This window comes from Massilia scottii (genome assembly GCF_030846495.1).
Lineage (GTDB): Bacteria > Pseudomonadota > Gammaproteobacteria > Burkholderiales > Burkholderiaceae_D > Telluria_A > Telluria_A violaceinigra.
In genome coordinates this window covers 171,822-223,300 of the sequence record NZ_JAVCWM010000014.1, presented here as the reverse complement: position 1 = coordinate 223,300, position 51,479 = coordinate 171,822, and the positions used below count along the sequence as shown (strand labels likewise).

At 62.5% G+C, this 51,479-nt stretch carries 33 protein-coding genes and 2 pseudogenes (1 of these 35 only partly in view); 19 read left to right on the top strand and 16 right to left on the bottom strand.

Annotation, left to right across the window (positions count from 1 at the left end):
* The first annotated feature begins 84 nt into the window (after window positions 1-84).
* The 5 genes from RBA41_RS20475 (at window position 85) to trbK (ending at window position 3,787) form a co-directional block, all read left to right on the top strand.
* Window positions 85-1,104: an HNH endonuclease gene (locus RBA41_RS20475; protein WP_306626102.1), complete on the top strand. Its 1,020-nt coding sequence runs from the start codon at window positions 85-87 to the stop codon at window positions 1,102-1,104.
* Window positions 1,105-2,109: 1,005 nt separating this feature from the next.
* Window positions 2,110-2,454: an immunity protein Imm33 domain-containing protein gene (locus RBA41_RS33590; RefSeq protein ID WP_445352074.1), complete on the top strand. Its 345-nt coding sequence runs from the start codon at window positions 2,110-2,112 to the stop codon at window positions 2,452-2,454.
* A gap of 14 nt (window positions 2,455-2,468) precedes the next feature.
* Entirely contained in the window at window positions 2,469-2,711 is a 243-nt protein-coding gene (locus tag RBA41_RS20470) for a hypothetical protein (RefSeq protein WP_306626101.1), read from the top strand.
* Between the two features lie 200 nt (window positions 2,712-2,911).
* The gene (locus RBA41_RS33500; RefSeq protein WP_374709576.1) at window positions 2,912-3,505 is read left to right on the top strand and encodes a GNAT family N-acetyltransferase; all 594 of its coding nucleotides are present in this window, start codon (window positions 2,912-2,914) and stop codon (window positions 3,503-3,505) included.
* Window positions 3,506-3,529: 24 nt separating this feature from the next.
* Window positions 3,530-3,787, top strand: coding sequence for an entry exclusion lipoprotein TrbK (gene trbK / locus RBA41_RS33495; RefSeq protein ID WP_374709575.1), 258 nt, complete (start codon window positions 3,530-3,532; stop codon window positions 3,785-3,787).
* Window positions 3,788-4,034: 247 nt separating this feature from the next.
* On the opposite strand, the gene RBA41_RS20465 is transcribed toward trbK, so the two are convergent.
* The 11 genes and pseudogenes from RBA41_RS20465 to RBA41_RS20420 all read right to left on the bottom strand — a co-directional run bounded on the left by RBA41_RS20465 (window position 4,035) and on the right by RBA41_RS20420 (window position 19,718).
* Window positions 4,035-4,403: an immunity protein Imm33 domain-containing protein gene (locus tag RBA41_RS20465; RefSeq protein WP_306626100.1), complete on the bottom strand. Its 369-nt coding sequence runs from the start codon at window positions 4,401-4,403 to the stop codon at window positions 4,035-4,037.
* A 2-nt stretch (window positions 4,404-4,405) separates the two neighbouring features.
* On the bottom strand, window positions 4,406-8,749 hold the full coding sequence (locus RBA41_RS20460) for an RHS repeat-associated core domain-containing protein (protein ID WP_306626099.1): 4,344 nt from the start codon (window positions 8,747-8,749) through the stop codon (window positions 4,406-4,408).
* Between the two features lie 19 nt (window positions 8,750-8,768).
* A complete protein-coding gene (locus RBA41_RS20455; RefSeq protein ID WP_306626098.1) occupies window positions 8,769-9,836 on the bottom strand; it encodes a hypothetical protein in 1,068 nt (355 codons plus the stop codon).
* A gap of 49 nt (window positions 9,837-9,885) precedes the next feature.
* A complete protein-coding gene (locus tag RBA41_RS20450) occupies window positions 9,886-11,220 on the bottom strand; it encodes a hypothetical protein (RefSeq protein WP_306626097.1) in 1,335 nt (444 codons plus the stop codon).
* Window positions 11,207-11,665, bottom strand: coding sequence for a hypothetical protein (locus RBA41_RS20445; RefSeq protein ID WP_306626096.1), 459 nt, complete (start codon window positions 11,663-11,665; stop codon window positions 11,207-11,209). The genes RBA41_RS20450 and RBA41_RS20445 overlap by 14 nt, the downstream gene beginning before the upstream one ends.
* A gap of 28 nt (window positions 11,666-11,693) precedes the next feature.
* Window positions 11,694-12,701: a DUF2169 family type VI secretion system accessory protein gene (locus RBA41_RS20440; protein ID WP_306626095.1), complete on the bottom strand. Its 1,008-nt coding sequence runs from the start codon at window positions 12,699-12,701 to the stop codon at window positions 11,694-11,696.
* Between the two features lie 91 nt (window positions 12,702-12,792).
* On the bottom strand, window positions 12,793-15,027 hold the full coding sequence (locus tag RBA41_RS20435; RefSeq protein ID WP_306626094.1) for a type VI secretion system Vgr family protein: 2,235 nt from the start codon (window positions 15,025-15,027) through the stop codon (window positions 12,793-12,795).
* Window positions 15,028-15,735: 708 nt separating this feature from the next.
* Window positions 15,736-16,115 (bottom strand): annotated as a pseudogene (locus RBA41_RS20430) (IS481 family transposase); the annotation flags it as partial.
* A 181-nt stretch (window positions 16,116-16,296) separates the two neighbouring features.
* Window positions 16,297-17,541: a glycoside hydrolase family 19 protein gene (locus tag RBA41_RS20425; protein WP_306626093.1), complete on the bottom strand. Its 1,245-nt coding sequence runs from the start codon at window positions 17,539-17,541 to the stop codon at window positions 16,297-16,299.
* A gap of 265 nt (window positions 17,542-17,806) precedes the next feature.
* On the bottom strand, window positions 17,807-18,274 hold the full coding sequence (locus tag RBA41_RS33490) for an IS66 family transposase (RefSeq protein ID WP_374709581.1): 468 nt from the start codon (window positions 18,272-18,274) through the stop codon (window positions 17,807-17,809).
* A gap of 205 nt (window positions 18,275-18,479) precedes the next feature.
* Window positions 18,480-19,718 (bottom strand): cation:proton antiporter, encoded by a 1,239-nt coding sequence (locus RBA41_RS20420; RefSeq protein ID WP_306626092.1) that lies wholly within the window; start codon window positions 19,716-19,718, stop codon window positions 18,480-18,482.
* Between the two features lie 276 nt (window positions 19,719-19,994).
* Between RBA41_RS20420 and RBA41_RS20415 the strand changes: the two genes are divergently transcribed.
* From RBA41_RS20415 to RBA41_RS20370, 10 genes and pseudogenes are all read left to right on the top strand, one after another.
* Window positions 19,995-20,411 (top strand): DUF2170 family protein, encoded by a 417-nt coding sequence (locus RBA41_RS20415; RefSeq protein WP_289312976.1) that lies wholly within the window; start codon window positions 19,995-19,997, stop codon window positions 20,409-20,411.
* Window positions 20,412-20,421: 10 nt separating this feature from the next.
* Window positions 20,422-21,147: a PspA/IM30 family protein gene (locus RBA41_RS20410; protein WP_306626091.1), complete on the top strand. Its 726-nt coding sequence runs from the start codon at window positions 20,422-20,424 to the stop codon at window positions 21,145-21,147.
* Between the two features lie 10 nt (window positions 21,148-21,157).
* Entirely contained in the window at window positions 21,158-21,484 is a 327-nt protein-coding gene (locus tag RBA41_RS20405; protein ID WP_306626090.1) for a hypothetical protein, read from the top strand.
* Window positions 21,485-21,517: 33 nt separating this feature from the next.
* Window positions 21,518-22,165: a ubiquinone biosynthesis protein gene (locus tag RBA41_RS20400; RefSeq protein WP_306626089.1), complete on the top strand. Its 648-nt coding sequence runs from the start codon at window positions 21,518-21,520 to the stop codon at window positions 22,163-22,165.
* 29 nt (window positions 22,166-22,194) lie between these two features.
* Entirely contained in the window at window positions 22,195-24,267 is a 2,073-nt protein-coding gene (locus tag RBA41_RS20395; protein ID WP_306626088.1) for a flotillin family protein, read from the top strand.
* A gap of 54 nt (window positions 24,268-24,321) precedes the next feature.
* Window positions 24,322-24,855, top strand: a complete 534-nt coding sequence (locus RBA41_RS20390) for a TFIIB-type zinc ribbon-containing protein (RefSeq protein ID WP_306626087.1) — start codon at window positions 24,322-24,324, stop codon at window positions 24,853-24,855.
* A 4-nt stretch (window positions 24,856-24,859) separates the two neighbouring features.
* Entirely contained in the window at window positions 24,860-30,106 is a 5,247-nt protein-coding gene (locus RBA41_RS20385) for a DNA repair ATPase (protein ID WP_306626086.1), read from the top strand.
* 51 nt (window positions 30,107-30,157) lie between these two features.
* Window positions 30,158-30,772, top strand: coding sequence for a DUF3592 domain-containing protein (locus RBA41_RS20380; RefSeq protein ID WP_306626085.1), 615 nt, complete (start codon window positions 30,158-30,160; stop codon window positions 30,770-30,772).
* Window positions 30,773-30,867: 95 nt separating this feature from the next.
* Window positions 30,868-31,172 (top strand): annotated as a pseudogene (locus RBA41_RS20375) (SulP family inorganic anion transporter); the annotation flags it as partial.
* 128 nt (window positions 31,173-31,300) lie between these two features.
* Complete coding sequence (locus RBA41_RS20370) at window positions 31,301-31,846, top strand: NUDIX domain-containing protein (RefSeq protein WP_306626106.1); 546 nt, start codon at window positions 31,301-31,303, stop codon at window positions 31,844-31,846.
* A gap of 47 nt (window positions 31,847-31,893) precedes the next feature.
* Here the strand turns inward: RBA41_RS20370 and RBA41_RS20365 are convergent, their stop codons facing one another.
* The 4 genes from RBA41_RS20365 to RBA41_RS20350 all read right to left on the bottom strand — a co-directional run bounded on the left by RBA41_RS20365 (window position 31,894) and on the right by RBA41_RS20350 (window position 39,506).
* Window positions 31,894-33,168: a phospholipase D-like domain-containing protein gene (locus RBA41_RS20365; RefSeq protein WP_306626084.1), complete on the bottom strand. Its 1,275-nt coding sequence runs from the start codon at window positions 33,166-33,168 to the stop codon at window positions 31,894-31,896.
* A gap of 123 nt (window positions 33,169-33,291) precedes the next feature.
* The gene (locus tag RBA41_RS20360; protein WP_306626083.1) at window positions 33,292-33,762 is read right to left on the bottom strand and encodes a DUF4426 domain-containing protein; all 471 of its coding nucleotides are present in this window, start codon (window positions 33,760-33,762) and stop codon (window positions 33,292-33,294) included.
* Between the two features lie 20 nt (window positions 33,763-33,782).
* On the bottom strand, window positions 33,783-37,703 hold the full coding sequence (locus RBA41_RS20355; protein WP_306626082.1) for a translocation/assembly module TamB domain-containing protein: 3,921 nt from the start codon (window positions 37,701-37,703) through the stop codon (window positions 33,783-33,785).
* Between the two features lie 9 nt (window positions 37,704-37,712).
* Entirely contained in the window at window positions 37,713-39,506 is a 1,794-nt protein-coding gene (locus tag RBA41_RS20350; protein ID WP_306626081.1) for an autotransporter assembly complex protein TamA, read from the bottom strand.
* A 272-nt stretch (window positions 39,507-39,778) separates the two neighbouring features.
* Between RBA41_RS20350 and RBA41_RS20345 the strand changes: the two genes are divergently transcribed.
* The 3 genes from RBA41_RS20345 (at window position 39,779) to RBA41_RS20335 (ending at window position 43,800) form a co-directional block, all read left to right on the top strand.
* Entirely contained in the window at window positions 39,779-40,372 is a 594-nt protein-coding gene (locus tag RBA41_RS20345) for a beta/gamma crystallin domain-containing protein (protein WP_306626080.1), read from the top strand.
* A 408-nt stretch (window positions 40,373-40,780) separates the two neighbouring features.
* Window positions 40,781-41,482: a uridine kinase gene (gene udk / locus RBA41_RS20340; RefSeq protein ID WP_306626079.1), complete on the top strand. Its 702-nt coding sequence runs from the start codon at window positions 40,781-40,783 to the stop codon at window positions 41,480-41,482.
* Window positions 41,483-42,162: 680 nt separating this feature from the next.
* Window positions 42,163-43,800, top strand: coding sequence for a WD40/YVTN/BNR-like repeat-containing protein (locus RBA41_RS20335; RefSeq protein ID WP_306626078.1), 1,638 nt, complete (start codon window positions 42,163-42,165; stop codon window positions 43,798-43,800).
* A gap of 208 nt (window positions 43,801-44,008) precedes the next feature.
* On the opposite strand, the gene RBA41_RS20330 is transcribed toward RBA41_RS20335, so the two are convergent.
* Entirely contained in the window at window positions 44,009-44,221 is a 213-nt protein-coding gene (locus RBA41_RS20330; RefSeq protein WP_306626077.1) for a hypothetical protein, read from the bottom strand.
* Window positions 44,222-44,844: 623 nt separating this feature from the next.
* Here RBA41_RS20330 and RBA41_RS20325 point away from each other — a divergent pair.
* On the top strand, window positions 44,845-51,479 hold the 5' portion of the coding sequence (locus RBA41_RS20325; protein WP_306626076.1) for a non-ribosomal peptide synthetase. 6,142 nt of this gene lie beyond the right edge of the window; 6,635 of the gene's 12,777 nt are visible here — the first part of the coding sequence; its start codon is at window positions 44,845-44,847; the stop codon falls past the right edge of the window.

Here is a 51,479-nt window from a genome sequence, read left to right as displayed (position 1 = left end):
TATTCACATTACTTCATCCGAAAATTTTTTTGACGTTTAGACACTTCCCGTCTAACATCGTCGTGTGACTGATGGTGACGCTGATTGGCAAGAACTGGCTCGCTACGTTTGTTTCGTTGTGGTCGTCGGCACAGCAAAGGCAGCGCCGTCGGTTTGAATAATGCTTTCGTAAGCGAGGGGCACAAATTGCTGGAAATTGTTGCTGGGATAGTTTTTGCGTTGGTCGCGTATCAGGTATACCTACACCAATATTTCAAGGGGGCGAGGTTCTTGCTTGTGAGAGGCGGCATTGCTCGACATACTGGGGATTGCAACGATCTGAACCAACATGTTGAAGACCTCAAGTCCACTTATGCCGACGTGAAGTCGACCGATTACGGCCGTAGCGACCTTTCCGATACGAGTCACTACAATATGAGACGTCGGACTTGGCAGGAGTTCGGGACAAGCAATCGCGTGCATAATTGCTCCGGGTCCGTATTAAAGAATGCGAGCAGTCAGCCCTTCAAATACCTATGCAAGTACTTCGACATTAAGGGAGACGAGGAAACACTGTCCAGGTTTGAACACGTGCTCAACAATTTCGCGGCAGCCGAGCAAGGCAAATACTTGCTAGAAAATGAGCGCAATCACATCATTTCGATGGTTGACGACAACATCCCCAAGATTATTTCTGCATTCAGCAAAAAACGACTGATTCGGGAGCTCGGGTTCCGGCCGATCGATCTCAGCAATTTGTATTTTCCCGTTTATACGTTCCGCTACATATCCGCAGGCGGCAACAGTTCTGCCAAGTGTGATATCAAATTGGATATCGCGAATCTAGATAAGTTTATTGCTTACTTGAGCGACGTAGTCAAATTCAGGAATAGCGTCGCAGGGCAGCGGGCTTTGATGACCTCCAGTCTACGCGAAAAAATCAAACAGCGAGACAACTACACTTGTCAAGGCTGCCGGCTCTCAGCTCACCAGGTGACGAATCTGCTACTCGAGATAGATCACATCATCCCTCTGGCGCGCGGCGGCATGACCTGCGAATCAAATTTGCAAACCTTGTGCTGGAAATGTAACCGAACCAAGGGCGCGAAAGTCTTGCAGGCTTAGTAAAACGCGGATGGGCTCCGTATAATCATCGCTGGTTTGACCGTTCAGGTCAGTGCCGCCGACAGTCTATTGGGAAAAATCCCGGCGCCAGCTTGGCGCCCCGCAGCGGCCGGAAGCCGGTGAGAGTGAGTAATGAAAGTTGGCGAGTTGATAGCCGAAAGACTCGGGTGGTCATGCGCCTTAGTAGGACTGCCGAGCTTTTTTGCGATGACTGAATCATGGTGGATCAGCATAATTGCGGCGTTGGGCGTCTATATCCTTATGACCTACCCGTACAAGCGGGGCGCGAACTCAGCTGAGGACGCGTATCACCGTCATGCTGGCCTCGGCAAGTATTTCGTGATGACCGGTCCAACCGATAACCCATAGGAAAAAATGGAAGGCGTACACGGCATGTCCACAGTGTCGACGGAGTTAGACGAGTTGCAAGAAATCGCGCGGGTGGCAACTCGCACCGCACTTGAAGGTACGAGCGCATACCTCCGGAGTGGGACAAGAATCTAACCCTTGGAACGCACTTTGACGGCGATGATCGTATCTTTGAGCTGAACATTGCTGCGGGGCGACCAGCCGATGCAGTGGTGATCAGTTCTGCCAGGGTCAACCGAAAGACGAAGAAGGCCGTTGTCGTAATCTCAAATTTGACGGAAAAACCCATGCGGATCGATTCGGTGCTCTATCTTGTTGATCCAGGCGCTCGCCCAGCTTACTACTTGGTCGCTGAGCACCTGTGGGGGGCTGACGCTAATATTGACTCTGATGGCGATAGTTCAAGTACTGACGACATCCATTGGACTGAGCTATCTCTTCGCCTTCGCGGAGGCGGTCAAGACGCTGAGGTTCACGTGGATCCGATCTCGACGCAACCGCTTGTGTTGAAGATTCGATCATCGGATGCCAGCATTGTTCGCCGAGTGGCAGAGTACTTGCAGGAGCATTCAGGCGGAACAATACGAGAACAAGTAGCGCATACCTGAACAGGACGGAAAAGTGGAATAGTCGACAATGGGACAAAATCGAGACCTAAGTAGAAAAGCCCAAGAGCCATCCCCTGCGGCAGCTAGGTGTCTCCCGAAATCAGGCCAACTGGTAGTGATATCGGACGGTGTCTACGAGGGCGACGTCGTTGAGGGCGTACGGTATCCATCTCCTGAGCACATGTCGGGATGGTGGCTGACGACCGACCGATATGACGGCGACATCAAGTCATTGAAAACCGTCCATTTTCAACATATTGCGGAGTTGCGACCCGACCTGTATGACTTCCTCAGTCTGGCATTCGGGTACCGCTTTTTTTCCGGCGACGGCCGTACTTGGTTCGATCATGAAGTAGCAGAATCCGAACCTTAATCATCGGAAAAACCATGGCTACGCAAAAATGCTGGTCCCTGAAGTACGTCGCAGGCAACCCTGCGGTGTTCTCCCGCGTGACTACAGGATTCGTCCGGTCCTGGTCGGTGGTCGACGCGGGGGAAGTGCTGGAATCCGCAGCGAGGATCGCGGCGAACGGCTGGCGTGTTTGGGTTGAACACGCGGTAACTGGCGAACGCAACTTCGAAAGCGACGTTGAGAAGTCGTACAAGTTGGCTGCCACGACAGCGGCCTGAGCACCAAGGAAAAGATCGTGAATCCAGTCGTCCAAGAACATGCTCCATGCCCCCGTTGCGGAAGGCAGCCAGTAGCCACTAAAGGCAAGGCCTATTGACCGAGAGGTACGAAACGGAGCACTTTCCTGGCATGTCTTCTGGCTGGCACGCCAATGGGGGCCAAGAAAGCCGCCCTGGCGGCTTGGACGACGATGTAAAACATGCCAGAATCGGCTGAGGAAAATCGCTTTCGCACGCGAAAGTGCAACATCGAGGAAGAAGACGTGAGGAAATTTACGGATTTTTTGAAGGGCGGACGTAAATGTGCCCTCCGCGGTCTACCGACGATCACTTTAAGCGTTTTGAAAAAGGAATATTTCAAAGTGTTCACGGCGCCCAATCCCTACGTCACGGAGACTATCCACAATTCCGAGCGAGAGGTCGTGGGGAGCACCTTGTATGGAGTGTCGCCTTTAACAGACCGTTTGTACCTTTTTAAGCTTGAGATTCTACCCCCATACAGGCGGAAAGGGTATGGGCTAGCGTTGCTTACGTCCCTTGCAAAGACATATCGCTTACCGATCACAGTCGTCCAGCCGATAAGTCCAGCCATCTTGTTCTGGGATAGTGCTCGTAAAGAGCTTGCTGATGCTGTGCCTATGACGCAATCCCTATCAGGGAACGAGATGGATGAGGAGAAGGTTCGATGGAGTCACCTTAAGCCAAAGATTGATCAGCTTGAGAGGGCGATACTTGAGCGGCATCTGCGCGGAGAGCCGTATGCTCTGGCGGTTGGCCGCGGACTTGATGAGTAATCGCCTGGCGGTTCCCACAAACGTATGATAAGCGAGGAAAATACGATGAAGAACTTGAGCTGGCGAGTCCCTGTCCTAACGGTTTTCGCAATGTGGTTAGTTGCATGCGATTCGCATCAAGAACCGACAACCGATGTAGAATGGCAAGCATTTTGCGAAGCTCCAGATAGCTTTGAGCGAATTAAGGCAATCACCGACGAGGCGAAACGTCAAAGGGTGGGTAGTACCTGTGCCCGCGCTCCGTGGAAAAAATTTGTGCCGAGCAAGCCGCAAGCTTTCTAACGGAAAATCCAGTGCTTCGGCGCCCGCTACCTGGTTGTGGTGGTCAAGTAAATTTGGGCACTACGATAGGTTTTACTGCTGGAGCGTAATCCCGTTACGCGAGTCGACCAAAGCTAAGCAAAGGAGCAAGAATGCGCCGAACTGGACCGGCCGCAACGGCTGGTGTTGCGCCAGCACCAGCAACATAGGCGGAACTAGGCATCAGGCGTCTCACCGGTGCAAATCACCAGTGAAATACTGATTCCGATCAGAACGGTTCCAGGAGCGATGCATCAAACCACACGTCCTCGTAGCCTTCATTATCGATCATGAATTTAAATCCCGGAGCAAGAGCGAGGTAGGGCACAACTTGCGGGGCAAACTCGCCGATATGGCTAAGGTGCAGCGGCTGATAAAATTCTGTCTCGGATGAGTAATCGCCGCCCCAAATGAACCAGCCATCGGTGCCATTTACCGGCTTACGGCGCACCCCGGTGATCGGCATTTTCGACAGGCTGTCGATCGCAATGCCGATCTTGAGGTGAGGATCCGGCAGAACCACGTCCGATGAATACTGCTGACATACTTCTTTTTGGCGGGCGAGCACCGCTGGGGATTTCAAATCGATGATAGTCATGGCTAAATTTTAGTATGCATGCATTTGGAAAAAGCTGACGCCATACCGCCCTGTTGGCTTGAACAGCGAGGACAGTGCGGCTGAACGGCAGCGATACTTGTTTGATGTGCGATATCGTTGGTACCGGTGCGGTAGTGCTCGACCGCAAGGCCATCGATGTGATCAGCAACCATTCGCGGGGCGATTGTACCGCAAACCACGCATGGAAGCCCCTGAACCGCGGCATCTTGTGCCGCAACCGGCCCGCACTGCCGCACACGTTTGTACTTTGCAATACCCTTTTTCGGGGTAAATAGGTTCTTATCGGGAATTCCATGATTATTCGTGGGAATCGAGGCCCCTGTTGCGTCGAGGGTAGTACCAGCGAGGCCAAACGGATCGATGTATCGTAGTGGGTTCGGTGCGTAGCTGAATAAATTGAAGCCACCATCCAGTCCAATCGGGTCCAGGCTGACAAAACGGCCCACAGCGGGGTCGTAGTAGCGGAACCGGTTGTAGTGCAATCCCGTTTCCTCGTCAAACTGCTGACCCTGGAAACGGAACGGCTGACTGACCGGATGCTCGTTGATAGACCCCGCGAGCGAAGCGCTTGCCCGGGCATGCTCGCCGAGCGTTTGCAATCGGGCCTCGCCCCAGACCTTATAGTCGGCAGACCAGGCAATCCTGCCATTCGCATCTGTGAGCTCCTGCGGTGTACCGGCCTGATCATTTTGGTACCAGTAGATCTTCTGGTTTTGAATCGTGGCCAACGGGGCGAACGAGTCAGGCTCAAACACAAATAGTTCGTTTTTACTGCCGCGCCGGCTTTCCAGAAGAAGGTCGCCATCCCACAGGAACTCCGTGACGCCGAACGTGTCGGACTTCCGGGTGCGCCGGCCCAACGCGTCGTACTCGAATCCCGTCGTCTGGGTCACTCCATGACGTACGACGGTTGCACGCTGCAGTTGATGCAGGGCGTTCCAGCCAAATTCGGCTCGCTCATGCGCACCTTTGGCCCGCGTGCTGACGTTTCCATAGGAATCGTAGGTGTAACGAAGGTCCTGATACACACCCAGGCGGTTGCCGCGGACGATGCCGACCGTTGCAGGCTGCTGAATGTTGCCAGCTGGGTCGAAGGCAAATGATTCTTGACGTTCACCTGTCGCTGCCAAAATGCGGCCAACCGGGTCGTATCGGTAGTGCATCTGGTTGCGCAGGCTGTCGGTCTTAGTGATGAGCTTGCCTGAAGGGTCATAGCGATAGGTCCGCTCGATGGCGACACCAGTGGACCCTTCCAGACCGTTGCCATTACCTTTGCCGGACACCACACGGTGGCGCGACAGCCGTCCCATCGGGTCGTATTGGTAGGCGCTTTCGAGCGCGCCCTGGCTGCGCGCGGTTTCGCGGTGCAGCGCGTCACGCTCGATATCAGCGATCACTTGCCGTTGTCCGGTTTCCTCCAGGCCGATCTGGTGCAAGTGGCCCGAACCATAGTACAACCAATCAAGCGCGCGCTCGTCCGGCAGCACAGTGCGGGTTCGGTTACCGATCATGTCGTAGCTGTGCGCCAGTTCGCGTGGCGCGCCGCCTGCCAACGTCTGGCATTCCCCGGTTAACTGTCCACTTGCATCGTACGCGAAGGCGATCCGCGCTGCAGCATTGTCTGCCGCGATCAGGCGCCCAACGGCGTCGAAGCTGAAGTAGGCGTGGCAGTCTGGTTCGCCTTGGGGTAATTTGGCCACCACCCGGCCAAGCGCGTCGCGATCAAAGAAAGTGACTTTGCCCGGGCCCGCATCAGTGCCCCCCGCCTCGACCAGATGAGTCAGTTCACCCAGGCAGTTGTAGCAATAGCGCTGGTGGCGACCGTCAAAACCGATCTCATCGGACAGACGGTCCGAAAGATCGTAAATGAAGGCGGTGCTCTCACCGTTCTCGTTGGTTAGGCTGGTGAGGCGTCCAATCGCATCATAGCCATATGTCAAATGATGGCCATTTGCATCGGTTCGTTGGATCAGTTCGGTATGGGCATTGTAACGGTAGGTGGTACGGGCGCCGCAGGCATCGGTGTGGGATAACAAGCGCCCCTCAGCGGTCCAACTATATTCCTGCACACCGCCTGCAGCGTCGGTGAGCTTGACCAGGCGACCCACCTGATCCCATTGATATCTCGTCACTTGACCCAACGCATCGCGACGGCACACTAAGCGTCCGAGGCGGTCGTACTCGAACGTGGTAACGTGGCCGGAGCAATCGGTAAAGCTGGCTAATTCGCCTGCACGAGTCCATTCCAGCGCGGTTGAACCGCCGCGTGCATCGGTGATCGCCGTGGGAAGCCCGCAGCTGTCATTGTTGTATTGGGCGACGCGTTCAAGTGGATCGATGACGGCAACAATATTGCCGCGGATATCGTATTGGCGCCGCCAGTCATGCTGTAAAGGGTCGGTCAACTTGACCGGCAGATCAAGCTGGTTATATTCGATGGACGTGCGGGCACCTGTCGCATCGACAAAATCGATCAGGTTGCCGCGCCCGTCATAGCGATAGTGACTTTGTCTACCCAAGGCATCGGCAGCGCCACGCTGGTTGCCGTTTGCGTCGGTCGGGGTCTCCACGCGCACGCCATCGGGCCCGGTAGTGGCGATAATTTCCTTGCGTTCGTCATACTCATAGATGGTGGTGCGCCCAATGCCATCAGTGATACGGGTGATGCGGGCACGGTCGAGGTACTCGAAAGTCAGGCCGCGACCATCGACGGCGGCGTAGGAGCGCACCACCCGACCGAATGTCGAGTACTCGTCGTACTCGGCGCAGTAGCGTGCACCGTCCGGCTCCGTGTACGCGACAAGAATGTGATTGTGCCACTCATACTCGCGGCAGCCGTTTTGCGCATCCGTGTGGGAGATGAGGTCGCCCTCGGCACTATACGCGTAGTGGGCTAACACATGAACTTCCTCGTTTTCCACGGGAAGCAAGGTCACCGAGGTCAGCATGCTGGCCGCATTCCATGCGAGGTGCAAGCGCCGCCCGGCGCTGTCAGTGATCAACTGCGGGCGCTGTGCTTCAAAAGGGTCGTCATTGGGTGCGGGATATTGAAGGCTAATGGTATTGCCATTGCGATCGACGATTGATGTCAGCGGCAAGATAAAAAAATCTTCGCGCTCGCGTCGGAACTGCAGTGTTTGCCCATCCTTAAAAACAATTTCCCACACATGTACCGACGGTCGGCGTACGGTCAGTTGTTCGTAGGCGTCAAAGAGTTCAGCGCCGCATTCGACCGAAGGCAGCCGCACTGCACGTCCACCGGCATCGTGATACGCAATGCCATTGGCAGCCAAGTGCAGCGTCACCCCGAGCGGGGTGCTCCACCCTTGGCCGAACCAGGCGCTGGACGCATCGCCCGAGCGATAAGTGCGATTCCACTCGATTTGTAGCGTGCCAGGGAGGGAAAAGTCGACTTGGGAAAGCGATTTTTCGCCGGTTGCGATGATGACCGGCTTACCCCTAACGCACAGCTTGCATGTGCCTTTGGGCAAATCCGCTTGGCCGACGACCACGGGTTGCGTCGAGTTCTCTTTCCCTTTCGAGCGGGCGGACAGTTTCGCACTCGCCTTACCAAGCGCGGCCAGCAGCGCAGAAACGCCGACCCGGATCAAAAACGAGGCCAGTTTTTTGCGTTCGGCGGCGATTTGCGCTGGGCTCATGGGCTTGCTCCAACGATCCACCATCGCCTTCAATTCGTCCGCCGCGCCGTCCACTGCCGAGATGGCGCCCTTGATACGCTGAACCGCCGCCGCGCCGCCCGCAAGTTGGCCCACGACAGGAACGGCAGACACCGCCATCAGTGCGGCAGTCTGCGCCAGGGCCATCACCGTATCCTTGGACATCAAGGCGTCAAGCATGGCTTGGGCGTCGTCTTTCGCGGCGTCGCCAAAATCCTTCAGCGTCATGCCAGAAGCAATCTGACCACCGTTCTGAATGGCGGTTTTCAAGGCCGGCGGTAACATGCTCCACAACGAATTGACGCCGGTCTTGACGCCATGCATGACCGCGTTACGCTTCTCGATGTAGACATTTTTCATCCACGACAAAAAGCCATTGTCCCCATCGACCTGCGCTGTATTGCGCCCGACAATGACGATCGGGACATGCTTGCCTTGCCCCATATAGCTTTCGCTATGGGCCAAACGCGTTTTGTGATCGTAAACGGTGCCTGCCGGGTTGTTGATCTTGGTACTGATATTAAAATGGGGCGCGATACCGGGATCACCCTTTGGCTTGAGGAACACTGGATCAGCCGGTTGCGCTGCCACGCCCTTCGAGTGCTGGCTCACCAAATCGTTATTGTCAGTCCGTACGTTTGTTGGCATGGCGTCTGGGGTTTCGAAGTCAGTTGGGGGAGCGTTCGAGCACGCAGGCGGCGGTTTCGCCGCTTGGCGAGATCGACCAGTTCAGGACCGTATTGATGTGCTCTATTTTCTGTTGATGCAAGCTGGCCGGCAGTAGCCAGCCGATAACCCCGCCCGCCGCGCCAGTTTGTCCCAGCAAGGTCGCTGGCCGCCATTGCGGCAAGGCGGTGGTTTGACTGAATATCACCCGGCTCAAGGCCGTCGACTCGAGATGGGCACGCCAGTCCGAACCATCCATATCGCTTTCAAGATGACTGATGTTGGAAGGCTCCATGCCAGCGGCAGCCAGTGCGCCGCTGAGCGCTTGACTGAGTGGACTCGCGTCTGGCTTCGTGGCGCCGGGTCCCCAGTGCTCGTCCGCGTTGAAAAAAGCGGGGCGGTGCAATGCAAAGTCGCCAGCTGGCAGCTCACTGATGGAATCGGCGCGCTGCAGCAGCACACAGGCCGCCGCTTCTCCCGGTACATATCCTTCCGCATTGCCGGGCCGGTGTAGCCAGTCTGCGGCCGCTGCCTGCTGCAGGAGCTCAGGGGTGCACGCCGAGTCGACCGCCGCGATCATGACATGCTGCAGGCGCGGGTTGGTGGCGAGCGAGCGGTAGGCATACTCGAGCGCGAGCCAGGCGCCGCTGGCTCCGGCCGGCACGATGAGCCTGGAACGGGGGCGCTGAACCCAGCCAGTGTAACGAAGGAGCATCGCACCCAGCTCGGTAGCCAGGCGCTTGCCATCAGCCGGGAGTAGCCAACGCGGCAGGACGACGATTTCCATACATTCGTCCTCCAGCTGATGAGTCAGGTAATCGGCGCCGTCCATCGCTTCGGCTACCGCCGGGAATAGCAGTGCCGCAAGGCGCTCAACGGGGGCCAGTTGCGCGGTTACACTGTGGCAGTCGGCAATGGTAAACGGGTCGGCGAAGCCGTCCAGGTCAACCCGGCGCATGCGGCGAGCCTGGGTCAGCCAGGAAGAGGTGGTTTGAAGCGTGGAGTTGCCGATAGCAGTTACGAGTCCGCTGGAGCGGATTGCCAATACAGGTGAGGGAAAAGTGCTCATATGCGGATTTCTATAGTTAGCTGGAAGGCGGCGCTATGACGCCTCGAAGTTAAATTGCGCTCAACTCGTCGGAAAATGCGGCGACCATCATTGCTGACTGCTGGCGGCGCGTGACGTCGAAAGGCGACAGTGGCAGCGCATGCTGCGCAAGCGCTGCGCGCTCGATGTACAACCATTTGCGCAAGCCGTGGCTGACCTCCATCAGCGCACTGTCCCACGCCGGTACCGGCATCACTATTGGGGCGCCATTGCGCAAGCGCATACTTGCGGCTTGGGTAGGCATTGCCAGAATCGCCTGGAGGTCCCATTCGCAGACATCGGCATCGTTGCTCAAGGTCAGGTGAGCGCGCCGGCAAGCACGCAGCAATGCCGCACGCAGCGCAACTGACTTGGCGCGCTTGTCATTCGGCGCGCAACGCGCTTCGACCGGCACTTCGCCCAGTGTCAACTGCAAAATGTCGGCCTCAAATGCGCTGATGGGGCCATCGGCCTGCGCCATCATGGCGCAGGCCTCAACGACGCCATCGACAAAGCCAGTCAGCGCCACGATGCGCGCGCGCAGCGGCGGCGCAAGGTCAGCACGGAGCGCCGCATGGTTGGCAAGCGCGCGCGCGTCGCGTGCGATGGCAATTGCCCAAGCTTGCTCGACGTACGCGGGGTCCAGCGGCAAGGCCAACTGCAGCAAGGCGTTGTCGGCAATGCTCGGGTCTTCGCCGATGAGTGTCATTGCCGTTGCACAGTGCATCGGTTCGCCTGCGGCCAAGCTGTCGTGGGCGAAGCGCCGGGTCGCGCCGGTGGCCGCGCCCATTCGAGCCAGGGCGATGTGCGCAGAGGCGCTCAAGGCCGTATTGTCAAGAAGATCGGCAATCTGCGCGTGCAAGCTTTTGACGTCGCGCAGTCCGGCCATTTCCACGGCAAATTGTCGTAGTTGGCCAGCGCCGTCGGCGCTGTTGAATAACTGAACGATGTGGGAGTTGTCATCAGTAAGGACCCCGCTGGTGACAGGATAGAACCAGCATGCATCGCGCACTGCCTGTGGAAAGTCGCTGAGATAGCGTACGGCTAGTTGGGCCAGTGTAGCGTCGCGCAGTTGCACCGCCAGCGCGACACGCACGAATACCGCTGCATCTTTTGCCGCCCCATCCAGCGACCCAATTAAATCATCGGCCGCAGCAACTGCCTGCTGGCCGTATAACGCGGCGCTCTGAACCAGTTGATCCAAGGCCTCGTCAGGAACGCGCAAAGCCATCAGATTGAGAGACGCGTTGTTGGCCATCATAATGCGCCGGCGACGGGCACGCAGGGCCTGGTCCAGCATCTCGTCCAGCATGCCGGGCAACGGCGGAAGGCGGCGGCTTATTCTTGGCAATTCAGTTGAGGTCAATGCTAGCCCCTTCGATGCGATTAGCGCCAATGGCCGCCGAGAGAACTTCGGCCCCCTCGATCCGCGCCTTGCCGTCGAGGGTCAGGCGTATGAGCGCTTCACCGCAGCGCAATTCCAGCGTGGCCAGTGCCGCCAGGTTCAGGCGGGCGGCACGAATATGCAGCGTGCCGGTGTCAGCGTCAAATTTGAGCGGAGGCTCAATCTGCTCCTGATGTAGCGGCCAGGCGGCGACGATCAGCAGCGGTGCGGCCTGCCCGCCATCCAGGACGGCTACCTGCTGGCCGGCGGCGACCGACAGGATATGCGTCGCCAGGACGGCGTCTGCGATCACCCCATCAATATCGATCGCGCATCGCGCGCCATCGACTGTCCTGACGGTGGCGCTGCGATAGCTCATCGACGCCGCTGGTGCGCGTTGTGAAACGGAATGGCCAAATGATTGCATATGCGTCTTCCAAAAATGGGTGGCTGCGTCATGCGGCCGGGTTGGCGGTTTTAAACAAGCGCACCGAGCGAACTGCGTCTGCTTGCTGGCCACTTGGCACGAGCGCGCGCCATATTATCGACAGCCTGTCGTGGTCGGGTTCGATAATGATGGTGTCGGCGGTCATCGCGGTTGGCGCTGGCATATGGCCGGCCGCCGTGCGCGCTTGCACCGCCAAGGCAAGCGCTGGAAACGTGCAATCGATGATGGCTTGCCGAGCCAGGTGGACCAGCCGAATTGCTGTGCCGGCCTGCGGGGCGCGCACCAGCTGCAACTCCGGATGGGCTGCATTGTAGAATCGCGGATTGAAGTCGGTTGGCAGGTCAGGCGAACGCTCGCGTAGCCAGGCGTCGTCGAAAGTGCCTGAATGCTTGCTGCGATGCACGGCATTTTCGGGCCAAAAGCCGAATCCGGCGGGAACCCGCGCGTGGCTACGGCGTCGACTGTCCGCGTGAAGGGCCTCGATCCAGGGTAGATAGGCAGTCTCGTCGCCCTGTTCGATGGCAAATCCGGATGGCCAGTCCGCAAATGCGTAGCTGAGCGGCACACGCTGCACCGTAGTCGCTAGTGCTTTGGCCTTGTGACCCAGCCAACCATCTTGCCAGAAGCGCGGAGCAAACGCGCGCAGTCCACTGCTTTTGTCGCCAATGCGCACTCCCGCGTCTATATATGGGTGAGGGTGGTCAAACGGGGCGGTGGCGTACCCGGCCACCATCACGTCACATGCGGGTTTTGGCGGCGCCAAGTCGTGGTCGAGCCAGATCACTTCATCCTGCAGGCGCGCATGCAGCGCCGCGCGTTGCGCCGGCGCCAGCTCGAGATCGCCAATGCGGCGCTTGACCGGCTGCATGTGAAGACCGACTTGCTGCTCGGCCGGCGCCATGCGGCCAGTGCTGAGCAGCCACGCCCCTTTGGCAATCACCAGGATATGCGATTGTCCCAGGTGATCGCGGTGGGCGCGCGCCAAGGCTGGCAAAGGGGTTTGATTAGTCAACATGCGCGCTGTCGCAGAAACTGCCAAGTGCGCGCTGCGCATGCAGAATCACATTCTGGTGGAGCGTCATGTGTCACCAATACTCTTTCGGCGCTTAGTTGTTATGGATATTCGGGCTGACCAGCGTCACGTTGTCACTACCCGCGATCGTTAATTTTTCGCCTGCAATCTCGATTTCGCCGGATTTTTTCATCGTGATCGAGGATTTTCCGATAGTCAATGTGATACTTTCGCCATCCATCTCCAGCACACTTCCGCTATCGCCGCCGGCGCTGAGCGAGTAGCTGGTGCCGGCCGTGTTGGAATAATCGGCCCCGACCTTGGTGATTTTGTTGGCGCCCACCACGGTGGACATAATCGCGCCGACATTCAGGCTATAGCCCAACCCAACGTTTTCCAACCGTCCCAAGCCGACGTTCTGCATGGACGCCATGCCGATCGTCTCGGTTTTCATCTTGGCGACCTTGATGGACCAGTTCTTACCGATCGTGTCCTTCTCGTTCTTGTCCACGGTCTTGCTGCGGTTAGCGCCGATATGAATGGTTTCGTCCTTGCCAACATCTTCAGTACGATTATCGCCAATACTGATTTTTTCATCATGATCCACCCGTTCGGTACGGTTATTGTGGATCGTAATGGTTTCATCACGGTCCACAGTTTCCTTGCGGTCCCGTTTAATGTGGTTGGTCTCGTCGCGGTCGATTGTCTTACGGCGATCGTTGCCAACCCATTTGTCTTCATCGTGCTCGACCTCGGTGAGCTGATCCTTTTCCGCGTGCAACCACAGTTGCTCCTGCCCCTTCTTGTCTTCGAAGCGTAATGCGTTGGCATTGTCGTAGCCGCCCTTTGGTGTGGAGCGTGTCAGGATGCCGCTCTGAGTCTTGTTTGCCGGAAGCGTCCATGGTGGCATCGTATTGGCATTCGGGACCATTCCGGTGATTACCGGACGGTTGGGATTGCCATCAAGAAACTGAACGAGTACCTCAGTCCCGATGCGGGGGATGAAAGTCATGCCAAAATTTGGTCCCGCCCAGGGGGTCGCGACACGGATCCACGCCGAACTCTTCTCATCATTACTGCCTGCGCGGTCCCAATGAAACTGGACGCGAACCCGGCCATATTCGTCAGTATGGATCTCCTCACCAACAGGACCGACTACAGTTGCCGTCTGTATTCCGTGGATCTTTGTTTCGACGCTGTTGTGATCGCGTCCTGCGCGGAAGGGAATGATCTTACGGATACACGACAAACGATTCTCATAATATGATTCTGATGTATTTTTGACGTGATAGTTATTCGACGCGCTGTGCGTCACCTCCGTGATCAGGAACTCGCGCGCTTGATCGTCGCCTCCGCTGCTACTGGCATCGAAGTGACCAGTCAGTCGAAACCAGCGCCCCGGCATCACAGTGCGGCAATTACCGCTGCCATCGAACTGCTTGCCAGCCGCCTCGACTTCTTCCATGCGGAGCTGGGCCAGGGAACGGCCGCCGCCGCTTTTAAACCCTAAGGCGCCGGTGTATTCGTATGACTCGATATTCGGTACGTCGCCTTGCTGATTGACGCTGGGCAGCGAAGTCAGCGCGGGGTGGGGCGCTTTGAAGTCAAACGACGCTAAGGCTACGCTACCAGTCACGATCTGGCGGCCTGGCGACCATTCCCCCAACCCGTCTTCGTGCGCCGAACCGGCATGCCGCTGAAACGGCACCTCAGGATTTCCATCGATTGGCGCAGTGGCCGTTGAATCGTCGGAGAGGACGAGCTTGTGTCCTGTGGCAGTGTGCTCGAACCAGTAGAAAATCCCCGCGGCGACCCAGCGCCTTTCGAGGAAATTGCGATCGCTTTCGTCGAATTGGCAGCAATCCGTGAACACGTCAGTTGCGCCTTGAACACGCCAGTCCCAGTCGGCCAGCCCGCCATAATCACTGAAGATGCTGGCAGTCTGGTCGTACATTGTAGTGTAATGAAACAGAAAATTATCTTTACGCATGGTCAGATATTTGTACCAAGGACCAAGTTTGGCTTCGTAAAACGATACTCCTCCATCCACCGTTTTTAGTCCAAATCCAAAGATGCGTCCGGTAAAATAACGCATGGAACCGTCGCGCCGCACCAGCTCGACGCACATCATTTTGCCTTGTAGCTCCTTCAGAGAGACGTTTGGGTCGTCAGAGAGCAGTTCGATGGTGAACTCGAATGGTCGTGACAGAGACTCAAAGGCATCGATCCGGTTCACCAGCAGGGTTGACGAAGGTCCGTCGCCGTTCGGAAACGACAATCGCAGCAAGCGGCCGTGCTGACGGTCACTGATCAATTCCTGTAAGCTCATGCGTTCGCTCCTGATGGGTGTTAAAACATCGATGAAACACATCCCGGGCAGGGATAGTAGCGCACCCTCGGTTGTCAATGGGCTCACAATTTCACTCACATATTATAACCTATTGCAAACATTACTTCTGTGTAATATTCGCCACACATGTCATGTTTGTCTACACTCTTCCTTTCGTCTCCGGTGGGCCGACATGAGGATGTCATGCGTGGAAATTTATTCTGCGAAAATCGAACCGTTGGGATCACCCTGTTGTCAAATTAGCGAAATGCCTAAAATTGCCATGAACTTAGTATGCAGCCCATAATCAGATCACAACACGTGCCAGACCGCAGTGGGATATATCGCATTCCACATGCAATCGATGGGTATGTGCTTTACGTTGTTTTGAGATGTTTTCACAAAGCAGTTTTGGGAACGTCGCTGTGGCGACGAGGTGCGGGCGTTGCAAATGGCCCCAGCATGGCGCGACTATGCCGTCGCCGAATATCCTGCAATGATCTTGGCGCATTTTAGTTTCATTGTGCGCAGCAACAATATTTAGAGTATTCCTGGCGTGGCGTGGCGTGGCGCGAAAAGGGCAGCACATTTCGGTTGGTTATTAACGATTGCGCCTTTAGCTGGGCTTTTGCTGGTCGATCATCGAACAATGTGCCTATGTTATCGGGCGGTATCGTTGTTGCGTAAATGTGATGAGGATCCCACCATGGTCACCGGCGCGGCGCTCTCCGGCGCAACCAAGGTCGCGCAGGTCGAGACCCCGTGACGGCGCAGGCAGCGCCCCAGGCCCGCCCGTGAAACGCCAGGATTGATGAACTCGCGTGTGACCGTCAGCAGGTCGTCCGTGGGCGGAAGCAGCGTCTTGCGCAGTTCCACGACAATGAGCTCCTGCTCGGGCGTGAGCGTGGTGTACCACTTGTTGGGTGCGTGCGACTTTTCCCCGGGCGTATAGCGGTTTTGCCACTTCCGGATGGTTTGACGCGTGACGTTGTACAGTCTAGCAGCTCGGCTTGCGCCAGCGTTGAGTTCCTGATTTCCTCACGGATCAGGTGCGTGGTGCGGGCTTGGCTGTGCAGGGCTTGGGTCATTGAATAGCCGTCACGGATCGGATTGAAACAGTTGTACGCAAAACCGCGCTGGCCTTGAAAAGCGGCCAGCTACGGATGGGTACATGATTCGACGAGTTTAGACACGTAGATATGAAAAAGGCGGCATCAGGATATCGATGCCGCCTTTTGCGTTTCAGGCCTGAGCTTCAGCCCGTGCCCATCAGCAAGTCAGATTAGGACCGGTGGGTACGCCCAGGTTCTGGGTGAAGGTCGTGTAGTAATTCACCCGGGTCTGCATCTGTGCCGGCCCCTGGTACTCGGTGCCGCCTGCGCATTCGCGATTGCCGTTAATGGCATTGATGGTCTGGCCGAAACCGTATCCGCCCACCATCGAGTCATGCGCCGGCCTGCCGGCGCGGCCCGGTTGGGTCATCCAGTACCAGACCGCACTTCTCCAGGCGATGGTGGCGTTGGTGGCCAACAGTTCCGGATTGTTCACCAGTTGCTCGCCCAGGCCCATGGCGTTACCCAGACTGCGGTAGTTCGAGGTCCAGCTGATCTGGATCGGGCCGCGACCGAAGTACTGGTCGGCCATGTTGGTGCTCTTGCAGGTGACTCGTACCCAGTTCACGTCGCAGTACAAGGGCCAGTTGGCGGTGTTGTATTCCCTCACTGCCCTTAGGTTGTCCGACTCGTGCTGCAGGTTGGCGAAGAAGGCGGCCACTTCCTGCTTGTTCAGGGTAGCGTTGCCCGACTTGGCAAAGCTGGGATAGTAAGCTGCTGCAGCGACGAAGTCGGCGTATTGGTAGAACGAATTGCGGCCGGGGAACCATGCTTCGAACTGAGCTTTTGACAGGCCGGCAAAACTACCTGCCGGGTCGGGAGTAGGTGTCGGAGTTGGCGTCGTGCCGCCACAAGTCGTTTTCTGCCAATACCAGGTGCTAATGGTCGGATCAGTACCGTCTGAGCCGTTGGTGCCGCTATTGACGACCTTGTAGAAATTGCCGTTAGCCGGGTACTTCACCACGGCGCCCAAGCTGTAGTTCACTCCTGCGGTCCAGGTCTGGGATGAACAGGTCGGGGGCGGGGTGGGTGTGGGCGTCGGTGTCGGGGTGGGCGTCGGTGTCGGGGTGGGAGTCGGTGTCGGAGTCGGCGTCGGCGTGGCGCTGCACGAGCCGCTCACCGTCCATGGCTTGCCACTTCCAGCGCCCCCGCTGTTGGTCGATGGATTGTCGCCCTGCGTCCAGTAGGCGGCCGTGTAGTTGATCCCCCCGTAGCTGACCGATTTGCCGCCATCATAGACGGTGGCGCTGTTCCACGCTGCGTTACAGACGCTCGTTGCCGCCAACATCTTGCTTTGGGATGACTGGGTGCCGGTGGACGTATTGTCGCTGCCGCCGCCGCACGCGGCCAGCGACCCGCCCAGTACGCTGATGATCAGGCTGTTGATGATTGTTCTGTTCAATTGAGGCTCCATGTCAAATTGTCGGGGCACTTGCGTGCCGGAGATAAACCTGGTCGATCCGTGTGCCGCGCGTCACTCCGTGCCCGCGCGGTGATGGCGGAATCGGTTTACACGACAATTCCGATGTTTTATGTACAAGATCGGTATACCAATATAACACCAATAACCCGATATATGCATGCCAAACTGGAGGAAATTAATACCAAAATGGGCCACTAGGAAATGAGAGGGACCGTCATGCTTGGCACTTCGAAGGGCACGCCGCTCAGGTCAATGACCGCAACATTGGCGCCCGCTTCGTTATAGCCAGGTAGTCCCTTGAGCGCTCCCTCAAGCGTAGCGGTTTCAGCCGCCGCCCCGAACAGGAAGTCCAGTCGCTCGTGTGCGACCTGCGATTCGAACCGGGTGAACAATTCGTCGACAGTCCCATCCTGCCCGGCAAAAATACCTGCTTGTCGAACTGGTCGTCGATCCACGCGAAGAAGCGCTCGAGGAACGGTTTCGATCGTTCCTGTCGCCTTGCCAACCTGGCATGTCCCGTCGGGCCATCGTCGCGGATCTGCTGCTCGACCTTGTACAGAGCGGCGAATGCGTCCAGCGTCTGTTCGGCTTGGGCCGGTTCGATATCCCTGGCATCAAGGATTTTACGGCGCGCGTGCGCCCGGCACTGGGCGTGCGCGACCCCGGTCTTCTTCGCGTCATGTGCATAGGCGCTGTAGCCGTCGCTCTGCAGTACGGCCGATGCGGGCGCTGCAGACCAAGCGCCGTTTCGACGTGCTTTGCCGCCCGGCCGGGGTAGTACGGGAAGCGGATCTCATCCTGTTCGCCCACGACGGGTCAGAAGTACGCCGCCTTCATCTTGCCCGGTCCGGCTCGCCCTGCCCGACGATTTCCCTCCCTATCTTCGGCCGGCGTGGCTGAGCAGTGGAACAACACGCCTAGGCGCCGCGCGGGATCCAGCGGCGGATCAGCATCCCGATCGATCCACCCTGGACCAGAATGGAAAACACCACCACCGCGTACGTGAGCGTGACCAGGACGTCGCGCTCGGCCGAGCTGGGGATCGACAGTGCCAGCGCCACCGAAATGCCGCCGCGCAGTCCGCCCCAGGTCAGTACCTGCCACGAACCGCCCGGCAGGCGCGACACGCGCTGCGCCAGGGCCACCGGCAGCCCGACCGACAGATAGCGTGCAAACAAGGTCACGGCAATGGTGATCAACGCGGCCACGCCCAGCATCGGCGACATGCGCACGACAATCACTTCCAGGCCAATCAGCACGAACAGCACGGCGTTGAGGATCGAATCGAGCAGCTCCCAGAACGAGTCCACGTGTTCGCGCGTTTTGTCCGACATGGCCAGCGCGCGGCCGTGGTTACCGATAATCAGGCCGGCGACGACCATCGCCAGCGGGCCGGAAATATGCAGGCGGGTGGCCAGCGCATAGCCGCCGATGACGGCCGCCAGGGTGATGAGCACTTCTTCCTGATAGCTGTCGATGCTGCCGAGCAAGCGATACGTCACGTAGCCCAGCAGAAGGCCAAACAGCACGCCGCCGCCCGCTTCCTGCAACAGCAGCATCGAGGCCTGGCCCGCGCCGGGCGTCGTTCCGCTGACCAGTACCCCGGCAATGAGGGCGAACAGCACCACGCCGACGCCATCGTTGAACAGCGATTCCCCGGCAATGACCAGTTCCAGGCTTTCCGGCGCCTTGGCCGACTTCAGAATGCCCATGACGGCAATCGGATCGGTGGGCGAAATCAGGGCGCCGAACAGCATGCAGTAGGTCAGCGACAGCGGCAGACCGACCAGCGGCAGCGTCCACCAGAGAATGGCCCCGACCACGATGGTCGAGATCAGCGTGCCGAACACTGCCAGAAGGCCGATCTGCAGGCGGAAGGCGCGCAACTTGGTCAGGTCGACGTGCAGGGCCCCGGCGAACAGCAGGATCGACAACATGCCCTGCATCAGCACCTCGCTGAAATTGATCGAGGTCAGCAGCGCGAGGGCGCGGTGGTGCAATGCGCTCACCCCGAGCGCATTCAAGCCCAGCAGGGCCGACGACAGCAACAGGGCGATGGCCATCACGCCGATGGTCGTCGGCAGCCGCACGAAACGGTGATTGACATAGGCCAGCAGGGCGGTCAGGACAAGGAGGATGGCGACAAGATCAAGCATGGCTATCTTTCAAAACGGCGGTGCCGGGCGGGCATCATGCCTGCGGGCACGGAGCGGCGGGAGGGCGGTCAGTGTAGACCGGAAATGGCATGACGGCAACATTTATCGGGATCATGCAACGCACTGTTGTTGACTGATCACCAAGTAAAAGAATTGCATATTCGCATCTTGACATTTTATGTCGACCCTCTATACTTGGACATATTATGTCTTTTAGCCCGCTCGGGGACGATTGAAGTACCGCCGCACGCAAGGATGAAAATGATGGAAATGGCAATGAAACAGATGCTGGAGATCGAACAGGCGCTGCTCCGCAAGCTCGGGTCGGTGGGCGTGAGCAGCCATCTGCTGCCGCCGGCCGATGCCGACGGCGTGCCGGTGATGCGGATCAGTATCGAAGGATTGGAAGAGTTGCCGGTGTTCGTCACCGGTTCGCCCAGCCAGGTGCTGTGCATCTGCTATTTGTGGACCGAGAGCGAAATCCGGCCCGAACGCCGGGCCGAGCTGCTCGAGACGATGCTGGACCTGAACATGGCCATCCCGCTGTCGAATTTCGGCCGCATCGGCGAGCACTACGTGATTTTCGGCTCGCTGGCGCACGACGCCAGCGCCGCCAGCATTGCAACGGATGTGGCGATGGTCGCCGACAACGCGTTCGAAGCCCTCGACGTGTTTACTGAATTTCTAAAATAAGGAGAGCATCATGGCTGTCTTTTCCAAAATCCTCACCATGCTGCGCGGCGACGTGCGCAGCATCGGCCAAAGCCTGGTCGACCACAATGCCAACGGCATCTACGAGCAGGAAATCATCGAGGCCAAGGCCCATGTGACGCGCGCGCGCCAGGAACTGACCGCGGTCATGGCGCGGGAAATGCAGGCCGCGCGCGAGATCGAGCGGCTCGGGCGCGACCTGCGCCGCTACGAGGAACTGGCGCTCGAAGCGCTGCAAAAGAATGAGGAAGGGCTGGCCGGGGAAGTGGCCGACAAGGTGGCCGGCCTCGAAGTGGCGCTGGCCGAACAGACCAGCGCGCGCGACGATTTTTCCGGCCATGTGACGCGCATGAAAGACCTGATCCGCAACGCCGAGGCCAACCTGCGCGACCACGAGCGCGAACTGGTCATGGCCAAGACGACCGAAAGCGTGTACCGGGCCACGGCCACCATTTCGAGCAGCATGGGCAGCAGCGGGTCCAAATTGATGAGCGCGAAGGAATCGCTGGAACGCATCCGCCAGCGCCACCAGGACACGGCCGACCGCATGCAGGCGGCCGAGCAGCTCGAAGGCGAACTCGGTCATTCATCGCTGGAACGCAAGCTGGCCGCCGCCGGCATCGGCGCGACCGCCAGCCGCAAGGCGCAGGTGATGGCGCGCCTGCAGCAACGCCTGCATGCGGATGCGGACGCGGGCGCCGGCGCCAAGCAAGGCTGAGGGGGGACGCATGGTCAGTTCCCCGCGCTGGACCGGATCGGACGCGGCCTTGCGCGCCGTCCAGGTGGCGTTCGATGTCGAAAAACAGGTGATCGACGCGGTGCGCTATGCCGCGCTCGAACAGCAGGTGTCGACCTCGGACCAGATCCGCCTGATCCTCGGCTTGCCGGTCACCAGCAAGCCGGTGCGCCCGCGCCTGACGGTCACGCTCAGCGATGCCGACTACGCCATCCTGGCCGAGCGTTTCGGCGTGCCGGCCGACGACAAGCGCAAGATCAAGGAAGCGCTGCACGACGCCCTGATCCGTTTTGCGCAAACCCGGCAACAGGACGCTTGATTTTTTTGAAACCATAACAAGAAGGAACCCGCGATGGACCTCTGGCACCTTTTGAGCAGCTTTCCGAGCGCTATTCCGACGGTGCTGCTGGCCGTGCTGCTGGTTTACTGGCTGCTGTCGATGATCGGCCTGGTCGACATGGGCGATGCGATCGACCTCGACCTCGATGTGGACGCCGGCCACGCGGCCCACGAGGGGCACAGCGTGCCGGCGCTGGCGGGCTATCTGGTGGCGCTCGGCCTGGGCGGCGTGCCGCTGTCGGTGGCCGCCAGCGTGCTGATGTTCTTCACCTGGCTGGGCACGGTCCTGCTGCATCAATACGTGCTGGCCTGGCTGCCGGGCGCGCCGCTGCGCATCGGCGGAGGAATCGCGGCCTTGCTGTTCTCGGCGGCGCTGGCCGTGCCGCTTGCGGCGCGCGTGCTGCGCCCGCTGCGCGGCTTGTTCGTCAAGCATGCGGCGCGCGCCAATGCCAGCCTGGTCGGGCTGGACTGCATGATCGTCACGCGCTACGTCGACCGCCGTTTCGGCCGCGCCGAAGTGGGCGCCCATGGCGCCAGCATCAATATCCGGGTCTGGTCCGACGTGCCCAATGGGCTGGCCAGGCATTCCAAGGCCATTATCGTGGCCTATGACGAGGCCACCCGGCAGTACGAAGTACAGGCAGCAACCGACGCTATTTAACGATTAATCACTCGAATCAGAAAGAAATCATGGACATTGTGTTGCTCTCGACCGGTATCATTACCGTCATCCTGCTGGGCTGTTTCGTGCTGTTCGCCAAGTTCTACCACAAGGTGGAACAGGGCCACGTCATGATCATCAACACCCTGCGCGCCGAGCCCGAAGTGACGTTTACGGGCGGTATCGTGTATCCCATCATTCACAAGAAGGAGATGATGGAAATCTCGCTCAAGACGATTGAAATCAATCGCCTCGGCAAGGATGGCTTGATTTGCCAGGACAATATCCGGGCCGACATCAAGGTCACCTTCTTCATCCGCGTCAACAAGACCACCGAGGATGTGCTCAAGGTGGCGCAGGCGGTCGGCTGCGTGCGCGCCTCCAACCAGCAAACCCTGGAAAGCCTGTTCTCGGCCAAGTTCGCCGAAGCGCTCAAGACGGTCGGCAAGTCGATGGATTTCGTCGAACTGTACCAGGCGCGCGACCGCTTCCGCGACGATATCATCCGCCAGATCGGCGACGATTTGTCCGGCTACGTGCTGGAAGACGCGGCCATCGACTACATCGAGCAGACCGCGCTCGACAAGCTCGACGGCCAGAATATCCTCGACGCCCAGGGTATCAAGAAAATCACCGAACTGACGGCGATTGAAAACATCCGCACCAACGAATTGATTCGCGACGAGCAGATGCGGATCAAGAAAAAGGATGTCGAAACGCGCGAAGCGATCCTGGAACTGGAGCGCCAGCAAGCCGACGCCGAGTCACGCCAGGGCCGCGAAGTGAGCTCGGTGCGGGCGCGCGAGCAGGCCGAAACCCAGAAAGTGCAGTCGGAAGAATTTACCAAGTCGGAACTGGCGCGCCTGCAGTCCGAACAGCTGGTGATGGTGCAGCAGGAAAACACCACGCGCGAGAAGGAAGTGGCCGAAAACAACCGCAAGCGCGCCGTGGCGATCGAGGAAGAGCGCGTCACCCGCGCCCGCCAGCTCGAAGTGGTCGACCGCGAGCGCGAAGTGGCGCTGCAGACCATTGAAAAGGAAAAGGCCATCGAAGTGCAGAAAAAGGCGATTGCCGACGTGGTGCGCGAGCGTATCGTGGTCGAACGCACCGTCGCCGAGCAGGAAGAAGCGATCAAGGAAGTGCGCGTGGTGGCTGAAGCGGACCGCCTGAAAAAATCGGTGGTGATCGCCGCCGAAGCCCAGGCCGAGGAAAAAATGGTGCTGACGGTAAAAGCGGCCGAAGCGTCCGAGCGCTCGGCCAAGCACCGCGCCGCCCAGGACCTGACCGCCGCCGACGCCGCCCTGAAAGTGGCCGAGCGCGGCGCCGAAGCGCAAAAGCGCGACGCCGAAGGCAAGGAAGCCGAACTGGCCGCACCTGGCCTGGCCAGCGCCCGGGTCATGATCGCCTCGTCCGAAGCGATCCTCAAGCAGGGCGCGGCCGAAGCGGAAGCGATGCGCCTGCGCATGCATGCCGAAGCGGCCGGCGTGGAGCAGATGGGGCTGGCGCATGCGGCGGTCAAGAGCGCCGACGCGGCCGCCACGGCGACCCATGGCGACGCCGAGGCGCAAGTCATCCAGGCGCGCTTCGAAGCCGAATCGAAGGGCCTGGCGCAGAAGTTTGAAGCGATGTCGGCGATGAGCCAGGAAACCCGCGCCCACGAAGAGTTCCGCATGCAGCTCGAAATGGCCAACCAGCAGATCAACAAGGGCATCGATGCCCAGACCCTGATCGCCAAGGACCAGGCCGAGGTGCTGGGCAAGGCCCTGCAGAACGCCAAGATCGATATCGTCGGCGGCGAGGGCGACTATTTCGAGCGCTTCGTCAAGGCGCTCTCGATCGGCAAGGGCATCGATGCCACGGTCGAGAAGAGCCGCACCTTGCAGATGGGCCTGAAGGACCACCTGAGCGGCGAGCGCGACATGGTGGGCGACTTGCGCGGCCTGATCGGCGCGCTGGGCAGTTCCTCGGGCGAACTGCAGAACCTGACGGTGTCGGCCCTGCTGGCCAAGGTCGGCCGCGACGGCACCGCCCAGCAGCAGCAGGCGCTGCAGAGCTTGCTGGCGACCTTCCAGCCGGCCCTCGAAGCGCCGCGCGCCAACTGACAGAGCGGCGGGGCCCGCGCCCCGCCTGATCGATAACAAAGTATAGGAGTTACCATGATTTGTCCCGCATGCGGCGGCCGCCATTTCGCGCCCGTCAGGATCGAAGGCGGCCTGCCGGCCGAGCGTTGCGCCGATTGCCACGGTGCCTGGGTGGAGCTGGAACGCTACCGGCTGTGGCGCAAGAACATGCCGCAACTGGCCGCGCCCGAGTACGCCGGCGAGATTTCGGAAGTCAACGAACCGGTGCGCGTGTGCCCGAGCACCGGCCGCCTGATGACCCGCATCAAGGTCAGCAACGACAATCCGCTGCGCCTCGACTTCAGCGCCATGGCACAGGCGGTCTGGCTCGACAAGGGCGAGTGGGAGCGCCTGCTGGCCATGGGCCTGCACGACCAGCTCGACGCGATCGTCTCGGAGCGCTGGCAGAGCGACCTCAAGCGCGCAGCCTCGCGCGAACGCGCCGAGCACGCCATGCGCCTGCGCTTCGGCGACGCCGCCTACGAGCAACTGGCGCAGATGCGGGCATGGCTGGCACAGCAGCCGAACCAGACCGAAATGATGGCATTCCTGAACACGAAAGCGGATTGAGTCCATGAGCGACCCACACGCAGCACCGGCACCGGCCGACTCCGGCAACGCCCACGCCGACGACATGGCGCCCGAGTCGGGCAGCTTCGAGCTGCTGCGCGCCCGTCTGGGCGAGCATGGCAAGGCATTGCAGGCCAAGGCCAACCTGCTCAACGAGGCGCGCCTGGCCGAATTCGGCCGCCAGGAAATGCTGCTGCGGGCCCGCACCCGCGCCCGCACCGACAACAATTGCGTGGCGCGCGACCTGGTCCTGGTGGGCGACGTGCTGCTGTTCGGCTATAACGTCTTCATCGGCTTGCGCCAGGAAACCCGGGTGGCCGATGTGTTCGGGCTGTACCGCCTGCGCGCCGAAGGCGACCAGGCCGATCTTGAACCTGTCGCGCTGGAACACAGCTTCCTCGACGAGCCGCGCTTCCTGGCCGAATTCAAGGAACTCTACAGCTACTATAAAAATGCCCAGCTGGTCCAGTTGCGCGTGCATCAGGGCAAGCTGCTGGCCGCTTTCAAGATCGGCGAGCGCATCAGCGACGTGCGCGTGTTCCGCTGGCAGCTTGGCGAGAACGGCGCCGCCAGCTACATCGATAACCGCGGCGAGCGCGACATTGCACTGCCGCCGACCCACGATTTCGAGTGGACCCAGACCACGCGCGAGCAGCATGTGCTGGGCAAGCATCCGCATATCAATATTCTCGACACCCTGTTCGTCGAGACCGTGGGCGGCGACCTGACCGTCAAGATCGAAAACAATACCGATACCGGCCTGGGCATCTATGCCGAGCTGGTCGAGGACCGCAACCAGTCGCTCAACGATGGCGACATCGCCTACGCCGCCGTGGGCGAGCTGATCTTGCTGCGCATCAAGCCGTACCGCGAGTCGGTGTTCCGCTACCTGGTATTCAACCGCCGTACGGCCCAGGTGGCCCGGGTCGACGCCATCGGCGCTTCCTGCGTGCAGCTGCCGGAAGACCACGGCATCGTGTTCCCCGACGGCTACATCCTGCAGAGCGGGGAAAGCAAGGTATTCGCCGACCTGCCGCGCGGCCTGCAATTCAAGCGGCGCACCATGTCCTCCAACGGCGAAGACGTGCTGTACGTGTTCTACGGGGTGGAGCAGGGCGTGTATGTGCTGCTCACCTACAATATGATCAGCAAGGCGCTGGCCCAGCCGCTGGTGGCGCACGGCTACGCCCATTACGCCGATGGCAGCATGCTGCTGTTTACCGCCGAGAGCGAGGAGCCGACCCGCAACCACGCCATGCAGCTGTGGCAGACCGCCTTCGTCAGCGACGACCACGCCGCCCTGCAGGCGCCGCGCCAGAGTTACCTGGGCAAGATCGGCAACCGCGACCTGGTGCGCGGGCTGTCGGAACTGTACTCGCTGGCCAAGCTGGTGCGCGCACAGGCGCAGGCCGCGCGCGACCAGTTGCCGGCCCGCTTCGTGTTCGAGACCCTGGTGCGCCAGTGCCGCCGCATCGGCGACGCCTTCCACTGGCTGGGCGCGCCGCAGGCGCACGACGCCGCCAGCGAAGTGCAGGCCATGATGGCCGTGGCCAGCGCCACGCTCGACGAATTCGACAAGGTGGCGGCGGTGCGGCGGGCCGCGGCCGCGCTTCTTTCGCAGAGCGCCCTGGCCCAGCGCCAGTTACTGACCGATACCGCCAGCCGGCTGTGGCAGTCGCCGACCGACTTCATCGACGCGCTCGATGCCATCCGGCTCGGCCGCGGCCGCCTGGCCAGCCTGAGGGAACAGCGCTACATGGATGTGGCGCGGCTCGACGAGCTCGACGCCGAGCTGGCCGCCGAAGAAGCGCGCGTGGCCGACAAGACCGTGCAATTCCTGGCCCAGGACAATGCCTTCGACCCGCTCACCGGCGCGCTGGCGGCCCAGCGCGCCGAGCTCGAAACGATGCACACGACGGCGCAATTGGCGCCCTTGCACGACACGCTCGAGCGCAGTGCCGCCAGCCTGGACGGCCTGACCGAGCTGCTCGCCACCCTCGGGCTGGGCGACGCCACCTTGCGCACCCGCATACTGAGCACCATCTCGGCCATCTATGCCGACGTCAACAAGCTGCGCGCGCAGGCGCGCCACAAGCGCAAGGCGCTCTCGCAGGGCGAGTCGGCGGCCGAATTCGCCGCCCAGTTCCAGCTGTTCGGCCAGTCGGTCGACAGCGCGCTGGAGCAGGCCGACACGCCCGAGCGCTGCGACGATCTGCTGACCCGCCTGCTGGCCCAGCTGGAAGACCTGGAGGGCAAGTTCGCCGAACAGGAAGACTATCTGGCCGAGATCGCCCACAAGCGCGAAGCGGTCTACGAGGCGCTGGAAGGGCGCAAGCAAGCCCTGCTCGATGGCCGCGCGCGGCGCGTGCAAGCCATCATGGACGCGGCGCGGCGCATCCTGGCCGGGGTGCCCAAGCGGCTGGCGCAACTGGGCGAGAGCGCCCAGCTGGAAGCCTATTTCGCCTCGGACGCCCTGCTTAACAAGCTGCGCGCCAGCATCGCCGAACTGCGCAAGCTGGGCGCCGCGGTCGGGGCGGACGACCTGGCCGGGCAGCTCAAGGCGCTGCGCGAGCAGGGCCAGCGTACCCTGCGCGACCGCAACGAGCTAGTCACCGGCAACACCATCCGCCTGGGAAGCCATGCTTTCACGGTCAACCAGCAGGTGCTCGACCTGGCCATCGTTACCTGGCACGCTCGCCCGGCCTACCATCTGGCCGGCACCGATTATTTCCTGCCGCTCGAGGATGCCCGGCTCGACGCCTTGCAAGCCTACTGGAGCGTCGAAACACTGTCGGAAAGCGCGCTGGTCTACCGCGCCGAATACCTGGCCTGGCAAGTGGTGCTGGCGGCGCAGCAAGGCGGTGCCGAATTGGATTGGGCCAGCCTGGTGCAGGCGGCGCGCGATCCGGACAGCCCGCTGCTGGAAGAACACGTACGCCGCTTCGCCGCCCCGCGCTTTCACGAAGGCTACCAGAAAGGCATCCACGACCACGATGCCAGCCTGATCTTGCGGCGCCTGCTGCCGATGCTGGAAGACGCTGCGTTGTTGCGTTACAGCCCGCTGGCGCGCGCGCTGGCCGTGCTCTACTGGCAACACCTGCAAGACACGCCGGACCTGCACCCGCTCGCGCAGCTGGTCACGCATCAGGCCGGGCAGGCCGAATTGATGCGCGTCCAGTTCGGCAATGAACGCATGGGCCGGCAGGTCGCGGCCCAGTTCGCGTTGTCGCTGCACGAGTTCCTGGTGCAGCAGCAGCTCGACCTGGGTGCCTGGCGCGACAGCGCGAGCGAGACCGCGTCCGCCTTGCTGGAGCAGGGCGGCGCCTATCTGCTGGCCGAGCTGGGCGCCCAGGGTGGCGATCCCAACCGCGCAGCGCCGCACGCCTGGGTGGCCAGCCGTGCCGGCGCCGACCTGGCGCAGGGCTTGCTGCAGCACCTGGAGCGGCATGGCATTGCCCAGCCGTGGACCAACACCACACTGGGCTGGCGCGCGCGCTGGCAACTGGCGACCGAATGGCTGTACGGCTTCATGCTGCAGGAACAACACGACCTGACGATGCTGCCGGAAGCGGCGGCCAGTCTGCTGTGTTCGCTCCCGCGCCGGGTGCAGCCGGCCGAACTGGCCGCGCAGGTCGACGGCTTGCTGGGCGAGCATGCGCGCGTGAGCGGGCAGGGCATGACGCTGCAACTGAACGACTTCCTGCGCCGGCTGGCGTACCACAGCGGCGTGATCGTGCCGGCCTGCCAGCAGTTGCAGCAATTGCGCCAGAGCCTGGTGCAGGAGGAAAAAGCGCGCCTGCGGCTGGACCAGTTCCAGGCCAAGCCGCTGTCGAGTTTCGTGCGCAACCGCCTGATCGACGACGTTTATCTGCCGCTGGTGGGCGAGAACCTGGCCAAGCAGATCGGCGCGGCCGGCGAGCAGCGCCGCACCGATTCGATGGGCATGCTGCTGCTCATTTCCCCGCCCGGTTACGGCAAGACGACCCTGATGGAATACCTGGCCGATCGCCTCGGCATGATTTTCGTGCGCATCAACTGTCCGGTGCTGGGCCATGGCGTGACCTCGCTCGACCCGGCCGAGGCGACCAACAGCGCGGCGCGCATGGAACTGGAGAAGCTCAACCTGGGGTTGGCGATGGGCAACAACGTCATGCTGTATCTCGACGATATCCAGCATACCCATCCCGAATTCCTGCAAAAGTTCATCGCGCTGGCCGACGGCACGCGCCGCATCGAGGGTGTGTGGCGGGGCGAGAGCCGCAGCTACGACCTGCGCGGCAAGCGCTTTGCCATCGTCATGGCCGGCAATCCGTACACCGAATCGGGCGATGTGTTCAAGATCCCCGACATGCTGGCCAACCGCGCCGACATCTATAACCTGGGCGACGTGCTGAGCGGGCGCGAGGAAGTGTTCGCGCAATCCTATATCGAGAACGCACTGGTGGCCCATCCCGACCTGCAGCCGCTGGCGTCGCGCGACCCGGCCGATGTGGTGCGCCTGATCCGCATGGCGCAGGGCGAAGCGGTGGCGCCGGGCGAGCTGTCGCATGCCTATACCAGCGCCGAACTGGCCGAGATCGGCAATCTGCTGCGGCGCCTGTTCAAGGTGCGCGATGCCTTGCTGGCCGTGAACCGGACGTACATCGCCTCGGCCGCCCAGGACGATGCCTACCGCATGGAGCCGCCGTTCAGGCTGCAGGGCAGCTACCGCAACATGAGCAAGCTCGCGCCCAAGGTCTCGGCCTTGATGAACGATGCCGAGCTCGACGCCCTGTTGCGCGACCACTACCGTGGCGAAGCGCAGACGCTGACCGCCGGCGCCGAAGAGAATCTGCTCAAGCTGGCGCACCTGCTGGGCCAGCCGGATGCCGGAGAACAGCAGCGCTGGGCCGCGCTGGTGGATGATTTCGTGCGCCTGCGCAAGCAGGGCGGCACCGATGCCGACGGCGCCACCCGGATGGCCAATACCTTGTCCGAGATCGGCTTGCAGATCGCGGCGCTGGGCCAGCGCATCAATCCGGCCGTGCATGTGACGGTGCCGGAACAGATGGCGCTGCAGGAAGCGGTGCTGCGCCTGGCGGAAAGCTACGAGCAGTCGCTGCTGCCGCTGATCAGCGCGATGAACCACAAGATGCGGCTCGATCACAGCATCTGGGACAATGTGCGCGATACCGGCACCGACATCCGTGAGATCGAAAAGCGCCTGGCGCGCCTGTTTCCGCAGGATGCGGGCGAGGTAAAGCCGCGCTGAGGCGGCGCTGGCCGCGTATCGCATGCAACAGTGAACGGCAAGGCGCTGGCCATGCTGTTGCGCGATTCGCCAGGCAGGTTGGCGGCCAGCGCCGGCGCAGGCATGGAAGGCCGATCCGGGAAACGATGCTATATTGGCAGCGAGAACACGCCGGGCATGGATGCCTGTCTTTTCACACTCTTCATTGTTTTCCATGATACATATCGTGCCTGCCGTGGTCGGGCTTGCTATCACTGCCGTCGGTGTCCGTTGCCTGCTCAAGGGCAGGGCTACCGCGCATTGGCATCCGGTCGCCGGCACAGTAAGCGAGGTATCCATTTCGATGACCGGCGGCCGCCCCGGCAACCCCAAGACCGTCTACTTTTTTCCGAGCTGCACTATCTATATGTCTTCGGCGGTGTGGTACGCCGCGGCTCGCGCAGCCTGAGCGGGAGGGTGACGAGCCGTGCGAATGCCATTGAGCTCAGCAGGCCGTATGCCTCGGGCCAGCCGATCGAGGTGTATGTCGACAAGCAGAACCCGCACAGGCATGCGCTGGTTCGCGGCGTGAACCACCAATGGTGGTGGCTGATTGCATTCGGCCTGTGCTGGATCGGGGCGGCGCTGCGTTGCATTGAGGTGTCGCATCGATGCGCTGAGGTCCAAGGCCGGTTCAATATTGTATAATCGAACGAAATTATCAAGCAATCAAGCGGAGCCAGAGCCTTGCAAGCCATCGCTCTCGCTGCGAGCCAGCCACAGTCACACATCACTCGCGCCAGGCTTACGGCATTGCAATGGTTACCGCCTTCGCCGGCAGCCGTCCCGCCATGATCTCGGCGGCAGCGGGCGCGATGGCGCTCCTGATGCTTACCCTGGTCAAGACACGGGCTTCAGTATCTGCTGGCCGCGACCGTTCTCACGGGACTGCTGCAGGTACTGGCCGGCTGGCTCAGGCTCGGCGTGCTGATGCGCTTCGTGTCGCGCCCGGTCATTACCGGCTTGGTCAACGCATTGGCCATCCTTATCTTCATGGCTCAGTTGCCGGAGCTGACCCACGTCAGCTGGCACGTGTACGCTATCCCGCGCGCCGTGCAAGCGGGCGGCATCGACCTGCCGGTGACGGGAGCGTCTTCGGATTCACCGCTCAGGTCGCTGATTCGCGGCAGCAAGACCAGCGAATTGCCACGTTCATTTTCCATTCCCACTGTACCGATGCGCCAGGAGGCCTGCATGACACTGCTTCATACACTCACCCATCCAGGGGCCAGGCCTGGCGGCACCCTGTTCGAACGGCAGGCCGTGCGTGCAGTCATCATGCGCGCAAGCGCAATTTTACTGCTGTACACCCGCCGCTACGACGACTACAGCTTCCCCGGTGGCGGGCTGTCTCCCGGCGAGGATCCGGTCAGCGGCCTGCGCCGCGAGCTGATCGAGGAAACGGGCGCGGCGAACGTGAGCATCGAGGGCTACCTCGGCTACCTGGACGAGTACCGTCCGCCCCTGAAGGGTGGCGACGACACCCTGTTCATGCGTTCTCACTTTTATCTGTGCTGCGTCGAGGGCGAATTGGGGGAGGCGTCACCTGAAGCGTATGAGCTTGCCAATGGCATGGTCCCGCGCTGGATAGGCATCGACGCCGCCATCGAGCACAACAGGCAAGTGCTGGGCGCCAGGCCAGCGAGCATGGGCTCATCCATCGAGCGCGAAACGTGGATGCTGGCCTACGTGGCGGACCAGGTGGCGCTGCAAGGCAGGTAGCGCGATAACGCAGGGCACCCGGGCGCCTGTGCGATCGACGCCTGCGCTCATAGCTGGGAGCTGATCAACGAGGCGCCGGCATCGAGGGCCTTGTCGGCGAGGCCGCGAGACTCCCATTCGTGCAGCGTGACGCGATGCGAACGGCGCAGGTCTTCCAGGAAAATGTCGACCTGGCGCCCGGCAAACCCGGCGTCGTAAATATTCAGGTTCGCCTCGTCATTGATGGCGAACGAACGCGCGTCGAAATTGGTCGAGCCGACCGAAACCCAGGTGTCGTCGATGATCATCACCTTGACGTGGTACATGCTTGGCGTGTACTCGTAGATCTCGGCGCCGGCGCGCAGCAAGGGCCCCCAGGTGGCGCGTGAAGCGCGCCGGACGATATCCCAGTCCTGATGCTGCCCGGGCAAGATGATCTGTACCTTGACACCGCGCCGCGCCGCGGCCACCAGGGTGTTGACGGCGACCGTGTCGGGAACAAAATAGGATGCCGACAGGCGTATGGTGTCAGCGGCGCTGGTGATGGAGAGCAGATACATCAGCTGCATGCTTTCGGAGCCTCCGCCCGGGGAACTGGTAAACACCTGGGCATGCTGCGGCCCGACAGGCGGCAGTTCCGGGAGATAGGCTTCGCCGTGCAGCACTTCGCCGGTCGCCTGCATCCAGTTATCGATAAACGCCGACTGCATCTGGCCGACCACCGGCCCCTCGACCTGAAAATGCGTGTCGCGCCATTGAGCGGGGTGTTTGCCATCGCCCCGCCACTGGTCGGCAATGCCGACGCCGCCGGTAAAGCCCGTCATGCCGTCGACCACCAGCAATTTGCGGTGGGTGCGGTTGTTGAGCAAATGGAGGTTATTCCAGCGCGGCGAATTGTAACGGCGTACATCCACGCCATTTTTCTGCAGATGTTCAAGCTGGCTGTCGTCGAGTTTGCCGCCTATCCAGTCCAGCAGGACGTGCACCCGCACGCCATGGCGAGCCCGTTCGGTCAGCGCGTCGACGAATTCCCTGCCGATCGATCCCGACCAAAAAATGTAGGTTTCGAAGGTAATGGTTTTACGTGCGCCGCGGATGGCCGCCAGCATCGCGGGAAATATCTGCTCACCGTTGACAAGCTGCTGCACCTTGTTGCCCGGATCGAGTGACGGACCGAGAATGACGCCCATAGTACGGCGGAACTGGGGATCGCTTACCGAGTACAGCCGTTCAAAACGCCGGTCGATCTGTTTATCGCCGATGCTGAAATTGAGGATCAGCAACGCCGACAACATGGTTGCGGCGATGGTCAGCACCAGATTGCGGGCGCGCTGTATCTTCATGCGTTCTGGCCGGGTCGATATGGGAAAGCCGTCGCTTCTGCTCAACACCAGAATATCGGACCCGGCGGTTCGATGGCGCGCCGCTCGCGCGAATGACGGGACAATTGCGGCTTTCTCGTCGATTCAGTCAGGCACACCCTGGCGCGGGGCAGGCTCGGGAAGGTCTCCCGGTCCCCACATGCGTTCGCGGTAGGCCATGCTCAGCACCTTGTCGCTGCCGCGGGGCGTGGCGTGGATGGTGAAGTCGAGCACTTCGCCATGGTCGAACTCATAGCTCCCCGTGTACGACACGTCGTTTCCGGTCCTGGTTTCTTGCATGCCGATCTGGCGGGTCTGTCCGGTGAGGCTGCGTGCGCTGACGTCGACCTGCGCCGGGATGGTCTGCTTGTCTTTCGATAGCGTGACATTGAGGACCGCACGCGTGGGAGAGCGTTCGATACCATGTTCGCGTGCGGTCCGGGGCGACAGGTTTTCCGAGCCGACGGTACTGCTATGCAGGGTATAAGCGCCGAATTGCTGCTCATGTGCCTGGGACCATGATGTCGCGGGCAGTGCCAGCAAGGCCAGGGCGAATGTCCAGGAGGTGATGTGCATGTTGCTCCTTCTTCGAGGCGTTAAGGTGGGGGCCGGATGGCCGGCTTGCGCCCAAGACGGTCAAATCGGCGGCTGTAGGACAGCTCCAGTCCCGATACCGTGCCGCCGTACAGCACGGCGGACCAGAACTGGCTCAGTTCGTACGTTAGCATGAGGACGCCGCCGCCGCCGGTGATGCTTTGTTCGTAAGCGAGATACAGCCGGTCAGATATTTCCTTGCCGATATTTATCACCTGGCCGCCCTGGGCGCCGAGGGAACTCGATCCTATTCCGAACTCGTCGAGACCAAGGCCGGACGCTGCCGGCGTGCCGATGAAGCGGTTTAACAGTCCGATGCCCGCGGCCTGGGCAGCGGCACCGGCCTGGCCCGCGCCGCCGCCGCCGCCGCGGCCGAAGACGAGCCAGGACAATTTCTCGGCCTCGCTCACGTCCGGTTCCGAGACGAGCTGCACGCGCGGCTGCTGCACCGTACCGGTCACGACGACCCCGGTTTCGATCTCGTCGCCGCGGCGAAAGGCATGGATGTTGACGCTGGGGTTATCCGGTGGCCCCTGGAAATTAATGATGCCCCGCTCGATTGCCAGTTCGGTGCCGAAGGCCTCGTAGCTGCCCTCGACCACCCGAACGGTGCCGTTGACGCTCAATGGCGCGGCCGGCGTGCGCCTGACGGTCAGCTGGCCGGCGAGCAGCATGTCGGCGCCGCCGCCGGTAAAGCGAAAGTCGTCCCCGAGGCCGATCCTGAGGACGATCCATGGGCCGAGCCGGGCAGCCGGCCCGGCCCACGGCGGGGACGGCCCGGCACGCTCGACCTGGCCGGCGCGCGTGACGACGACGTCGTCGCCCAGCCTGGGTGCGGCCACGTCGGGAAAGCGCATGCGGGCGCTGTCGACAACGACAGCGCCGTCGATGCGCGTGGCGGCACCGTCGCGCTCGACGCCGGCCGTTCCGGACAGGATGAGCGAGCCGTCCGGTCCGCCCAGTACCTGCAGCTTCCGCGCAACGAGGAGCAGGCCGGGGCCCGCGGCCTGCCCGTCGAGCCCGAAACTGCCCGTCGCCACCAGCGTGCCGTTGCCGCCGTAAAATACCGCGCGGTCGATGCGCACGATATCGTCGGCCAGCGTCAGGCGCACGCTGCCATCGCGCAGGCGCAGTCCGTAGTCGAACAGCGTCAGGCCCAGCGCTTGCGCCGTCACGCTGCCACCGAGGCGGATATCGGCCAGCGTTCCGCCGATGGTCAGCGCCGCCCGGGCGCTGCCCGAGATCCGGATCCGGGGCCCCGCGAGCGCGGCGAAGGATTGCAGTTGCGGCAGCGCCGCGCGCAGCGTGCCGCTGACGGGCGAGCCGGGAAGCGGCGCGAGCTGGCCGGGCGCGCGCCGCAGCAGGACCTGCCCCTCGCCGGCGAGACTGCCGTAACGCCGGGTTCCGAGCGTGGCGGCCAGCGCCAGGCGGTCATCCCGCAGCCGTGCCTCGAGCGTCAATGCGTCGACCCCCAGCGCCACGCCGGCGCCGGTGCGCACGTCGCCGCCGACCCGTTGCACGCGCAACATGCCCTCGCTGTCGGCGGCGCTCCATGCGAGCGCCCATCGGCCGTCGAGCAGCATGTCGCTCGACACGGGGGCACGCTGGCCGGTGAACTGTTCGCGCAAGGCCAGCAGATGGCCCAGATGGAGGCCGCTGACCGATCCGGCGGTGCGCAGGCGCGCGTCGGCAAGCAGGAATTCATCGATCTTGACGGTGGCGCCGGCAACCCGCAGGCGCAATGCGCCGAGCGCGATGCGGCGCGGGGCGAGCGTCAGCGCGACGGGAGCGGCGAGCCGGATGCGTGGTGCCGTGGCGTTGTCGACAGCGGTGATCAGTCCGTTCCATACCGGTCCTTGCGGGCCATGCCCGAGTCCGCCGTGCCCGCGCAGCGTGAGCCGCACCGGCTGCCCCCCCACCTTGCCCTCGATGCGCGCCGCGACGGTGTGCTTGCCATAGCTGCCCTCGATGCGCGCCGAGGCCGTGCCGATGGCGGCGTTGGCGCTGCGTATGCCCTGGCCATCGAGCACCAGCGAAACCGGCTGGCGCGCGCGCCATTGCGACAGGCTCAGGCCGCGTGCGCGCGCGTTGATGCGCGCCGCGCGATACGGTCCGACAGCGAGCGCGCGGCCGGTCAGGCGGGCATCGATGAGCGGATCGCGCAGTGCGCCGCCGATGGTGCCGCTCGCGTCCAGGGCGCCGCCAACGCCGTATCCAAGCCGGTGCAGCGACGGTGCGTCGATCGCGAAGCGAAGCGTGTCGTCCGGCCGGCCGAGCCATCCGCTTACTTTGGCAACATTGCCGGCAATCTCGATGCGGGCATCGCCGCCGATGCGCCCTGCCGGGGCCAGGGTCAGCGACCCGGCGCCACGCATCGGCAAGCCACCGTAGCGGCTGTCGGCGAGGCGGAAGGTCAGGCGTGCCGCCAGTTGCGGCGCCATGTGTCCGGCCACGCGCAAGTCGGCGTTGACGCGTGCCGCCGGCACATCCTTCGCCGCCGTGCGCGATTCGCGCGGCGCCAATGCGAACCACACTGCCTGCGGGTCGAAGTTGGCCAGGCTGGCGCTGGCGGTAAACGCCCGCCGCTCCCCGCGCTCGAGCGTGCCGGCCAGATCGAGACGGGATTTTCCCGTGCTTAGCTGCGCCTTGCGCAGTTCGACAGCAGTTGCGGTGACAAGCAGCTCGGCGCCGATCCTGAGCGTGGCCTGGCTCAGCGCCAGTTCGGCCAGCTGGGTCTTCTCGCGCAATTGCGCCTGCAGCGTGCCGGCCAGGCTGGTGGCGGTCAGGCCGGTGTGGATTTCCCGCAGGTCGAGCTCTCGCACCTGCAGGCGCAACGGTCCATGGCCGCGCTGATCGAGCGTGGCGCTTCCTGTCAACCGTGCGCCGCCGCTCAGGCGTGCCTCGGTCAGGGAGATGACGCTGCGATCGGCGCCGATGGCGAGCGTGGCGCGCGCCCCGGTGATCGGGATCAGACCGTGATCGAGCGCGCCGGCCTGGCGGTTGTCCAGGCGCACGCTGCCGGCCAGGCCGGCGTTGCCGCTGGCGGCGGCCGTGCCGGCCGGCCCCAGCGATATGTGCGCCGAGATGTCGGCCCGCGGCCATTGCGGCCGGATCCGGGAGGGATCGAGACGGCGCACGTTCGCTTGCACGCTCCTGAGCGTCCGGGCCGAAAACGGGGCCAGCACAATCTGCGCCTCGGCGTCCAGTTGCGCGCCATCCACACGCAGCCGGAGATCCGGCGCGGCCAGCGTGCCTTCCAGGGCGGCGTTGACACGGTAGGGCTTGCCGGCGTGGGCAGCGCCGAGGAGGGCGCCGCCGGTCACGGCAAACGGTGGCAAGCCGTTCAGGGTGAGCGTGGCCGATGCCTTGCCGTAGGCCGTGGTGGCGCTGTCGAGCATCAGTGTGTGCAAGACCCCGGTCGAGCCGCCGTGCAGCCTGACGTCGGCAATCTGCCCGGTTGCTTCATCACGGTGCAGCGCCAGCAGATCGAGCGTTACCAGATCGACCCGCAACGCCAACGGCAGGGTCAGCCGCGCCGGGAGCGCAGGCGGGCGCCGGTCGCCGCCCGCCATGCTCAGGTCGACGCGGCCGGCGCGCGCGTAGACGACGTGCAGGGCCAGCGGGCCGCGCAGCAGTTCCCACCGTGTTTCGAGGCGGTCGATGGCGATGCGCAATCCCTTGTCGGCGTACACGACGTTGCGCAGCGCCAGGCCGCGATCGAGCGTGCCGCCCACAAGCTGGCCCGACAGTTTTCCGGGGACGTGCTGCACCGCGCTGCGCCATGCCAGGCGTGCGCCGCTTTCGGTGGTGAGAAGGAACAGCCCCGCCGCGGCCAGCAGCAGCAATATCGCGCCCAGCGCGGCCGCCAGCCACAGCGCCGCGCGGCCGGCCCTGGGCCATCGATGCCTGGTGGAGGAGGTCATGGCCGCCCCCTAAAACGCCACGCCCAGCGACAGGTGCGGGCGCAGCTGGCGGTCGCGAAAGCCGTATGCCAGGTCGGCGCGCACCCTGCCGACAGGCGTGCGCCAGCGCACGCCGGCGCCGGCGCCGTGGAACCAGCTGCGCTCGCGCCAGCGGTCGGCGGCCATGCCGGTGTCGTAGAACAGGGCCGCGCCCCAGCTGGGGCGAAACCAGTACTGGTATTCGGCGCTGGCGGTGAGCAAGGAGCGGGCAGGGTAGACCGTGCCCTCGCGCAGGTTGCCGATGCTTTGATACGCGTAGCCGCGCACCGAATCGGTTCCCCCGCCACGAAACAGCAGCGAGGCGGGAATGGCGCCGTTGCCGCCTTTGGTGGCGAGCAGGCCGAGTTCGGCGCGCAGCAAGACCAGGTCGCGCGGGCGCAGCGGGCGGTACGCCTGGACCCGGAGATAGCCGCGCACGAAGCTCTGATCGGTCAGCAACCCTTTCAGCGCGGCCCCGGCGTGGGCCGACATGACGTACCCCGAGCGGGGAAAAACAAGGTCATCGACCTGGCGCCAGGTCTTCTCGACCGAGGCGACGCTGGCCTGGTGGTCGCCCGGTTCGATGATGACGTCGGCCGGCAGGGGCGCTTGATTGAGGCGCTCAAGGCGGTCGCGGTAATAGGTCAGGGCGTACAAGGTGTCGCGCCGCTCGCCGTGGCGCGCGCGCTGCACCCCGGCGCGCCGCGAGCGCTGGTCGATGCCTTCGAGCCGGGTGCGTTCGGCCGACAGGCGCGCGCTGTCGACAAAGCCGCCGGGGCGCGGCGCCAGCGCCAGTTCCAGGCGGCCCAGCTGGCGCCGTTGCTCGACGATCAGCTCGGTGTCGAGCACCAGCGCCGGACGCAGCACGCTGTTGTGGGAATGGCGCGCCGACACGCTGGCGCCGGTATCGGTCGTGTATCCGATGCCGCCGCGAATCCGTTGCAGGGGAAATTCGCTCACCCGGACGTGCACCGGCGCGCCCTGGGCGGCGGCCGGGTCGCGCTCCATGTCGATGACGACGTTGCTGTAGTAGGGCAGGCGCAGCAACTGGCGTTGAAATTCGATCAGGCGTGCCGCGCTGTATTGCTCGCCCACGCGCAAGGGGTTGACATTGGCGACGATGGTTTCCGGGTAGCGGACGGCGCCGCTGACCGTGACCGCGCCGAAGGTGAAGGGCGGGCCGCTGTCGTAGGTGACATGCAGGCGTGCCTGATGCTCATCGGCGTTGATCGCCGCCCGGGAGCCGGCAATGCGGGCGGCCGCGTAGCGGCGCTGGCGCAGCGTGCGCAGGGCGTCCTGCTTGGCGTCGGCCCAGGCCGGCTGCCTGAAAGGGGTGCCGGGCGGCAGGCTCCAGTGGCGATGCAGCCGCGCTACCTGGTCCGGGGAGCGCTCGGCCGCAGGGCCGCGCACGGCGAGGTCCACGCTGGCGACAAGCGTGCGCGGCCCCGGTTGCACTGTCAGGTTGATGGTGTCGGTGGCGCCGCGGCGCTCGCGCGTGACCGAGGTCCGCGGTGAAAAATAGCCCTCGGTCGCGGCCAGTTGGCGTACCTGTGCGGGGGCCGCGTCGATCATGAAGGCGAGCAGCTGCGGGTTGATATCGTCGCGGTCGCGGTAGCGAACCAGGTCGAGGTGCTCGGACAGCAACTCCTTCAGCGGCGCGGGCGCGGCCAGTTCGACCTCGTATGCGGCCCCCGCCCATGCCGCGACGGCGGCCATCGAGATGCCCGCGCACCATTGGGCCAGCGGGAGCGGCCGAGGGTTGAACGACGTGCTTGCCATGGACATGCCAGTTTTTCCTGAAAGCGGTGAGCCGCACGCGCCGCCACGATGAAACGGTGGACTCAGGCGCCGGGGTGTCGGATTTTGCACACACGCGATGAGCATAGGGCCTTGCGCGGCCTGGGACAGGTGCGCGCCAAACGTGCAGCGGTCCGATTGGCCTGCGTTTGAGATAACTCAAACCTGATGCGTGCCGGGCGCCGCGTCCTTCTTGCCCAGCCTGCCTTGGAACTAGATAGGCAAGATCGTCGTCCAACGCCAAGGTGCCAGCAGCATCCATGGAGTTGCCGGACACCGCATTCACATTCATATCGGAGGACATCATGTACGCAAAACACATCTGTCGATTCACCATGCTGGCCATGCTGGCAGCCGTCCCCGCACTCGGCATGGCCGACGGCATGGTCGGGACGGGCCAGGCGGGCGACACCGGAAAACAGACGGGCGCGACTGCACAAGGCGGCACTGCCGGGGCCACCGGCCAGGGGCAAAAAGGCGCTGCGGCAGGCCGGGCATCGGTGCCGGCCACGGTATTCATGCTGGTGCCTGTCGACGTGGCCCCGAGAGAAAATGCCATGAAATCCGGCTGCTGGGCCCGGGTCTATTCCGGCACTGACTACAGCGGCGACACGCTGACCCTGACCGGACCGGTTTCGATTGCCGACATGAGCGGCCCGTTCGGCCTGAACTGGGACGACAGGGTCGACAGCGTCGAACTGGGGCCCAAGGCCACCATGACGGTGTTCGACAACGAGCAATTCCGCGATCAGGTCGCGCAGTTCAAGCCTGGACAGAAAGTTCCGGACATCAGTAGGAAGCTGGGATTTTTCGATGAGTTTGCCTCCGTGCGCCTAAGCTGCAGCAAGACCTAGCAACGCGCTGCACGCGCCGCCGTGGCGCCCGCATGACCGGCCGGTAAGCCATACCCGCGGGCGCCTTCGGTTGCCCGAGACAGCGCCCATACGGCAATGGCGAACGCTCAGCGATCGAGTCGTCCATCACGTGGATGCCGTCCTGCGGGTGCGCTGCAGGCGATCAGCCGGTCCGTGCCCAGCGATTCAATCAAGATGCGGGAGGAAGTTCGTACTGCCAAAAGTCGGCGTCCTCCAGCGTCCATGCATTTGCAGACTCATCCATGCCGGGGCCGGGTTCCCGTCAATTGCTGTGGCAAGGCCTTTGTCAGATCAAGTCAGAACTACGACAAATAAGCAAAACCTGCGACATTCCGCTGCCCAACAGGTCTTGTCCTCCTGCTGTCAAAGGCTGTCTTTTGAAACATAATGAGCCAGCTTCAGCCCTTTACCCTGTCAGTTCGAGCGCCGCTCCGGTATCATTCGGGGATGAACAAGATTTCTTCCCCTCCGTTTGTCATTGGTGTCGCTGGCGGAAGCGGCAGTGGCAAGTCAACGGTGACCCAGCAAGTACTGGCTTCGTTCGGTGCCGATATGGTGTCGGTCGTGATGCAGGACGACTACTACTGCGACCAAACCGATCTCACTCCCGAAGTGCGCCGCAAGCAGAATTACGACCATCCGCAGGCATTCGACTGGCCACTGCTGGTACAGCACATCCAGGCCTTGCGTAATGGCGAGCCGATCGAGATGCCGGAGTACGACTTCACGATCGACAACCGCTCCGACAAAACCATTCCAGTCAAACCTGCCCCGGTCATCGTGATCGAAGGCCTGTTTGCCTTGTATGACGCGGACCTGCGCAAAATGATGTCGCTGAAGATCTTCGTCGACACCGCTCCCGATGTCCGCTTCATCCGCCGCATGCAAAGGGATATTACCGAACGTGGCCGTTCGGTTGAAAGCGTGGTCGGCCAGTACCTGGAAACAGTGCGGCCGATGCACAAGCAGTTCATCGAGCCGACCAAGCGTCACGCCGACGTCATTTTGCCTCACGGCGCTAATGGCCCGGCAATCGACGTGATCACGACGAAAGTGGCGAGCGTCATCGGCCAGTTGAAGCGGCCCTGACCCGACCGCCTCGATTGCCTCGGCATCCGCTGCGGTCGAGCCATGATTTCACGCGCCCGCGCACGCTGCTGTGACCATTCCATCCGCCCCAATCTCTCAGGGTGTCGTTTACATACCGCACTCGGGTTAGCGCCTGGGTCGCGCTTTGAAAATAGTGGCGCACAGCGCGCGCAACATCACGATGTCGACAATGATAGCGATCGGCGTCGCCGCATGTTCCTGCGAGACCATCAGCCCCCGTGTGGACGCCGAGCCTCACAATTTGGGGGAAATGGGGTATCCGTATGTGATGATAGCGTGCTCTGCATTAACCATGAGAGCTTGAAACGACTACCCGTTCCTATGGCGGAGCATTGTGGGATGTTCTATTCTTACCGCGGCGATACATTCGAAACATGCACTGCCAATCAAGGATGTTAATGAAATCAAGGGCTTGCGAGAGATCGTCAGCCCCTTTTTCATTGTGTACGGAAAAAGTACGGAAAACATTTCTGGGCGAGCCGGATGTTGGATGCATGTCGCGGTCATCAATCGAGGCAGCTTTACTTTCATCACGGAAACCATGAACGCGGGTCAAGTTTTATCGGTAAATGCGCCACCGATAGCCAGGAGTATTCTTGACCTGGCCGCATGTGTTGGTCTTGGGTTTGTCAGCGACGACTACTGAAAGAAAGAACAGAATGAAACAACTGATCGCATTGCTGTGGTTGGCCGCTTGTTGCGCCTCGGCTTCTGCCGCCGCAACGGAAGGGGGAAATAATGTCTCTCAGCATCAAGGATTCGTGGCGATCCGTGTGTTTGCCAACACGCCAGATACGCAAGCTCATAGCTGGACACACCTCAGTGTCCTTTCGGGTATGGACAAGGAATTCAAGCTGGAACTGAAGGTGTCGCATAGCCGGCATACATCGAAGATCTTCGCCGGCTATCTTCCTGAAGGAAATTATCGCTTGCAACGCATCGTTGGCCTGCAAAGTAAGCCCGAGATAGGGCCGGGGTTCGACTTCGCGGTACGGCCGGGGGCATTGACCAACCTGGGAACGCTGATCTACCAGCCGATCGGCGAAGGAAAGGCGACTTTCGTTACTTATGATAAACAGGTCGATCTCGCCCGTACCCTGTCAAAGGAATTTCCAGCGCTGGCGAAAGACCTCAGCGACACCACAGTGATCGGATGGCGCAAAGTCGCGACGCCAGGCGTGGGTGCTTCCGGCCAGGCAATCCCGATGTCCTTGCAGTACGGTATAGCCGGGGCGCTGATTGGAAGCATGGTCAACCAGATGGCCGAGACCGAAAAACGCATTGCCTGGGAAGATGCGAAGGATCCCGCACTCCGTGTCATGCTTTCCAAAACGAGCACTTACTCTTTGAATGCAGCCCAGGAATTGCCGGACGGCGAGCTACTCGTCGGTAGCAATCTGGGGCAATTGCTGTTGCGTAGCAGGTCGGGTGAGTGGAGCAATATCGACCTGGATGACCCGCGCGAGATCACTGCCCTGTATGCGAGAAGCCGCATGCACATCACGGTGGGCGGGGAAGAGGGCATGCTCAAGCAGTCGACAGACGGCGGTCTTACTTGGGTGGATGTGGACATCCCGATTGAGAACGGCCTGGTCGCGCATGTGACCGAAGTCAATGGGGAACTGTTCGTGATGAGTGTTGCTCAGGGAAAAATATCTTTGCACAGTCGAATGAACGCTCCCGGTAGCCGATGGGGTGAACTTGCAAATCTGCAGGGGATGGGCATTCTACCGCATGTAAATATGCCAAGCCGGGCCGCGATTCACAATGGGAAGTATCTTTTGATCCTTCCGGGCAAGGAAATACATTCCCTCGATTTGGCGACACGGACATGGACGGTGTCCCGTGTGCCGCAGGAGGTTCAAGAGATTGGCAGCAACGGTGAGTCAGTGTATGCCACCGGCTTTTTTCAGAAGCCCCACCTTTCTCACGATGAGGGAGCAAGCTGGAGCAAACTTGATAATGCCTGCGGCGGCTTTGTATCCATCGTGCACGACTTCGCGATGCTTAACAAGAATGAAGCATGGTCGCTCTGTCATGTCGGCGGGGCATTTGTCACCAGCTCACGTATCAGGCATTCGAAGGACGGGGGGCGGACCTGGACAGATTTGCTAGCGGAAACTCCGTTGAAAAGTACCAGGATGGTCGTGAAAAAATCCGTACTGCTTTATATCGATCGGGACGTTCGCATATTCTCGAGTGCCGATGGCGGGCGTACCTGGATGCGAGACATTAGAAAACTCCCTGATGTCGCGCCCGCCTCCGGGGACGACACCTTGAATCGCCAGCCGAAATAAGCGCCGCATGACGCGCAGGTGACGCCCTGCAGGTACGATACCGCGCTCCATCGGCCTGGCGCGTGCCACCTTGCACCTCAGGATGGCTGCCTGCCACTTGCAGCGCCTCGTCCAGGTGACGCAGCCGGGTGCCCTCTGGCGCCCGGGTCCGCCCGTTCGACCCGATCGTCGAATGCGGCTGGCGCCATCCGCACATCCAACATGCCCTTCATCGCGCAGCCAGTTCCCGCCGGCGAATAGCCGGCATACCTGTACCGCCCCCGCGCGACGCTGGCTTGCGCTTGGCCACAGCCAATTCAGACCCGATGCCATATTCCCCATCTCCCTGGATACAAGAAAAATTTCCTGCGTTTAATCGATGCTGCTCAGTAAAAAGATAATTCCACTTTATATATGGCAAATACTTCTTTTTTATCGTCATATTCATTTCATTGAATTAATTTTTATGCAATTTGCATATTAAAAAAAGAAAATGACAAACCGTGATAATTGCTTTACTGTTCTGCCTGTGCGAGCTGATAGCTATGCCGCCGGGAAATACGAATATTTACGCTTCTCAATGCACCTGCATAGGATATGAGTTTATGTCGTGGCTTATAAAATATCGAACCTCCAGAGATACCCGTCTTCCCGATCCGCCGCCTTCCTTGGCCAGTCACACGTGTAGCCGCTGTGATTCCCTTGCCGGGCACACCTAGCAAGAACAATTTTCAATAAAACAATCACCTTGCGCATGCAGGGGGCACACCGCGCGCGGGGTGGGAAAAGACACGCCAGCAAGCCATCGGAGCAGTGGCAACGATCATAAAACCGCAATTTTAGTTAATAAAAATAAATATAATGCAATTACGGGAAATGGCATCGGTTAACAACGCCGAGGTCGCGGCAGAGTCGTCTCTCGATAATCGCTCCGCACGCCTTGTCATGATTATCGCCGACCACTTATCCGATATGAATGGTGCCCGTACTCAGCCTTGCCCAAGTTAATAACGACATTGTAAAGGCAGACAGTTTGCTGCCGAGCATCAACTTCGGAGGAATGGAATGAAACGGACGAGTGGAGACACGCATACCGATTATCCCGCAGCCATGTTGGCCGCACGGTTTTCGATCGCACAGGAAGCAGTCTGGTCCAGCCTGGCGCATCTGGCCGATCGCGGTTCCTGCAGCGGCGGATGGGTTTGTCCGGTAACGCGGCCATGCGATCCGTCGGACCTGCGCGCCGTTCTCCAGCGCCTTCTCGACCAGCACGATGCCTTGCGCATGGTGCTGGTCCGGGCGGGCGGCGTGGACGACGACATTCCCGTTCCGCATATCCTGCCGGCGGCCGAAGCGCCACTGCGTATTGTCGATCTGTCGGGCCACGCCGACAGCGCGCAACGCGCGGCGCACTATATAGAAGAGGCGAAGAGTGCGCCTTTCGCCCTGGACGGCAGCCTGCTCTGGGAGTTGCTGCTGGTGCGGTCCGGCCCGCACGACGGCACGTGGGTATTTCGCTGCCATCCTCTTGTTTGCGACAGCGCCGCCCGGCTGCTGCTCCATCGTGCCATTGTCGATGCCGGGCAGCTCCTCGCCCCGGCCCCGCACCCCTTGCTCGACCAGTTGCGCGCGGACGACGCCTATCTGGCCTCGGCCGCCTGCGCGCGCGACCAGGCCTTCTGGCAAGAGCGTTTTCCCGTACCGCCAGCTCTGCTGTTCGCGCCACACGCCCGTGCGTCCGACAACAATGCGGCAAACACGGTGTCGTGGCACATCGTGCCGGCGCTGCGTGCGCGGCTTGAAGCGACCGCAAGCGAGCATGCCTGCACCTTGACCGATGTGTTATTGACGGCGCTCGCCACCTGGTTCGACCGCATGCAGGCGGCCGACGGCACGGTCGTCATCGGCCTCGAACGGCAACACCAGCGCGCGCTTGGCCGCTTCTCAACGGTCATCCCGGTGACCATTCAATTGCGCGACGACGACACCTTCGCCCACAACATGCGCCGCGTAACGGACGAAGTGGGGCTATGCGTGGCGCATGAGCGCTACCCGCTCTCGCGTCTTGCCTGGCGCGCGGATGGGGCGCAGCGCCTGGCCGACGTGGTCCTGTGCGTGGACGACGCCGCGTCCGAGGCTGGCGAAGACGGCCTGGCGTTCTTCGGCCACGGCCTGGAACATGCCGCGCTGGCAGTAGTCGTCCAGGGCGGCGCAGCCGACACGCGACTCGATTTTCACTGGAACAGGCAGGTACTGGCCTACCCGTATGTCGCGGCGCTGCAACGCGCGCTTGCCGTCGTGATCGAGGCAGTGGCCGCCGGCACCCCATCGGCATTGTCCGCATTGCCGCTGCTGGGCGCTGCGGAACGCCGCCGCGTGCTCGCCGGCTTCAACGCCACCGCGCGCCACTACCCGCAAGACGCCTGCGTCCACCAGCTCGTCGAACGCCAGGCGCACGGCGCGCCCGATGCCATCGCGATCGAGTCCGGCGCCGGCGCCTTGAGCTACGGCGCCCTCAACGCGCGCGCCAACCAGCTGGCGCACCACCTGCGCACCCTGGGAGTGGCGCCCGATGCGACCGTTGCCCTCTACCTGGAGCGCGGTGCGGACATGGTCATCGCCATGCTCGCCGTGCTCAAGGCCGGCGGCGCCTATGTGCCGCTCGACCCGGCTTATCCGCGAGCGCGCATCGCCTGGATGCTGGCCGACAGCGGCGCGGCGGTGTTGCTGACCCAGTCGCGCCTGTTGGACGGCATCGAGCCGACGGCCTCAATGACCGTACTCGCACTCGACTCGCCGCTGCCGCCGTGGCAGGAACAGCCCTGCGGCGACCTTGCGCGCGCCATGAGCGGCCTGGCTCCATCGCACCTGGCCTACGTCATCTATACCTCCGGCTCCACCGGGCAGCCGAAAGGCGTGATGGTCGAACACCGCAACCTGGTCAATCTGATCGGCTGGCACTGCGAAACGTTTCCGCTGGCCCCCGGCGAACGCGCTTCGAGTACCGCCGGCATCGCCTTCGACGCCTGTACCTGGGAAGTCTGGCCGCCATTGTGCATGGGCGCCGTACTGGCGCTGGCGCCGGCCGATGCCGCGGGCGACCCCCTCGCATTGCTGGACTGGTGGAACCAGCAGGACCTGCACACCAGCTTCCTGGTGACCGCGCTGGCCGATATCGCCATGAAGCGCGATGCGCGCGCCGCCAGGCCGCTGCGCACCTTGCTGGTCGGCGGCGACCGCCTGGCCAGGGCGCCCGCCGCCGATATCGACTTCGAACTCGTGAACAACTACGGGCCGACCGAAACCACCGTGGTCGCCACGTCCGGCCGCATTCTTGCCGGCGACGCGGTCATCCACATCGGCCGCCCCATTGCCAACACCAGCATCTATCTGCTCGACCGCCATGGCCAGCCGGTTCCGGTGGGGATAGCCGGCGAGATGTACATCGGCGGCGCCGGCGTGGCGCGCGGCTACCTGAACCAGCCGCGCCTGACCGAGCAGCGCTTCCTGGCCGACCCGTTCGCGGGCGGGCCCGATGCACGGATGTACAGGAGCGGCGACCTGGCGCGCTGGCAGGAGGACGGCACCATCGAATTTTTGGGCCGCAACGACGACCAGGTCAAGATCCGCGGGCTGCGCATCGAACTTGGCGAAATCGAAGCGCAGCTGGCATGCCAGCCCGGCGTGCGCGAAGCGGTGGTGCTGGCGCGCGAAGATAGTCCGGGCGATGCGCGCCTGGTGGCCTATATCACCGGCACGGCCGACGCGCGCGCGGTGCGCACTGCGCTCGCGCGCGCGCTGCCGGCCTACATGGTCCCCGCCGCATGCGTGCCGCTCGACGCGCTGCCGCTCACCCCCAACGGAAAAATCGACCGCAAGCTGCTGCCGGCTCCCGGGGCGTCCGCCTTTGCGCAGCGCCCGTACGCGGCGCCGCAAGGCCCGCTCGAACAGGCACTGGCCGCCATCTGGGCCGACCTGCTGCAATGCGGGCCGGTGGGGCGCGAGGACCACTTCTTCGAGCTCGGTGGCCACTCGCTGCTGGCGGTCGAACTGATGGAACGCATGCGCGCCGAGGCGCTCGCCGCCGATATCCGCACCTTGTTCGCCCAGCCGACCATCGCCGCCCTGGCCCTGGCGGTGGAACATGGGCAACGGTGCCGCGCCGACGCGCCGGTCGCGCCGAACGCCATTGCCCCCGGCTGCGCCAGCATCACCCCCGCCATGCTGCCGTTGATCGAACTTGACGCGCAACAGATCGATCGGATCGCCGCGGCGGTACCCGGCGGCGCGGCCAACATCCAGGATATCTACCCGCTGGCGCCGCTGCAGGAAGGGATCCTGTTTCACCACCTGATGCAGACCGAAGGCGATCCCTATCTGCTGCTGGCCGCCTGGTCCTTCGATTCGCGCCAGCGCATGGACGGTTTCGTGCAGGCGCTGCAGCAGGTCGTCGTCCGCCATGACGCGCTGCGCACCGCCGTCGTGTGGGAAGGGTTGGCGGAACCGGTGCAGGTGGTCTGGCGCAGCGCACCGCTCGACGTGCAGGTACTCACGTTTGCGCAGGGCGAGGCGGCAGCCGGCCTGGCCGCCCATACCGACCCGCGACGCTTGCGGCTCGATGTGCGCCAGGCGCCGCTGATGCGCGCCTTTGCCGCCTTCGACGCCGACCGGCAGTGCTGGCTGCTGCAGCTGCTGCTGCACCACATGGTGGTCGATCACGCCACGCTGGCCCTGCTGTTGCGCGAGGTGGCCGCCATCCAGGGCGGCGGCGCGCAATCCTTGCCGCCGCCAGCCCCGTTCCGCGATTTTATCGCGCGTTCGCGCCAGGCGGGCAGGGCGGCCGCGCACGAAGCCTTTTACCGCAACATGCTCGGTGACGTCGACGAGCCGACCACGCCTTTCGGCCTGGCCGACGTGCGCGGCGACGGCAGCACCATCCGCGAAGCCGAACGCATGCTCGGCGCAAGCCTGTCGCAACGCCTGCGAGGCCACGCCAGGGCGCTCGGCGTCAGCCCGGCCAGCCTGTTTCACGCGGCATGGGCACAGGTACTGGCGCGCGGCACGGGGCGTGACGACATCGTCTTCGGCACGGTCCTGTACGGGCGCATGCAAGGCGGGGCCGACGCCGGCCGTGCCATGGGCCTGTTCGTCAATACGCTGCCGCTGCGCATCCGCCTGGGCGACACCAGTGTTGTGGAGAGCGTGCGCGGCACCCACGCGGCCCTGGCCCGTCTGGTCATGCACGAAGATGCGTCGCTGGCCCTGGCCCAGCGCTGCAGCGCGCTTCCGAACGGCACGCCCTTGTTTTCGTCGCTGCTGAACTACCGCCACGGCGTCGGGCTTGATACGGTTTGCTGGGGCGAGGGCATTGCAATGGAGCCGGTGCAGGAGCTGAGCAACTACCCATTCAGCTTGCGCGTCGACGACCTGGAACACGATTTCCGGCTCAGTACCCTGATCGCGCTGCCGGTGCCGGCGGACCGGATTTGCGACTATATGTATACGGCGCTCGAACAGATCGCCGAAGCGCTGGAACACGCACCGCAAACACCGGCATCGCGCATCGATGTGATGAACGCCGCCCAGCGCCATGAAGTGCTGCGCACCTGGAATGACACCCGGCGCGAGGTCGGCGCCTCGTTCGTGCATGAACTGGTCGAACTGCGCGCGGCGCAATCGCCCGCGGCGATCGCCCTTGAGGCGGACGGAGAAGCGCTCAGCTACCGCGACCTGAACGAGCGTGCCAACCGCCTGGCCCATCACCTTCTTCGCCTCGGCGTGCGGCCGGACACGCGTGTTGCGCTGGCCCTGGAGCGCGGCGTGACGCTGGTGGTCTGCATGCTCGCCACGGTGAAGGCCGGCGGCGCCTACGTGCCGCTCGACCCGCACTATCCATCCGAGCGCCTCGCTTTCATGCTCGACGACTGCCGTCCGAAGGTGGTGCTCACCCAGGCATCGGTGCAGGAACGGCTGCCGGCCTGCCGCGCCCTCATGACGGCCACGGTACTCGAACTCGATGCGGCGTTCGTGCCGTGGGCCGACGCCAGCGCGGCCAATCCCGGGCGCGCCTCGAGCAGCCTCACGCCATCGCACCTCGCTTACGTGATCTACACGTCCGGCTCGACCGGCAAGCCGAAAGGCGTCATGGTCGAACACCGCAACCTGGCCAACCTGGTTGGCTGGCATACCGGCAGCTTTCCGCTGGCCGCCGGCGAACGGGCCTCGAGCAGTGCGGGCATTGCCTTCGACGCCTGCACCTGGGAAGTCTGGCCGCCCCTGTGCATGGGCGCCGTGCTGGCCCTGGCGCCACCCGGCGCCGCAGGCGATCCGGTCGCGCTGCTCGACTGGTGGGAGCGGCAGGACCTGCACAACAGCTTCCTGGTCACCGCCTTGGCCGACGTGGCATTGCGCCGCGAGCGCAAGGGCAACGAGCGTTTGAGAACCCTGCTGATCGGCGGCGACCGCCTGCTCAAGGCTCCCGCTGCCGATCTGCCGTTCGAGGTCGTCAACAATTACGGTCCGACCGAATCGACCGTGGTGGCCACATCGGGACGCCTTGTTCCGGGGGACCCGGTGATCCACATCGGCCGTCCGATCGCCAACACCAGCATCTATCTGCTCGACCGGCATGGACGGCCGGTGCCACCGGGCGTGGCCGGCGAAATGTACATCGGCGGCGCCAGCGTGGCGCGCGGCTACCTGAACCAGCCGCAGTTGACCGAAGAGCGCTTCCTGGCCGATCCGTTCGCGGGCGCGCCCCATGCGCGCATGTACCGGACCGGCGACATGGCGCGCTGGCTCGACGGCGGCAGCATCGAATTCTTGGGCCGTAACGACCATCAGGTCAAGATTCGCGGCCTGCGCATCGAACTGGGCGAAATCGAAACGCATATCAGTGGCCACGACGGCGTGCGCGAAGCGGTGGTGCTGGCGCGCGAAGACAGCCCGGGCGAGCAGCGCCTGGTCGCCTACTTGGTTGGCGACGTCGACCCGCAGGCCGTGCGCGACGCCCTGGCGCGCCAGCTGCCCATCCATATGGTGCCGGCAGCCTATGTGCTGCTGGAAGCCATGCCGCTCACCCCCAACGGAAAACTGGACCGCAAGGCGCTACCCGCGCCGGACGGCTCGGCGTATGCCCAGCGTGCCTATGAGGCGCCGCAAGGCGCGACCGAAACCGCGCTCGCCGCGATCTGGGCCGAGCTGCTCCGGCTCGACCGGGTCGGCCGCCACGACCACTTCTTCGAACTCGGCGGCCACTCGCTGCTGGCCGTGCAGCTGATGGAGCGGATGCGGCGCCAGAACCTGGCCGCCGACATCCGCACCCTGTTCTCGCAGCCGACGCTGGCCGCGCTGGCGCGCGCGGTCGATGCTGCCGGCCAGGGGAACGTCACCGCGGCGGTACCTGCGAATGCCATTCCGGCCGGCTGCGCCGCGATCACGCCCGCCATGCTGCCCCTTGTGAAGCTCGACGCCGGCCAGATCGAGCGCATCGCCCGCACGGTACCGGGTGGAATGGCCAATATCCAGGACATCTATCCGGTCGCGCCGCTACAGGAAGGCATCCTGTTCCACCATCTGCTGCAGACCGAGGGCGACCCCTATCTGTCGTCGGCGACGATGGCGTTCGACGCGCGCGCGCGCATGGACGGCTTCGTGGCGGCGCTGGAGCAGGTCATCGAGCGCCACGACGTGCTGCGTAC

Excerpts from the sequence above, each read along its gene's own strand:
- RBA41_RS33590 (WP_445352074.1), top strand. The coding sequence starts at position 2,110 with ATGGGACAAAATCGAGACCTAAGTAGAAAAGCCCAAGAGCCATCCCCT.
- RBA41_RS20470 (WP_306626101.1), top strand. The coding sequence starts at position 2,469 with ATGGCTACGCAAAAATGCTGGTCCCTGAAGTACGTCGCAGGCAACCCT.
- RBA41_RS33500 (WP_374709576.1), top strand. The coding sequence starts at position 2,912 with ATGCCAGAATCGGCTGAGGAAAATCGCTTTCGCACGCGAAAGTGCAAC.
- trbK (WP_374709575.1), top strand. The coding sequence starts at position 3,530 with ATGATAAGCGAGGAAAATACGATGAAGAACTTGAGCTGGCGAGTCCCT.
- RBA41_RS20465 (WP_306626100.1), bottom strand. The coding sequence starts at position 4,403 with ATGACTATCATCGATTTGAAATCCCCAGCGGTGCTCGCCCGCCAAAAA.
- RBA41_RS20460 (WP_306626099.1), bottom strand. The coding sequence starts at position 8,749 with ATGCCAACAAACGTACGGACTGACAATAACGATTTGGTGAGCCAGCAC.
- RBA41_RS20455 (WP_306626098.1), bottom strand. The coding sequence starts at position 9,836 with ATGAGCACTTTTCCCTCACCTGTATTGGCAATCCGCTCCAGCGGACTC.
- RBA41_RS20445 (WP_306626096.1), bottom strand. The coding sequence starts at position 11,665 with ATGCAATCATTTGGCCATTCCGTTTCACAACGCGCACCAGCGGCGTCG.
- RBA41_RS20440 (WP_306626095.1), bottom strand. The coding sequence starts at position 12,701 with ATGTTGACTAATCAAACCCCTTTGCCAGCCTTGGCGCGCGCCCACCGC.
- RBA41_RS20435 (WP_306626094.1), bottom strand. The coding sequence starts at position 15,027 with ATGAGCTTACAGGAATTGATCAGTGACCGTCAGCACGGCCGCTTGCTG.
- RBA41_RS20420 (WP_306626092.1), bottom strand. The coding sequence starts at position 19,718 with ATGCTTGATCTTGTCGCCATCCTCCTTGTCCTGACCGCCCTGCTGGCC.
- RBA41_RS20415 (WP_289312976.1), top strand. The coding sequence starts at position 19,995 with ATGAAACAGATGCTGGAGATCGAACAGGCGCTGCTCCGCAAGCTCGGG.
- RBA41_RS20410 (WP_306626091.1), top strand. The coding sequence starts at position 20,422 with ATGGCTGTCTTTTCCAAAATCCTCACCATGCTGCGCGGCGACGTGCGC.
- RBA41_RS20405 (WP_306626090.1), top strand. The coding sequence starts at position 21,158 with ATGGTCAGTTCCCCGCGCTGGACCGGATCGGACGCGGCCTTGCGCGCC.
- RBA41_RS20400 (WP_306626089.1), top strand. The coding sequence starts at position 21,518 with ATGGACCTCTGGCACCTTTTGAGCAGCTTTCCGAGCGCTATTCCGACG.
- RBA41_RS20395 (WP_306626088.1), top strand. The coding sequence starts at position 22,195 with ATGGACATTGTGTTGCTCTCGACCGGTATCATTACCGTCATCCTGCTG.
- RBA41_RS20390 (WP_306626087.1), top strand. The coding sequence starts at position 24,322 with ATGATTTGTCCCGCATGCGGCGGCCGCCATTTCGCGCCCGTCAGGATC.
- RBA41_RS20385 (WP_306626086.1), top strand. The coding sequence starts at position 24,860 with ATGAGCGACCCACACGCAGCACCGGCACCGGCCGACTCCGGCAACGCC.
- RBA41_RS20380 (WP_306626085.1), top strand. The coding sequence starts at position 30,158 with ATGCTGTTGCGCGATTCGCCAGGCAGGTTGGCGGCCAGCGCCGGCGCA.
- RBA41_RS20370 (WP_306626106.1), top strand. The coding sequence starts at position 31,301 with ATGCGCCAGGAGGCCTGCATGACACTGCTTCATACACTCACCCATCCA.
- RBA41_RS20365 (WP_306626084.1), bottom strand. The coding sequence starts at position 33,168 with ATGAAGATACAGCGCGCCCGCAATCTGGTGCTGACCATCGCCGCAACC.
- RBA41_RS20360 (WP_306626083.1), bottom strand. The coding sequence starts at position 33,762 with ATGCACATCACCTCCTGGACATTCGCCCTGGCCTTGCTGGCACTGCCC.
- RBA41_RS20355 (WP_306626082.1), bottom strand. The coding sequence starts at position 37,703 with ATGACCTCCTCCACCAGGCATCGATGGCCCAGGGCCGGCCGCGCGGCG.
- RBA41_RS20350 (WP_306626081.1), bottom strand. The coding sequence starts at position 39,506 with ATGTCCATGGCAAGCACGTCGTTCAACCCTCGGCCGCTCCCGCTGGCC.
- RBA41_RS20345 (WP_306626080.1), top strand. The coding sequence starts at position 39,779 with ATGGAGTTGCCGGACACCGCATTCACATTCATATCGGAGGACATCATG.
- udk (WP_306626079.1), top strand. The coding sequence starts at position 40,781 with ATGAGCCAGCTTCAGCCCTTTACCCTGTCAGTTCGAGCGCCGCTCCGG.
- RBA41_RS20335 (WP_306626078.1), top strand. The coding sequence starts at position 42,163 with ATGAAACAACTGATCGCATTGCTGTGGTTGGCCGCTTGTTGCGCCTCG.
- RBA41_RS20330 (WP_306626077.1), bottom strand. The coding sequence starts at position 44,221 with ATGACGATAAAAAAGAAGTATTTGCCATATATAAAGTGGAATTATCTT.